The sequence below is a fragment of the Stutzerimonas stutzeri genome (assembly GCF_013522825.1).
GTDB lineage: Bacteria > Pseudomonadota > Gammaproteobacteria > Pseudomonadales > Pseudomonadaceae > Stutzerimonas > Stutzerimonas stutzeri_AK.
In genome coordinates this window covers 1-55,805 of record NZ_JAAMQZ010000009.1, presented here as the reverse complement: position 1 = coordinate 55,805, position 55,805 = coordinate 1, and the positions used below count along the sequence as shown (strand labels likewise).

Genomic DNA, 55,805 nt, shown 5'->3' with positions numbered 1-55,805 from the left:
ATCCAGCTCGCTCAGCGACAGTCCCGGCCACAGCAGTGCCAGTGCCAGTACGGTCAGCAGCAGGCGCGAGGTGGCGGCGGGGTCGCGCGGGGCGAGGGCGGGATTCAGCATCGTGGAATGAGCAGGGTCTGCTGCAGCTGGGTCTCGACGGCAACGGTGCCGGTCAGTTGCTCGTTGGCATAGAGCGCATCGAGTTCGGCCTGGCTGACTTCCGTGGATGGCTTGTCGAACAGGATGCGTCCGCTCCGTACGCCGATCACGCGCGGGAAGTGTTCCAGTGCCAGCTCCACCGCGTGCAGGCTGGCGAGCAGCGTGGCCTGGCGGCGGGCGGCTTCGCGGTTGAGGATGTTCAGCGACCAGCTGGCCAGGACCGGGTCCATGGCCGAGACCGGCTCGTCGGCGAGCATCAGTTCGGGCGCCTGGTACAGCACCCGCGCGATGCCCACACGCTGCAGCTGGCCACCGGAGAGCTGGTCGCAGCGCTGGTAGAGCTTGTCGGCCAGGTCCAGCCGGCTCAGCGCCTCGGCAGCGCCCTGTCGGTCCAGCGGATAGAGCAGGCTGAGCAGGCTGCGGCCCAGCGACCATTGGCCAAGCCGCCCGGCCAGCACCGAGGTGATGACCCGTTGCCGGGGCGGCAGGGGCGGCGCCTGGTGGATCAGGCCGATACGAGTACGCACGTTTTGTCGGGCGCTGACAGACAGCGACCAGGGCTCGCAATCGAGTAGCGTGAACTGTCCGGCGTGCGGCTGCAGATGGGTCGCCAGCAGGCGCAGCAGCGTCGTCTTGCCGGCCCCGGAAGGGCCGATGATGGCGACGCGCTCGCCTCTGTCGACCTGAAGGTCGATGCCCTGCAGCGCTGCCTGGCCGTTGGCGTGGGCATAGCCCACGCCGGACAGGCGTAGCGTCACTTCAGCAGGCCGGCGGCGCGGGCTGCTTCTTCGATGCCTTCGTAGTTCTCCGGGCGGGTCTCGATGAAACGGCTGGCGGCCTGCAGGTCGAGGATCGCCTTGTGCTCGGGGTTGGCAGGATCGAGGGCAAGGAAGGCTGCCTTGATCTTGTCGCTCAGTGCCGGGTCAAGGCTGCCGCGCACGGTCCAGTTGTAATCGTAGTAGGGCGGGGTGGTGGAAATCACCCGCACCTTGTCTGTATCGACCTTGCCGGCCTCGACCAGCTTGTCCCAGACGGAGGCATTGAGCACACCCGCATCGGCCTTGCCGGCCTCGACCCAGGCCGCGGTGGCGTCATGCGCGCCGGAATAGGCGATGCGCTTGAAGAACTGCTCGGGGTCGATGCCGTCCTTGAGCATGAAATAGCGCGGCATCAGGCTGCCGGACGTGGAGGAGACGGAGCCGAAGGCGAAGGTCTTGCCTTTCAGGTCCTGCAGCGACTGCACGTCGGGGTTGGCGGTGATGAACTTGCTGGTGAACTGCTCATCCTGCTCGCGCTGCACCAGCGGGATGGCATCGCCGGTCTTCAGGCGGGTCTGGACGAAGGTGAAACCACCCAGCCAGGCCAGGTCGAGACGATCGGAGGCGAGGGACTCGACCACGGCGGCGTAGTCGGAAACCGGCGTGAATTTCACCGGCATGCCCAGTTCTTTCTCCAGATATTTGCCCAGCGGCTCGAACTTGCGGATCAGTTCGGTCGGGGCTTCGTCGGGAATGGCCGACACGCGGAGGGTCTCGGCGGCATGAGCGGTGGCAAAGGAAAGGGAAACAGCAAGGCCGGCAACGGCTGCCAGGGTGCGCTTTATCATTGTGGTTCTCCGGTTAAATAGCGGAAAAAGCGCGGCGATTATAGGGCTACATGGGTGTCTGGGGGCAACAGGCTGCACGGAGCATGCGGGACGCTCGGTAGGCACATGAAATCAAATGTTGCACTCAGGAATGCAAGTCGATGGATTGTTTTTTGCTGTCGCATCTACCATGAGTCTTCTTTGGCAACCTACCGACACCATGACCCTTCTGATAGCGTTTGCTGTCCTGTCCATTTGCGTATCCTTTCTCTGTTCCATCCTCGAGGCTGCGCTGCTTTCCATCACTCCCAGCTTCATTGCCAGCCAAAAGGTCGAAAAGCCCAGGCTCTACGGGCGCCTGAAAAACCTGAAAGATCAGGTCGATCAGCCGCTGGCGGCGATCCTTACGCTCAATACCGTTGCGCATACCGTGGGCGCGACAGGCGTCGGCGCGCAGGTCACGGTGGTGTTCGGTGATGGTTACCTGGGGCTTGCATCGGCGGCCATGACCATTCTGATCCTGGTCCTGTCGGAAATCCTGCCGAAGTCGATCGGTGCCCGTTACTGGCGGCAACTTGCGCCCTATCTGCCCTCGTTGCTTGGCGCGATGATCCTGCTGCTTAAGCCTTTCATCCTGTTGTCCGACCAGATCATGCGGATGTTTGCCGGGAAGGCCCCCACCCATGACGTGCGTGAGGAAATCAAGGCGCTGACTGTTCTCGGTCGCGAAGTCGGTGAGCTGGACGAGGATGAGCAGCGCGTCATCAGCAATATCCTCGATCTGCACGAGATCAAGGTGCGAGCAGTCATGACCCCGAGAACCGTCTGCGAGTTCGTATCGCCGGATGAGACGGTTGCCGCTGTGAAGCAGAAGATTCGCCACAGTCAGTTTTCGCGCTACCCGGTCATTGGCGAGGGCGAGACGCCCCTGGGCGTGATCTTCCGCTACGACGCGCTGGCAGTGGAAGACGACAGTCTGCCGGTTTCCAGCCTTGTCAAACCGCTCAAGGTCGTTCACGAAACGGCCAATGTCGAGCAGTTGATGACTCAACTCATGCAGGAGCGTCAGCATATGTGCCTCGTGTACGACGAGTTCGGCGGTTGGCAGGGATTGGTGACCCTTGAAGACATCATTGAAACCATCATCGGCAAACCGATACTCGACGAAACCGACGACATTCCCAACATGCGCCGTTTCGCCAAGCGCCGCTGGGAACACCGGATCAAGGCGACTCGCTGAGGACTTTACGGGCGACGACTTGGCGGTCTGCGCCTGCGCGGCGCTAGAATCCTCATCCCCAGCCTTCGAGGAGTTGCGTCATGTCCGATCTGCCTTCCATTGCCTTCGCCGGTATCGGCCTGATGGGCCTGCGCATGTGCCGCCGGCTGCTGGCCGCCGGTTATCCATTGACGGTCTGGAACCGCTCGCCGGACAAATGCGCGCCCCTCGTCGAGGCGGGCGCGCGGCAGGCGAACAGCCCCGCCGAACTCTGCGCTGCAGCCGATATCGTGCTGCTGTGCCTGGCCGATACCGCCGTGGTGCGCGAGGTGGTGTTCGGCCCGGGCGGCATCGTTGAAGGCGCCCGAGCGGGGCAATTGCTGGTCGATCACTCCAGCCTGGAGCCTGCCGCCACCCGTGCGATGGCTGCTGAGCTGGAAACGCGTGGCGGCATGCGTTGGGTCGATGCGCCGGTTTCAGGTGGCACAGCAGGGGCCGAGGCGGGCAGCCTGGCGATCATGGCCGGTGGGCGTACCGAGGATATCGAGCGAGTACAGCCCGTGCTGATGAACCTGGGCCAGCGTCTGACCCGCATGGGCGAGATCGGCGCCGGCCAGGTGACCAAGGCCTGCAACCAGATGATCGTCGCCTGCAACGCGCTGGTGATTGCCGAAGTGGTGGCGCTGGCCGAGCGTTCGGGTGTCGATGCCAGCCTGATCGCGCCGGCGCTGGCCGGTGGCTTTGCCGATTCGAAGCCGCTGCAGATTCTCGCGCCGCAGATGGCCAGCAGCGAGTTCGAACCGATCAAGTGGCACGTGCGTACCCTGCTCAAGGATCTGGACACCGCCGTGCAGCTGTCTCGCGAAGAAGGCAGCGCCACACCCATGACCGGCCTGGCGGCACAGCTGATGCGCCTGCATGGCAGCCAGGGCCATCTTGGCCGCGACCCGGCCACGCTGGTGCGGATGTACCGGGAGCATGACGTATGAAGATCGCTGCAAATCTGTCCATGTTGTTTGGCGAACTGCCGCTGGCCGAGCGTGTGCTGGCCGCGAAGGTAGCCGGCTTCGATGGCGTGGAGGTCCAGTTTCCCTACGAATTGCCGGCCATCCGCCTGAAGGAGTCGCTCGAACGCGCCGACGCGCCGCTGGTGCTGATCAACCTGCCGGCGGGCGACCTGTTGCAGGGCGGCGCCGGGCTGGCGGCGGTTCCGGCATGTCAGGAGGCATTCGACGCGGCCCTGCAGGAAGCCCTGACCTATGCGGCCATGACCCGGCCCCTGTGCGTGAACGTGTTGCCGGGCCGGCTGGCCGAGGGCGTCAGCCGCGAGCAGGCGCTGACGACCTTGGCCGACAACCTGCGCAAGAGCGCCGAAGCCTTTGCGCCGCTGGGCATCGGCGTGCTCTGCGAGGCGATCAATCCGCTGGACATGCCGGGCTTTCTGATCAACACCCCTGAGCATCTGCTGGAACTGCTGGAGCGGGTCGATCACCCCAACTGCCGGGCTCAGCTGGATCTTTATCATATGGCGCGGCAGGAACTGGATATTGCTGCTGGCATTCGACTGCTGGGCCAGCGCATTGGCCATGTGCAGTTTGCCGACTGCCCCGGGCGTGGCGCGCCTGGTTCCGGCCAGGTGGCATTCGCGCCTCTGCTCGAAGCGCTGCAGACGGTCGGCTACGACGGCTGGCTGGCTGCCGAATACCGCCCCGGCGAGCAGGGGACGGCGGCAAGTCTGGGTTGGCTGGCGCAATGGCGGCAGGAATAACAGGCCTGTTGGAAAGACCCATTGCGCGGCATAAGTGGGGCTGATGGTCACAGACAGGCGGCTGACCGCGCTTTAGAGTCATGCTCGGACACCGACCGATAACAATAAATCGAGAGCGACGTCATGCAGCAATCCACCCAAGCCGCCAATGCCTGGCGCGTGTTGTTCCTGCTGTTCCTGGCGAACCTGTTCAATTTCTTCGATCGCACCATCCCTGCGATCATCAACGAGCCGATTCGCCTGGAATGGAACCTCAACGACTTCCAGTTGGGGCTTATCGGCACCGCCTTCACCATTGTTTACGCCATCGCCGGCTTGCCGCTGGGGCGCATGGCTGATAACGGCTCGCGGCGCAAGATCATGGGCTGGGGCCTGACGGCCTGGAGCGGGCTGACGGCGGTCAACGGTCTGGCGTGGAATTTCTGGAGCTTTCTGCTGGTGCGCATGGGCGTCGGCATTGGCGAGGCCAGCTACGCCCCTGCCGCCAACTCGCTGATCGGTGATCTGTTCCCGGCGCACAAGCGCGCCCGCGCCATGGGCATTTTCATGCTCGGTTTGCCGTTCGGCCTGCTGCTGGCCTTTTTCAGTATCGGCTGGATGGTTCAGGTCTTCGATAGCTGGCGTGCGCCTTTCTTTATCGCGGCAGTGCCGGGGTTGATCCTGGCGGTGTTCATTTTCCTGATCAAGGAACCGCAGCGCGGCGCGGCGGAAGCGGTGAAGATTTCCCAGGCGCGCATCGAGCGTCCGATACGCAAGGTGCTGGCGATACGCACGTTCTGGTGGCTGGTGATGGCCGGCCTGGCATTCAACTTCGCTACTTATGCTTGCAACGCCTTCATGGTGCCGATGTTGATGCGCTACTTCGCCGTGCCGCTGGTGGAAGCCTCGGTGGCGACCGGGGTGATCGTCGGTGTGACCGGGCTGTTCGGTCTGACCCTCGGTGGCTGGGTCGCCGACCGCATCCATGCGCGCTTCGAGCGTGGCCGCCTGCTGTTCGCCACCGCGAGCATGCTGGTGGCCAGCCTGTGTACCGGCTACGCACTGTTCGCCGGGCAGATTGCCGTTGGCCTGTTCGTCGCGGTGTTCAGCATCGGCTGGTTGTTCGCCTACAACTTCTACACCTGCGTCTATACCGCTATCCAGGACGTGGTCGAGCCGCGCCTGCGCGCCACCGCCATGGCGCTGTTCTTCGCTGGTCTGTATCTGCTGGGCGGCGGCATGGGCACTGTGGTGGTGGGACTGCTCTCTGACCATTTCGCCCACGCGGCGATGCTTGCGGCGGGCGCCAGCGAAATGAGCGAGGCGTTCCGCGCGGTCGGTCTGCACGATGCCATGTACCTGATCCCCGCAACCCTGCTGCTGACCATGGTGTTTCTGTTCTGCGCTTCGCGGAGTTTTTGCCAGGATGCCAAACGGATGACCGCCGGCATGGGCGCGAGTGCCGAGCAGGCCGAGGCGGTGCCGAGCTGAGGATGCATCATGGAATTTGTGACCGGTTAGGCTCAGGCTGATTGGCCAGGGTTTAGGGCCGGGAAGAGTGCTTGAGGACTCTTCTCTTCGTTGCTGATGCTAAGGGCCTTAATGCGTTCATTCTCCGCGAGGAATACTGTTTTTTCGGGCGATATGCTCGCTTTCTGCACCGCGTTCCCCTTTGGCTTGCTTATTGGCGAGCTTGGGGAGGCCAAGCGGGGGACTATCTCGGCGGTGCCGGTCGTTGGCCGTTCAGCGCCCACAAGCTGAGAGAAGTAGCGGAGGCTCATTTTCACACCGTCCTCTTCGCTCGCTGCAAGGGTGCACTTCCGCGCATGGGGCGGCTCCTTTCAAACCCCAGAAGCCGCCTCTACGAGTCGAACCACCGCTGGTTGCGTACACTGCCAACAGCCACTCGGCACCGTGGATACCAAGATCCTATCATTTCGGCTTTTTAGAGCCCCAGAAGAATCCGCTACACCGCGTGGCTAAACCAGCCGCGCCAATATCCTAGCCGCAAGAGGAGTTCGCATTATGCCAATGCACAACCCACCTCACCCTGGCGAAGCGTTACGTGAAGACGTGCTGCCGACCTTGGGTATGACGAAGGCGGAGCTGGCTGAACACCTGGAATATCCCGTCGAGCGGCTTGAAGTCGTGCTGAACTGCTGCGCCCCAATTAACACCGATCTGGCTCAATGCCTGGAGCTGGCCGGACTGGGCAGCGCCAGAACCTGGCTGGCAGAACAAGCCGCTTACGACTTGTGGCGGTCGCAACACTAGAGCCAGTTCCTTTCTGCAAAGGCATCACATCTATGGGGAAAGATTCCGGCTGTACCAGATGGCGGCGCCGCGGCACCTGGTACAACCAGAGCAGCAAGGGCACCTCTCAAGCCAGAATTGGACAGTGAGCCGAATAGTCGGCATTATCAGCTCATCAAATGAGCCGAATAAGCCCGCTAATCGGCTCACAGACGAGCAGCCACATGAATGACCCTTGCTGGATCTGGCAGCAGATCGACTGGCCGAACTTCACTTGGCAAACCGACGCGCTTGCTCCGCAGCTGCGTGCCTGCGCTCATGCACAAGGGCGCTTGCTGGGCATGCTTGGCGCCGTGGGAAGTGACACACAAGTGCAGAGCAGCTTGGATGCCATGCTGCAGAACATCGTTACGTCGTCAGCCATCGAAGACGAGCAACTGAATGTCGGTTCGGTGCGTTCCTCACTGGCCAGGCGCCTGGGTTTGAACGAAGCTGGTCGCACGACACCGCGTTCGGAAGGGCTGGCAGAGCTACTGATCGATGCCACCCAAGAATGCCAGTCATCTCTAGATTTGCCGCGCTTGCTCAACTGGCATTGCTGGCTGTTTCCAGTCGATGAGAGTCTATCGGCTCGACCTCTGCGCATTGGCGAGCTGCGTGGTGAGGAACCGATGCAGGTCGTGTCTGGCCGGATCGATCAGCCGACTGTTCACTTCGAAGCACCGCCACGCGACGGGCTGGATCAGCAACTGACGGACTTCCTCGCTTGGTTCGAGAACAGCCGCAACGATGCAGACCTCGATCCGTTGCTGCGAGCTGGCGTTGCTCACTTCTGGTTCGTCACCCTCCATCCGTTCGATGACGGCAATGGCCGGCTTACACGAGCCATCACCGATATGGCCCTGGCGCAAAGCGACCAGCAGGCCATCCGCTTCTACGCCATGTCGGCGAGTATCCTAGACGACCGCGCCGGCTATTACCGCATCCTCGAAGCCAGCCAGAAAGGCACGCTGGATATCACCGTCTGGCTGCAGTGGTTTCTCGGCACACTGCTCAAGAGCTTGGAGCAGGCCCTTACCCGCATCGACCGTGTGCTGGCCAAGGCGCGCTTCTGGCAGGCGCACCGTGGTCACGCCCTGTCAGCCGAGCAAATCAAAGTGCTCAACCGCCTGCTCGATGGCGGCGAGCGCGGCTTCGAAAACGGCATCAGCGCCGCCCAGTACCAGGCCGTGGCCAAGGTTTCCAAAGCTACTGCTACCCGCCATCTGGGCGATCTTCTTGAAAAAGGCTGCATCGTGCGTCTGCCAGGCGGCGGGCGTAGTACCCGCTATCAAGTTAATAGCCCAGGCAACACTGCCATCTGAGAGCCACTCGTAAGCTCCTGTTGCCATGCTTTCCCAAGCAAGCGCTTTCGACCCGCGCGCCTTTCGCCGTGCCCTGGGCAATTTCTCCACCGGCGTAACCATCGTCACCGCTGCCACACCCGACGGTGCCAAGGCGGGCGTCACTGCCAACAGTTTCAACTCGGTATCGCTGGAACCGCCGCTGGTGCTCTGGAGCATCGACAAACGTTCGGGCAGCTGCGTCCTGCCCGCACACACATCTGCTCGGCTCCAAGGTGCTTGTAGGTATTACCTGAGTGCTGGAGCGTACCTCCGAAAGTGGCTGCGTGCTGGCCCTCCCCTGAACGAAGCGCTACGGTGGAGGTCATCTGAGACCCGCCAGCATGGGCCGGGGCAAGCGATTCGGGGGAGTCTCATGGCTTACAGGTTGCATCTTCGGGATACCGCTGGCGGCGTGCGCAAGGTCGCTCACCAGCGTATCGACAAGGCCATGGCTGCGCTGAGCGTGCCGGAGTCCGGCTATGGCGTGCACCAGGCGCGCAAGCGTTTCAAGGAATTGCGTGCCCTGCTGCGTCTGGTGCGCAAGCCGCTGGGCGTGGTGTTCAAGCCGCACAGCGAGCGGCTGCGCGATCTGGGCCGTGTACTGGCGCAGGCTCGTGATGCCGGCGCCATGCTGGAAAGCTGGGATCTGCTGGCCAAGCGTTTTCCTGAGCCCTTCGCCGAGGCCGGTTTCAGGAAGGTTCGCCAGCGGCTGGCGGCGCGTGCACGAGGCGAGCATGCCGAGGCAGGCCTCGATGAGCGGATTGCCGAGGTCATCGCCCAGTTGCGCGTCATCCACGAGGGCATCGATGACTGGCCTTTGCAGGAGCAGGGTTTCGATCTGTTGCGTGCCGGTATCGAGCGCACCTACGCCGATGGCTGTACGGAGCTGGCCAAGGCGCGGCTCGATCGCAGCGCCGAGCAGTTGCATGAGTGGCGCAAGCGGGTCAAGGATCACTGGTATCAGACCCAGTTGATGACACCGATCTGGCCATCGCTGATGCGCTTGCGCAGCCAGTCGTTGAAACAGCTGGCGGATAGGCTGGGTGACGATCACGACCTGGCGATGATGCGGCAGCTGATGCAGGCGCAGCCTGAAGTGTTCGGCGACGAGGCGCAGCGAGAGCGTCTCGGCAAGGCCATCGACCAGCGTCGCGAGGAACTACAAAAAGCCGCATTCGCCCTGGGCGACGAACTCTACCTGGAGTCCCCGAAGAGGCTGGTGGCGCGTTGGCGTTGCTACTGGCAGGCGGCGGGCTGAGCCGCCTCCGCGTCAGTGGGCCGTAAAAATGCAGCTTGCGTAGGGCGGATCAACGCTTCACCGATCCGCCGGACGGAGATTGCGGCGCGTGAAATGCTGAGGCTTGCACGTCGGATCAGGCCTCGCCCCCGGATTACGCCTACGGCTAATCCAGGCTACGGTCTGAGCGGCCTGTCAGGCGGCGGCACTGTTCACTTCATGTATATGCAGCATCTTTTCCAGCTCGCCGCGAATCAGCGCGTCCTCGCAGCCGGGCAGGTATTCGCGCAGCTTGCGGATGACCCATTGCTGGCCCTTGTCGACGAAGGGCAGGCGCTCGTCCAGTGACTCGATGGCCATCGCCTTGCCGTAGAAGGCCCCGGTTTCCCGGTTGGGTTCGATAGCCAGGTGCTTGAGGCAGTTGAGCACCAGCTTGCAACTGTCGACTTCGCCCTGGCGAATCCGCTCCAGCAACGCGCGCTGCGCCGGGTCGCTGCATTGCTGCAGGCTTTCTCCGGCAACCTTGGCGCCGGCGCGTTCGGCGCTGAGCAGGTCCTGGAGCAGTTTCGCTTCGCCTTCCGGGGTGTTCAGGTAGTTCTGTTCGCTCATTGCGCGTCCTCCCGTTGCGATTGGCGTTACTGGCGCACGGGGCTCCGTGCGCCACGCCGTGGAATTACAGTTTCTTCGCGGAGATGATCTTCACCGGCGACAGCGGAACGTTCTGCATCATGTTGCGATTGCCGGTCGGCACCTGGGCGATCTGGTCGACTACCTCCATGCCGCGTACCACCTTGGCGAACACGGCATAGCCGAAGTCGCGGCTGCCATGATCGAGGAAGTCATTGTCGCGGTGATTGATGAAGAACTGGCTGGTGGCCGAATCGACGTTCTGCGTGCGGGCCATGGCCAGCGTGCCGCGGACGTTGTGCAGGCCGTTGTCGGCCTCGTTCTTGATCGGCGCTCTGGTGGACTTTTGCCCGAGGCCGTCATTGAAGCCGCCACCCTGGATCATGAAGCCGGGAATCACGCGATGGAACACGGTGTCGTCGTAGAAGCCGCTTTCCACATACTCAAGAAAGTTCTTCACGCTGATCGGCGCCTTTTCGGCCTCCAGCTCGATTTCTATTTCGCCCATGCTGGTGTTCAGCAGTACGTGCGGGTTGTCCGCCGCAAGCAGATTTCCGGCGAGCAGCAATGAGCAGGCGGCAAGTACGAGTCGTTTCATGGTGTAGTCCTGGTGTGGTTGGAAGCCTGGTTCAGCAGGTCGTTTTTCAACGGGCTGCCAGCCTGCCCGGTGCAGACTGTGATTGCGCATCGTACGTCTTGATCAGCTCGATGAGAATCTGTGTTGCCGGGCCGAGTGGCTTGTCGGGATTAGTGTAAAGGTAGAAAAGCGGGCGGCGAATGCTGCCCTGGATCAGTGGCAGCGGTTTGAGCAGGCCGTCTGCCAGTTCGCGACCGATCATGTGCCTCGGCAGCCAGGCGAAACCCAGGCCGCTGCTGACGAAGGCCACCGAGGTGGCCAGGCTGCCTACGGTCCAGCGCTGCTCGGCGCCCAGCCAGCCGGCATCACGCGGCTGACGCTGGCCGGAGTCGCGTACCACCACCTGCATCTGGTTCTGCAGGTCCTGCACGCTGAGCTTGCGCTGGAGCTGGTGCAGCGGATGGTCGGCATGGGCGACGGCGATGAACTCGACGGTGCCCAGCTCCGAGCCCAGGTAGCCGGTGATGTCCAGTCCGGTGATGGCCAGATCGGCAGTGCCATCCTTGAGTACGTCCTCGACACCCGAGAGGACTTCCTCGCGCAGCCGTACCCGACAGCCACGGCTGCGCGGCATGAATTCGGTCAGCGCGCGAATCAGCTGGGCGTTGGGGTAGGCGGCGTCCACCACCAGCCGCACCTCGGCTTCCCAGCCCAGTTCCATGTGATGCGCCAGCTCTTCCAGCTGACCGGCCTGGCTCACCAGTTGCCGGGAACGGCGCAGCAGCACCTCGCCCGCCTCGGTGAGCACAGCCTTGCGCCCCTCGATGCGCAGCAGAGGGATGCCGAGCTGTTCCTGCATGCGTGCCACGGTGTAGCTGACCGAGGATTGCGAGCGATGCAGGACTTCGGCGGCCTGGGCGAAGCCGCCGTGGTCCACCACCGCCTGCAGGGTTCGCCACTGATCGAGGGTTACGCGGGGCACTTTCATTCCGTTGCTTTCCTGTTGCATCTGTCTGGTAGGCTGGCGTCCGCCTTAACGAGGAGCCGCACACAATGAAAAGAATCTGCTTCGCTGCGTTGGCCATCATCCCACTGAGCGCCCTGGCCGTCAGCTATCCGGTGGAAATGGAGCAGCAGCTCAATGGCACGGAGGTCCTGGCCAGCGCCTCGTCCATCGACCGTGACATGGCCGCACTGCACCTGCACAACCTCGGCGCCGCGCCGGTGGCCTGCAAGGCGGTGTTCCGCAACGGTCCCGAGGCGCCGCGTACCCGCCGTACTACGCTGCAGGCCGGCGAGCAGAAGGCGCTGACCGCCAAGTTCAAGCGTGATGTGATCCGCCTGCGCATCCAGCTCGATTGCGAGGCGCAATAGCCGATGTCGCGTGCATAAAGACGCCTCTCGGCGGGGCAGACGGGTTACTCTATGCGGCGTTTTCGACCCGTTTCCCGATCTGCCCGAGGTAATCCCCTTGTTTGACCAATTCGCCCTGCACGAACGCCTGCTCAAGGCGGTCGCCGAACTCAAATTCGTCGAGCCGACTCCCGTGCAGAGTGCGGCCATTCCGCCTGCGTTGGAAGGGCGTGATCTGCGTGTCACGGCGCAGACCGGCAGCGGCAAGACCGCGGCGTTCGTGCTGCCGATGCTCAACCGTCTGATCGGGGATGCCGTGGTGCGTACCGATGTGTGCGCGCTGATCCTGCTGCCGACCCGCGAGCTGGCGCAACAGACGCTCAAGGAAGTCGAGCGCTTCTCGCAGTTCACCTTCATCAAGTCGGCGATGATCACCGGTGGCGAGGACTTCAAGGTCCAGGCGGCGATCCTGCGCAAGGTACCGGACATCCTCATCGGCACGCCGGGACGGATGATCGAGCATCTCAATGCCGGCACCCTGATCCTCAAGGACGTGGAGCTGCTGATCCTCGACGAAGCCGACCGCATGCTCGACATGGGTTTTGCCGACGACGTGCAGCGCCTGGTGGGCGAATGCGCCAAGCGCCAGCAGACCCTGCTGTTCTCCGCCACCAGCGGTGGCGCCGCCCTGCGCGAGATGGCGGCCAGTGTGCTGCGTGACCCGCTGCACCTGCAACTCAACCGCGTCAGCGAGCTCAACGAAGGCACACGGCAGCAGATCATCACCGCCGAGAACGTCGAGCATAAGGAAAAGCTGGTGCACTGGCTGCTGGCCAACGAGACCTACAAGAAAGCGGTGATCTTCACCAACACCCGCGTGCAGGCCGATCGCCTGTACGGGCGGCTGGTGGCAGAGGGTGTGAAAGCCTTCGTGCTGCACGGTGACAAGGACCAGAAGGACCGCAAGCTGGCCATCGACCGTGTCAAGGAAGGCGGCATGAAGGTGCTGGTGGCCACCGATGTGGCGGCGCGCGGCCTGGATATCGAAGGGCTGGATCTGGTGATCAACTTCGACATGCCGCGCTCCGGCGACGAATACGTGCACCGCATCGGTCGCACCGGGCGCGCCGGCGCCGAAGGGCTGGCGATCTCGCTGATCTGTCATAACGACTGGAACCTGATGTCGAGCATCGAGCGCTACCTCAAGCAGCGCTTCGAGCATCGCGTGGTCAAGGGGCTGAAGGGCGGCTACATGGGCCCGAAGAATCTCAAGGCCTCAGGCAAGGCTGCGGGTACCAAGAAGAAAAAAGAAGACAAGAAAAAGGCGGGCGACAAGAAAGTCAAACCAGCCGCCAAGCGCCCGAAGAACGCCAAGCGTGAAGCCCCTTCGCAGGTGGTGAGCGGTGACGGCATGGCGCCGCTCAAGCGCAAGAAGCCTGAAGGGCAATAACGGCCAGTTGCTCCCACCGCGGGGCCTGTTCAGCCGTAGGTCGGGTTAGCCGAAGGCGTAACCCGACTGTTGCATCGCTCAGCGCTCCTTGGCTGGCGGTATATCCGCTTCCTTTTCGGCCTGCTCGATATGTTGCAGGCGCCGCTCATAGGCCTGGCATTCGTCGCCGAGTTCGTCCGCAGTCCGCTTGACCTCCATTTCCCGCAATTGCTCGTTGATCTCGGCGGCACGCTCCGGGTCGCGCTCGGTCAGCTGTTCGACGCGCTCGGCCAGTTCCGCTGCCTTGGCGTTGATCTGGTCGGTGGTGCACTCGGCAAATACCGGCTGGCTTGCCAGCAGGGCGGCTGCGAGAGGAATCATCAGGTATTTCATGGCTGCGCTCCTGTTAACGACCTGTACGGTGGATCATCGCGCTACTGCTTTGGTTCAGCCTTGAGCTGATCGAACCATGCCGGGATCGGCATGGTCCCTATAGCAGAGCCGCTGCCCTTGAGCGGCGACAAGCAACGGGAGAATGCTCATGACCTACAACTGGAGCCTGATGCTGCGCCTGCTGCAGGAAGCGCAGAAGCCCGGCAACGAACCCTTCACACCCCGCCAGTACGCCGAGGAACATGCGGTCGCGCTGGAGGACGGCGGCCAGCCGATGCCCAACCTCGATTCGCTCAAGGCTGATGCCCAGAACTACGAGAGCCTGCTGTTCGAGGGAGGGTTCATCGTATCGCGCCCCGAGGAGCAGGGCGGTAACGGCGAGAATTTCATCCTGACCGAACGTGGCCAGCGGTTGCTGGACATCCTCCAAGAGCGTGGGGCGGATGTCGGGTTGCGCCAGCAACTGGATGACAAGGGGCAGGCGGCGCTGGTGCCGGAAGTATTCGATGAACTGACCCGTTAAGCGAATCGCCCCGCACCAGGCGGGGCGATTCATCGTCGGTCAGAGCGGGCCTATGCTCGCGCAGGACTTGTTGCCCGCGTGCTTGCGCAGCACCGGCAGTTGCGGGCGTGCCTTGCCGCCGTTGACATCCAGCGACAGCGCGTAATCGTTCCACCAGGGCCCTGCCGCCCAGTAGGTGCTGGGGACGCAGTTCTGGCCTAGGTACTTCAGCAGGTTGTCGGTGGCGACTATTGCTGACGGTGAGTAGTCCGGCGCGCCGTGCTCGCCGATAAAACCCCGCAGTCTGTGCTTGCGCAGCCATTCGACGAAAGGCTTGGCGCGGTCGACGCCGGTATTGGGAGCGTAGACGGCGCGGCGGTCCGCATAGGTTCCCGAGAAGTCCTTGTCCAGATACAGGTGCGCTTCGTACACCAGGTTGTTCTTCGGATCACGCATCCAGGGGTCGTTCACCAACCGGGTGTTGTAGGACGGCCAGTGATAGGCGCTGGACCAGCGATCCCCGGCGACATAGATCCAGCGCGTGCGATCGATCTCTCGGATGGCTTTCGACGCTGCCAGCGCGGCCTCGGGCCACTTGCCATTGGTGGAGTGCGGCTCGTTCATCAGGCCGTAGCCATATACCGCAGGGTGGTTGGCCACCTTCTGGGCGATACGCCGCCAGCTGTCGGCGAAGGTGCTGATCGGTACCTCGCGTGAGGCGATCAGCTTGCCGTAGTAACGGTAGTAGTTGTGCATGTCCAGGATGACCTGGACGTCGTGCTTGCGCGCATGATCGAGGGTGGTCATCAGCCGGCCCAGTTCTGCGGCATTGAGCTCGGTATTCAGCTTTGGCTGGATCCGCTCCCAGCGGAAGGGCAGGCGAACCAGCTTCATGCCCATATCGGCATAGCGTTTGAAGTCGGCTTCGCCAGGGTAGATGTAGTGGATCTGGTAGCGACCGGGCAGGCTGGCGCTGGCGCTGTTGCCGGCACTGAATTCGGCGCCGGCGAGGTTGACGCCCACCAGGTTGATCGGATTGCCCGGTGCCGTTGTGCCCTGCGAAGGCGAGCTGCTGCCAGGGATCGGCTGGCCGAAACCATTGCTGCTCACCGATAGGGTGCGCGGGTAACCTACGGCCTTGCCGTTGATGGCGCCGCCATCGACCAGCACCGTCATGTTGTCACCGGAGCGGTAGACGGTTTTCACGGTGCGGATCTGGCCGTCGGCGAACCTGACCTTCGCGCCCTTGTGGAAGGCGGCCAGGTTGGCGGAGGTGCTCTTGATGGAGAATCCTGGGGAGGTCAGGTAGATGCCGCCGGTGAAGTCCTTGCCGTTGAATGCATTCAGGACAACCGTCAGCGATGTGTCTGGTGAAGGCGTGCCTGAGGGTGGCGCGAAGCCTGGTGCGGGTGTGCTCGGGGCGCTTGGAAGAGAGGCGGCGGTTCCGGCGAACAGCTTGTTGGGATGGCCGAGATTGCCGCTGATTGCGGCGCCCGTGAGCATCACGCTCATGTTGCTGCCGGAGAGGTAGATTGCATTGATGGTGCGAACCTGGCCGTCGGCCAGCCTGACCGAGGTGCCGGGCTTGAATGCCGCCCGGTTGGCGCTGGTGGCCGCCAACGAGAAGCCCGCAGACTTGCGCCATACACCATTGAGCCAGTCGCTATTGGTGAAGTTGTTGATCTGAGCTGCTTGCTGAACGTTCGCGGCGGCCTGTGTGGCCGGTGCGGCTGCGCTCACCGGGCTGATGCTGATGAGCCCGAACAGTGCACTCAGGGTGATGGCGCCGAACAGGCTTTTTCGCGAGCCTGACACTGCGTTGAGGAACATGCTTATCTCCGGAACTTGATACGACAAAAGGCCGTGCGCCTTTTAAAAAGTACGGAAGCAACCTGGGGTGATTCAACGAACGAAGCACTGACCCGATGCCGCCTGGTTTGCCTGAACGCATCCACATGGCGGAAGGTTCGTTGGCATGGATAGGCTTTATATAGATTTGCTCTGGGAAATTGAAATTAGCTTGGCGCCACTAATTCGACGGAAAGCCATGCATCCATAGCGATGCTGTCAATTGGCAGGTCATGACTGTTGCGGTCGTTTGTGTATTGTTCTTATAAGTTGCTGAAAAGCATCGTTTAAAATTTTCAGCTAGATGAGCCGTAATAATGGCGGCGGCTTTCTGCTCTGGAAAAGATACTGACGAGCGTCAGTTTCATTTTATTTCTTTCTATTACAGAGGCCTCAGGCGCTATCGTTTCTGTTCCAGGCTTTCTATGGTCAGCTCCAGGGCCTTGCGCATGTCCAGTCGGGCCGAACGTCCGATATCCCGGTCGTCCAGTTGATAGCCGCGCTCCGATGGCAGGATAGGTGCGGTCAGGTCGTCTGCTTCGGTGGGTTCGAAATCGCTGCCGCGGCCTATGGTCAGGGCGCTGCGGCGCAGCAGTTCACGCACCTGGGACGGCTCCAGGCGGGGGTTGATCGACAGCATTGCCGCCACGATGCCGGCCACCATGGGTGTGGCGTAGGAGGTGCCGCAATGCACCTCGCCGCGTTTGCCGGTTTCCAGCGTCGCGGCGCGGGTGCAGGCAGAGGCGGTGATGTCGACGCGCATGTCGACATTCGATGAAGGCCGCTTGGTGACGTATGCCGGGTCTTCCACCGGGATATCCCGCTTGTCGCTGCGCTGATGGCCGCCAACGACCAGCAACTGGTCGGTGATGAAGGAAGAGGGCAGGCGATAGTCGTCCTGACCGGATCGGGCTGAGCCGTTACCGGCGGAATTCACCACCAGCACCTGGGGATGCTCGCGGCGCAGCCAGAGGAAGAACTCTTCCAGCAGTTCTTCGTAGCCGCTCATGGCGATGCCGGAGCGGATCAGCGAATCGACTTCCTCGCCCTCGACATCCCGCGCACCAATGCGATGGATGCCCCAGCTCCAGTTGAGAATCCGCACGCCGTCCTCGACCAGGTTGACTGACGCGGCGATGTTCGCGGTGATGCCGGCATCGGAGTTGCGCTCGACGATCACCTGGTAGCCGGCGCTGACCGGCTCCAAGGCGCTGAGGAAACCGCTGTCGGCAGGCTCGTCGCTGCGTGCGGCGAGGATGCCGGTGACGGTGGTGCCATGCCCGGCAGGCGCGCCGGCATCCCTGGCGTAGACACAGGTTCGCGGCTTGCGCGGGTCGCAGTCGTCGATATAGGAGGAGAACTCGGGCGAATCGAAATCGACGTCGCGCTCGATGATGCCGATTCGCACCGGGTGGGCCTCGACCGGTGCCTGCTCGGACGGCAGTCGGTGCCGGTAGTAGTCCACGGCGTCGAGGAAGCGATTGGCGATCCACTCGCTGTTGCGCGGCTTTTCTTCCTGATCGCTTTCGATGGGCTCTTCAGCCCCGGACTCCTCGATCACCACCGCATCCACGCTCACCTCGTTGCCCAGCCGCAGTATCAGGGCATCGCGCTCGGTCAGGTTCCTGACCGGCAGGCGCAGCTGGTAGGTATTGAGGGGGGCGATGGCACCGACGACTTCGGCACCATATCTGTCGGCCAGGCGGCGCGACTCGTCCAGGCCATCGTATTTTTCCTCGATGATCAGGCTGACCAGGTCGAGGTAGGTGGTCAGCCCGTCCATGTTCTTCGCCACCTCGTCAGGGCTCGCCGCGATCACATGGCTGCCGTTCAGGGTCAGCCAGACCGGATTGCTGCGGCGCTTGCCCTGCTCCAGCCAGAGCGGCCCGCTTTCATGCTCGGCCTTGCGCAGGGTCAGGCGTAGCTGACCATCATCACGACGCTCGGCCTCGACGGGCTTGCCGTTCAGCATCAGCCTCGGTTCACCCTTGGCCAGGCCTTCGCTGCGCAGGCAGAAGGTCAGCTCCTGGGTGGCAAACAGGTCGCCACAGCGCTGCAGATCCTTGAGCCTGAGAGGTTCGTCGGCAGCGCTTGCCAAGGGTGAACCCAGAACGAGCAGCAGGCTGCCCAGGCAGGCGAGCGAAATTTTTTTCATGGGCGTCGTTGCAGGTAGTGCACGCTGAACAGCTCGCCGGAGTCGGTCCATTGGCCGCTGCAATCGAAGCCGGCGCTGCTGGCGAGATTGGAGAAGGACTCCAGGGTGTATTTGTAGGAATTCTCGGTATGCAGGCTTTCGCCGGAGTCGAAGTGAAACCGCTGGCCGTTGACGGATACGTCCTGCGCCTCGCGACTGATCAGGTGCATTTCGATGCGTGAGTCGTTTTCATTGAAGAAAGCGTGATGAGCGAAACGTGATGGATCGATGTCGCTGTTCAGTTCCCGGCGAATGCGTCGTAGCAGGTTGAGGTTGAACGCCGCCGTGACATGCGCGCGGTCGTTATAGGCCGCTTCGAGCACGTCGCGGTCCTTGACCAGGTCGACGCCAATCAGCACGCCGCCTCCGGGCGGAAGGATGTCGTGCAGGTGGCCGAGCAGTTTGCGTGCCTGCAGCGGCGTGAAGTTACCGATGCTGGAGCCGGGAAAGAACACCAGCGGCTGATGAATGGTGAAGTCGTTCGGAAGGGTCAGCTCATCCGAGAAATCGGCGCAGGCGGCATGGACTTCCAGCCACGGATAGTCGGCGGCCAGGCGCTGCGTGCTGGTGAGCAGGAACTGCTCCGAGATGTCGATGCCCAGATAACTGATCGGTCGCAGCCCTTCGAGCAGCAAACGCACCTTGCGGCTGGCACCGCTGCCCAGCTCGATCAGGTCGGTCTGTGGTCCGGCGATCTCACGGATGTCATTGGCCGCGCCGGCGAGAATCTGCTCTTCGGTGCGGGTCAGGTAGTACTCGGGCTGCAGGCATATCTGCTCGAAGAGCTCCGATCCACGCTGGTCATAGAAGAACTTCGGCGAGATATGTTTTGGCGAGGCCGCGAAACCAGCCAGCGTTTCATCACGCAGCGAAGCCTCGTGAGGTTGCTGGGTCTGGTCATGGAAATGCACGGCTAATGCCATCGTCATAGCTCCCTGGCCAGGCGTAGCCCGGCGAATTGCCAGCGCATGGCCGGCTGGAAAAAGTTGCGGTAGGTGGCGCGAATATGTGCCAGCGGTGTGGCGCAACAACCGCCGCGCAGCACCATCTGCCCGGACATGAACTTGCCGTTGTACTCGCCCAGGCTGCCTTCCAGTGGGCGGAAGCCGGGATAGGGCCGGTAGGCGCTGGCCGTCCATTCCCAGACATCCCCGAACAGCTGCGCCGGCCCTTCGCCGGGCGCAGCGGCAACGGGCTGCAGGTGATCGTTTTCAAGGAAGTTGCCCTGTCGGGGCAGGTCGCTGGCGGCCACTTCCCACTCGGCTTCGGTGGGCAGTCGGGCGCAGGCCCAGCGGGCATAGGCGTCCGCCTCATAGAAACTGATGTGGCAGACCGGCGCCTCCATATCCAGCGGTCGTAGCCCGCCAAGGGTCATTTCGTACCAGGCGCCGTCGTCGCGATGCCAATACAGCGGGGCGTTCCAGCCATGCTGACGGATATGCGCCCAGCCGTCGGACAGCCAGAGTTCACTGCGTGCATAACCGCCGTCGGCGATGAACGACAGGTATTCGCGATTGCTCACCAGTCGATCGGCCAGCTGGAAATCCTCGATGAACTGCCGGTGCCGCGGCGTCTCGCAATCGAAGGCGAAACCGCTGTCGTCGTGGCCGATATGGCGTACCCCGCCGCCAAAGTCGTGCCAGCGCAGGCGGTCATTCTGCGGCCTCGGTGCCGGCTTCAGATCGTTGCGATAGACCGGGTGCAGGGGGTTTTGCGCCAGGATGTGCTTGATGTCCATCAGCAGCAGCTCCTGATGCTGCTGTTCATGCTCCAGCCCCAGCTCGACCCGGCGCAGGATTTCAGTGGCATGCTGCTGGGAAGGATTGGCCAGAAGCTCGCCCAGCGCCTGATCGACGTGATGGCGAAAGCGGTAGACGTCGTTCACGCCGGGCCGCGAAATCAGCCCGCGCTGGGCCCGTGGAAATGGCGTGCCGTGGGTTTCGTAGTAGGAATTGAACAAGTGGTCATAGCCCGCGTCGAGCGGCTTGTAGCCCGCCAGATAAGGCTTGAGCAAGAACGCCTCGAAGAACCAGCTGACGTGCGCCAGGTGCCATTTCGGCGGGCTGACGTCGGGCATGCTCTGGATGATGTAATCCTCGATCTGCAAGGGTGCGCAGATTGCTTCGCTGGCGGCGCGTACCTGCCGGAAGCGCTGCAGCAGGCGATCCGGTTCGGCGTGCGCCGGTTGCTGGTTTGGCTGTGCTGCCAGATTGCCCATCGGCGTCCCCCTGTTCGATGCCCGGATGTTCGATGCTGGAACGGTCGATAACCGCCTCTATAGCGACCCGAAGCGAGGCGCAAAAGTTTCTGCGAGGCTGATGCGAGCGCGCCGCAATGGCGTCGCTTCGCCTGTGATGTAAAGCCTGATCGAGGCGCCGGCTTAGCCTTCTTCGACTGGCGGGGTAGGGCGTATCAGCATTTCGTTGACATCCACATGCGCCGGCTGCGACAGCGCGTAAACCACTGCCCGACCGATGTCCTCCGGTTGCATCGCGTACGCCGGCGGTTCGTCGAACAGCGGCGTGTCGACCATGCCGGGCTCGATCAAGGTGACCCGCACACCCGTGCCGCGCAATTCCTCGCGCACGCTGAGGCCCATGCCGGTCACCGCCCATTTGCTAGCGCTGTACATCGAGCCGGGAATGACGAAGCGGCCTGCGGCAGAGCCCGTCAGTAGCAAGTGACCGCGACTGGCTTTGAGCGCCTCGATACTGCAACGCAGGGTCAGGCCGACGCCGTAGACGTTGGTAAGCAACATGTCGCGCCAGACGTCCGGGTCGGCGCCGCTGAAGCCGCCTTCGCCGCCTGGGATACCGGCATTGGCATACACCGCATCGAGCTGGCCGAAATGCTCCAGAACCTGCCGCACCATGGCCTGTTGTTCGGCGTATTCCTTCACGTCACAGCGGATCGCCAGCGCGCGTTGCGGGCCACCGAGTTCGCTTACCAGCTTCGTGAGCTTGTGCTCGGAGCGTGCCGCCAGGGCAACGCGATACCCGGCTTCTGCGGCGAGCCGTGCGGTGGCCGCGCCGATTCCGGAGGATGCGCCGGTGATCAGCAGAACCGGATCGCTCATGGTCACCTCCAGCCTCAGTAGTTCGGTGGGGTTTCCGGAATGCCGGTGTCGTCGCTCAGTGCCGGCATGGTCCAGGGTTCGAGGCGCTGGTCCTTGTCTTCAACGTCGAGCCGCGCCTGCTCGATGACGCTGCCGAGCCGCTGTGCGCTGCTGTACTCCTCACGCGGCACGCTGGGCACTCGCAGCATCTCGGCGCCGCTGCTGGACATCACGGTAAAGCCGAAACTGTCGTCGTCCGGATTGGCGCTGGTCACGCAGCCGCACGGCAGAAAGGCTTCGGTGACCAGCTGCATCGCATCGTCGAGTGTCAGGGGTTGGGCGTTCATGGTGCTCTCCATTGGCGGGCTGTCTCAAGTTGACCGCCGGGGCGGGCGACCGTTTCCGAGCAGGCGACGGGCTGCGGTCGAGCGCCCTTGTGGACACGCTGTGGCGCCAGCATATTCAGATGCATGAAAACAATTTCCGTGCACGATGCCGTTACCGCGTTCCATCCAGCGGTAGCTGGCTGGTTCAGCCGCAGCTTTCCTTCGCCTACACCGGCTCAGATAGCCGCCTGGCCCTTGATTCGTTCCGGCCAATCGACATTGATCGCCGCGCCCACCGGCTCGGGCAAGACCCTGACGGCCTTCCTCGCCGCGATCGATCAGCTGGTCCGGCAGCGTCTGGGCGAGGGCGGCTTGGCGGACCAGACAGCCGTGCTTTACGTCTCGCCGCTCAAGGCGCTGTCCAACGATATCCATGTGAATCTCGAACAACCGTTGCGGGGAATATCCGCCGAACTGGAGCAGCTTGGCCTGCCGGCGCTGCAGATCCGCACCGCCGTGCGCACCGGCGATACGCCGCAGGCCGAGCGGGCGGCGATGCGCAAGCGGGTGCCGCATATTCTGGTGACGACGCCGGAATCGCTCTATGTGCTGCTGGGCTCCGACTCTGGCCGGCAGATGCTTGCGGGAGTGCACAGCGTGATCGTCGACGAGATCCATGCGATTGCCGGCAACAAGCGTGGCAGCCATCTGGCCTTGTCGCTGGAACGACTGGAGGCGTTGTGCCGGCGACCGCTGGTGCGCATCGGGCTGTCGGCCACACAGAAGCCCATCGAGGCGGTAGCGGGCTTCCTGGTCGGCGCCGGGCGGCGCTGCGAAATCGTCGATATCGGCCACGGTCGTGCGCGTGACCTGGCACTGGAAGTGCCGCCGGTGCCGCTGGAAGCGGTAATGAGCAATGCGGTGTGGGACCTGGTCTACGACCGCTTGGCGACGCTGGTCGGCGAACACCGGACCACACTCGTCTTCGTCAATACGCGGCGCATGGCCGAACACGCCGCGCGGCATCTGAGCGAGCGTCTCGGCAATGCCGTGGTCGCCGCCCATCACGGCAGCCTGGCGCGTGAGCAGCGGCTGGATGCCGAGCAGAAGCTCAAGCGTGGCGAGCTGCGGGTATTGGTGGCCACCGCCTCGCTGGAACTGGGCATCGATATCGGTGACGTCGAGCTGGTCTGCCAGCTGGGTTCGCCGCGCTCGATAGCAGCCTTTCTACAACGCGTTGGCCGTGCCGGACACCAGGTTGGCGGCATTTCCAGGGGCCGTTTGTTTCCCAGTTCGCGCGACGACCTGATCGAATGCGCCGCCTTGCTCGACAGTGTGCGCCGTGGCGAGCTGGATACGCTGACGATTCCCGTGGCGCCGCTGGACGTGCTGGCGCAACAGATCGTCGCCGAGGTGTCGTGCCGCGAGTGGCGGGAGGACGCGCTATTGGCGTCGATCCACCGCGCCATGCCCTACACCGATTTGAGCGAGGCGAACTACCAGGCGCTGCTGGCGATGCTCGCCGAAGGCTACACCACCCGCCACGGCGCACGCGGCGCCTATCTGCACCGCGACCTGGCCAGCCGCAGCCTACGAGGCCGACGCGGCGGGCGCCTGACCGCGTTGACGTCGGGCGGCACCATTGCCGACAACGCCGACTATGCGGTGCTGCTCGAACCCCAGGCATTCAACATCGGCACGGTGAACGAAGATTTCGCGGTGGAAAGCCTTGCCGGCGACGTCTTCCAGCTGGGCAACACTTCTTATCGCATCCTCAAGATCGAGCCTGGCCGGGTCCGGGTCGAGGACGCCCAGGGCCAGCCACCGAACATCCCGTTCTGGCTCGGCGAGGCGCCGGGGCGTAGTGATGAGTTGTCGGTAGCCGTGGCGAGGCTGCGGGAGGCAGTCGAGGAACGGCTGGGGCATACGCTGGACCTGACTCCCGCCATCGACTGGCTAACCGGCATCCTCGGTCTGCCAGACTCCGCCGCCCGGCAGATCGTCGAATACCTGGCCCGTACACGCTCGGCGCTGGGTGCGCTGCCGACGCAAAGCCGGCTGATCATGGAGCGCTTCTTCGACGAATCAGGCGGCACCCAACTGGTCATTCATTCGCCCTACGGCAGCCGGATCAACCGTGCCTGGGGCCTGGCCCTGCGCAAGCGGTTCTGCCGCACGTTCAACTTCGAGCTGCAGGCGGCGGCGACCGAGGATGCGATCATCTTTTCGCTGTCCACCAGCCACAGTTTTCCGCTCGAAGAGGTCTGGCGCTATCTGCATTCCAGCAGTGCTGAACATGTCCTGATCCAGGCATTGCTCGACGCGCCGCTGTTCGGCGTGCGCTGGCGCTGGAACGCCACCACAGCCCTGGCGCTGCCGCGCATGGCCGGTGGGCGCAAGGTGGCGCCGCAGCTACAGCGGATGAAGAGCGAAGACCTGCTTGCCACCGTTTTTCCCGATCAGGTCGCCTGCCTGGAAAACATCGTCGGCGAACGCGAGATTCCCGAGCATCCACTGGTGGCGCAGACCCTGGATGACTGTCTGCACGAGGCCATGGACAGCGAAGGCTGGCTGGCACTGTTGCGGCGCATCGAGGCGGGTGAAGTCGAGCTGCTGGCGCGTGACCTGCCGGCGCCGTCACCGCTGGCCATGGAGGTGCTTGGCGCACGGCCCTATGCCTTTCTCGACGATGCGCCGCTGGAAGAACGCCGCACCCAGGCGGTGCTCAATCGACGCTGGACCGATCCCGAGTCCAGTGACGATCTAGGCGCGCTGGATGCCGACGCCATCGAAGCGGTGCGCGAGCAAGCCTGGCCGCAAGCGCGCAATCCGGACGAGCTGCATGAGGCGCTGGTCGGCCTCGGCGGTATCGCCGAGAGCGAGGCGCTGGCCGAACAGGATTGGTTCGCCTGGCTGCATGAACTGGCCCGGGGAGGTCGCGCAACCCGGCTGGGAATCGCGCAGGAGCGCGCGCTCTGGCTGCCGCTGGAACGGCTCGCGCTTGGCCAGGCCATCTATCCGGGCGCGTCACACGAGCCGGTCTTGCAGCCGTTGCCCGGCTTCGATGGAGTGCCGACCGAGGACGATGCCGTGCTGGAACTGGTACGCGCGCGGCTGACCGGCTTCGGACCCTTGCCGGTCTCGCTGATCGCCCGACCGCTGGCCTTGCCGGCCTCGGTCGTCGCCCAGGCCCTGATCCGTCTGGAATCCGAAGGTTATGTATTGCGTGGTCGCTTCACACCCGGTGCGAGCGAAGACGAATGGTGCGAGCGGCATTTGCTGGCGCGCATCCATCGTTATACGGTCAAGCGCCTGCGCCGCGAGATCGAGCCGGTGGAGCGCGCCGATTTCATGCGCTTTCTGTTCGACTGGCAGCACCTGTCCGAGGCGACGCGAATGCAGGGCCGCGACGCGCTCGGCACGGTGGTCGAGCAGCTCGAAGGTTTCCAGGCCGCCGCCGGGGCCTGGGAGAGCGACCTGTTGCCTGCGCGGTTGAAGGATTACGGTCGCACCTGGCTGGACGAACTCTGCCAAGCCGGGCGCATCGTCTGGACACGCCTGGCCGGGCGGGTCAAAGCCAGCAGCGGCCCGGTGCGTGGCACGCCCATCGTGCTGTTGCCGCGTCGGCACCTCGCGGCCTGGTACGCGCTGGCTGGCGACGCGCCGCAGCCGGAGCTTTCGTCGCGGGCGCAGCGGGTCTTCGAGACGCTGCAGGGGCAGGGCGCGTTGTTCTTCGATGAGCTGCGGCAGGATGCGCATCTGCTGCGCAGCGAACTGGAAGATGCGCTCGGTGAGCTGGTCGCGGTCGGGCTGGTCAACGCCGACAGCTTCGCCGGTCTGCGCGCCTTGCTGGCGCCCGCCGCCAAGCGTTCACGCAGTGCTCGGCAGAGTCGTGGCGGCGCCTTTATCGGCGGCATGGCCGATGCGGGGCGCTGGGCACTGGTTCGCAAGGGTACGAGGGCGCCGGTCGAAACGGCCATGCCGCGCTCGGCTGCGCTCGATTCAGAAGCGCTGGAACACATCGCCATGACCCTGCTGCGCCGCTACGGCGTGGTGTTCTGGCGATTGCTGGATCGCGAGGCGGACTGGCTGCCGCCCTGGCGTGAGCTGCTGCGCGTCTACCACCGGCTCGAAGCGCGCGGCGAGATTCGCGGCGGGCGCTTCGTCGCGGGCGTGCCGGGCGAACAGTTCGCTTTACCGGAGGCGGTCGGCCTGCTGCGCGAGGTACGCAAGCGGCCACTGACGGGCGAAATGATCGCCGTCTCGGCAGTCGATCCGCTCAATCAGGTCGGTACCTTGCTGCCTGGTGAGCGCGTGCCGGCAGTGGCTGGCAATCGCGTGCTCTATCGCGACGGTGCACCGCTGGGATTACTGATCGCTGGCAAGCCTGAGCTGCTGGCTGAACTGGATGAAGACGATCAGCGCAAGGCGCGGCAACTGCTGGCGATGGCGCGGCGCTAGCGCCGAGGCGAAACGAAAAGGCCGGCTGCGATCACTCGCAGCCGGCCTTTCTTCCCGCGGGATGAATCAGCCTGCGACCAGCACGCGAATCGCCTCCAGGCGCAGCGCCGCTTTCTCCAGCATCGCCAGACCTTCTTCACGCTGCTTGCGCAGGGCCTCGATTTCGCTGTCACGCACGCTGGGGTTGACCGCCTGCAGCGCGGTCAGGCGCGCCAGTTCTTCATCGAGGCTGGCTTTCAACCGGCGCTGTGCTTCGGCTACGCGCTCGCTGTGACGCGGGGCGATCTTGGCTTCGGCATCGGAAATCTGCACCGCCAGCACGTCGCGTTGGGCTTGCACGAACTTGTTGGCGCTGGCCCGCGGCACGCTTTCCAGCTGGTCGGTGAGAGTTTCGAAGGCAACCTTGGGGGCCAGGTCGTTGCCGTTGGAATCGAGCAGGCAGCGCAGCGCCAGCGGCGGCAGGAAGCGATTGAGCTGCAGCGCACGCGGCGCCACCACTTCGCTGACGAACAGCAGTTCCAGCAGCACGGTGCCGGGTTTGAGTGCCTTGTTCTTGATCAGCGCCACGGCGGTGTTGCCCATGGAGCCGGACAGCACCAGGTCCATGCCGCCCTGCACCATGGGGTGTTCCCAGGTGAGGAACTGCATGTCCTCGCGGGCCAGCGCCTGTTCGCGGTCGTAGGTGATGGTCACGGCTTCGTCGTCGCCGAGCGGGAAGCTGGCGTCGAGCATCTTCTCGCTGGGGCGCAGGATCAGCGCATTTTCGGAGTGGTCCTCGCTGTCGATGCCGAAGGCGTCGAACAGCTCTTCCATATAGATCGGCAGGGCGAACTGGTCGTCCTGTTCCTCGATGGCTTCGACCAGCGCGGCGCCCTGTTCGCCACCGGCGGAGTTGAGTTCCAACAAGCGGTCGCGACCGGCATGCAGCTCGGCTTCCAGGCGTTCGCGCTCGGCACGGGCCTCTTCGATCAGCTGGCCGAATTCGTCGTCGTCGCCTTCTTCCAGCTGGCTCAGCAGGCGCGGACCGAACTGATGCTGAAGGGCGTTGCCGGTGGGACAGGTATTGAGGAAGGCATTCAGCGCCTGGTGGTACCACTGGAACAGGCGTTCCTGCGGGCTGGTTTCCAGGTAGGGCACATGCAACTGGATGACATGCGCCTGACCGATGCGGTCGAGACGACCGATGCGCTGTTCGAGCAGGTCCGGGTGCGCCGGCAGATCGAACAGCACCAGATGGTGGGCGAACTGGAAGTTGCGGCCTTCGCTGCCGATTTCCGAGCAGATCAGCACCTGCGCGCCGAATTCCTCGTCGGCGAAGTAGGCGGCGGCGCGGTCACGTTCGAGGATGCTCATGCCTTCATGGAACACCGTGGCCGGAATGCCGGAGCGCACGCGCAGGGCGTCTTCCAGGTCCAGTGCGGTCTCGGCGTGGGCACAGATGACCAGCACCTTGAACCTCTTCAGCATCTTCAGCGTGTCGATCAGCCACTCGACGCGCGGATCGAAGGTCCACCAGCGGTTCTGCGCCTCGGGCTCGTCCTGCTGGCTCTGGAAGGCGACTTCCGGGTACAGCTCGGCGCGATCGCCCAGCGGCAGCTCCAGATACTCGGCTGGGCAGGGCAGCGGATAGGGATGCAGCTGGCGCTCGGGGAAACCGCGCACGGCGGCGCGGGTGTTGCGGAACAGCAGGCGCCCGGTGCCGTGGCGGTCGAGCAGTTCGCGGATCAGCCGGCTGCTGGCGTCGATGTCGCCATCGGTAGCCGCTGCCAGCAATGCTTCGCCTTCGGCACCGAGGAATTCATGGATGGTCTGATGAGCGCGTTCGGACAGCCGACCCTCGTCGAGCAGCTCCTGCACGGCTTCAGCAACCGGCTGGTAGCTGGCGCTTTCGGCACGGAAGGCTTCCAGGTCATGGAAACGGTTCGGGTCGAGCAGGCGCAGGCGGGCGAAATGGCTTTCCTGGCCCAGCTGTTCCGGGGTGGCGGTCAGCAGCAATACGCCCGGAATCACCTCGGCCAGCTGTTCGACCAACTGGTATTTGGCGCTGGCGTTTTCCGGGTGCCAGACCAGGTGATGCGCCTCGTCCACCACCAGCAGGTCCCAGCCGGCAGCGAAGGCGGCGTCCTGGGCGCGCTCGTCGTCCTTCAGCCATTCCAGAGAGACCAGCGCCAGCTGGGTGTCCTCGAAGGGATTGCTGGCATCGCTCTCGATGAAGCGCTCGTCGTCGAACAGCGCGACTTCCAGGTTGAAGCGGCGGCGCATTTCCACCAGCCACTGATGCTGGAGGTTTTCCGGCACCAGGATGAGTACCCGCTTGGCGCGACCGGAGAGCAACTGGCGATGGATTACCAGGCCGGCTTCGATGGTCTTGCCCAGGCCCACTTCGTCGGCCAGCAGCACGCGCGGGGCGATGCGGTCGGCGACTTCGCGGGCGATATGCAACTGATGCGCGATGGGTTGCGCACGCACGCCGCCCAGCCCCCACAGCGAGGAAGTCAGTTGTTTGCTCTGGTTTTCCAGCGTGTGGTAACGCAGCTTGAACCAGTTCAGCGGATCGATCTGCCCGGCGAACAAACGATCACTGGCCAGGCGGAACTGGATGAAGTTGGACAGCTGGGTTTCCGGCAGGGTGCGGGCTTCGTTCTGCGCGGTCAGGCCGTGATAGACCAGCAGGCCGTCGACGTCGTCGACCTCGCGCACGGTCATCTTCCAGCCTTCGAAATGGGTGACTTCATCGCCGGGGACGAAGCGCACGCGGGTCAGCGGGGCGCTGCGGGCCGCATATTGGCGGGTTTCGCCGGTGGCCGGATAGAGCACGGTGAGCATCCGCCCGTCCAGCGTCAGGATGGTTCCCAGACCGAGTTCCGCTTCGCTGTCGCTGATCCAGCGTTGCCCCGGTAGATACTGCTGCGCCATGCTGCCTCCCGCTGTGAAAAAAGCGCGCTATGGTAACGGAACACTGCCGCCAGAGCGACGATAGATGCCGACGAATCAAGGCAGGAGCCCATTTCCGTTTCGCTGCAGGATGATGAAACGGGAACTGACCCAAAGGCAGTGTAGTCTTGCGGTTAAAGTCGTCGGCGGTTCAGCCGATCAATCGGTACGGGCTCTGTTCAGGCACGGGCCGGTCATGCTGCACGGAGAGCGAAGATGCTGCCAGTCATCCCAGCCGGAGTCGTTCAAGTCAATGCCCAGCAGGACGTGGTCAAGCCGCGTCCGGATATCGCGCCTGTCACACCGGTGGAACCGAGCGTCAAGGAAAGCGCGGTGGAACTGGATCGCCGACATCATCAGGAGGCTGAACAGATGCAGCGCGACGAGCAGCGTCGGCGTCAGCGGCGCGGCTATACGGCAGAGGAACTGGCCGAAGGCGAAACCGCCGAAGAGGATCAGCAGGCACTCGACGAGCTGCCACGTCAGGGGCTCTGGGTCGATGTACAAGTCTGAAGCAGTATTATTGAGGACACCTGGTAGCCGGAACGCGAGTCAGTCTTATGAGCAGTGAAGTAAAGCTGATCGATTTCAGCGTAGAGCGTGAAAAGCGTATTCACGACATCAAGGACAAGCGCCTTGAGGAGATGCGCCAGGCTTTCGAGCAGGCGTTGCCGCTGGGCAAGCCGAAGAAGAAGGTCAGAGGCAAGTCGAAGAAGCGTCCGTAAAAGCGCCGTTACCCTCTCGCAACATCCCTCCGATACCCCTGTTTTCTTGATCCAGGTCAGCTTGCGTGGCACCTGTGTTCCAAGGCTTTGCGCCTATTGACATCGGTCAATTTTTTATCCGCTCAGCGGAGTAACGTGCAGCCATCGGACAAGCACAACGGTTTGGAGGAAGGTAATCATGTTCGTCGATAATGTGGTGCTCGCCGGGGTTGTCACAGTCGGCCTGATGGTCGTCTTCCTCGGGGGCTTCGGATATTTCATCTGGCGGGATGCGCAAAAGAAGCGCTGATCCGGCTGGTGCAACAGAGCACGCAAGGCATTTGGGCGACTTAGGTCGCCCTTTTTTTCGTTCGCTTTTTCGACAATGGCGGGAAGATCGATGTCCTGGCTGGCCAGGGCGTTCTGCGTCTATCCGAAGCGCAGGCTGTCGCAGGTCGAATTAGCTGAAGGCGTAATCCGACGATCCGACGGTGTAATGCGACCATCCATATCTGACCGCTCAACATCTAATCGCGTCTGGCTGCTCGCCCGTCGGGTCGGTGAAGCGTGACCCGACCTACCCGATAAGATGAACCGCCTGTGGAAGATCTATCGCCCCTTATGTACTGCTTGAAGGGGAACATAGAGTCTCCCACACGTTCGGACGTGCATGTCGTGGGAGCGGTCGGGCGGCGCTCCTCTTCAAGTCACGACGGGCTATCAGCCGAAGCTGATCGGCGGCAGTTCCTTCAGCTCGACGGTTTCCGCGCGGCGCGGCGCCAGCACTTGTGCTTCGCCTTCCACGACCAGTTCATCGTTCTGGTTGAATACGTTGGTTGCGATGCGCACGCGGTTCTTGGGCAGCTTTTCGAGGATCTCGATACGGACGGTGATGGTATCGCCGATCTTCACCGGCCTGACGAAGCTCATCGTCTGGCCCAGGTAGATGGTGCCCGGTCCTGGCAGGGTGCAAGCCACTGCGGCACTGATGAGCGCGCCGCTGAGCATGCCGTGGGCGATACGGTCCTTGAACAGGGTGCCAGCGGCATATTCCGCATCCAGATGCACCGGATTACGGTCACCCGACAGGGCCGCGAACAGCTGGATATCCCGCTCCTCGACGGTTTTTTCGTATTGTGCCGTCTGACCGACTTCCAGAGCGGCATAGGGCGTGTTGCTGATGGTGGTCATCATGTTTCCTCGGGTGTAGGGCCGGATCGCTGCGGGGTGCTGCCTGCCGGTCCGGTAGGGCATGAGCACGCCGAAGCGACCGCAACATATAAGATGGCGGTCGCATTCTAGAGGCATGCTGCGATCTTGTCCTCAGAGCACTGTCGTGCAGGGAGACGAGATTCAGGCGTTCGACCTGTTTGACGAGCCTCCCTTCGCCTGGCTGCCAAGAGGCGCAGCGCCAGCCCTGATGCAAGATTCACGACAGTGATCCAGCTCCCCCGATCAGCCATCAAGCCTTGTTTTGGCGAAGCCGGTCATTCAGGAAGCCAATGACTGTTCTCTTCTTGTTGGTCACTTTATGTCGATTTTCTCTATTCCGGACGCTGTTCGGACAGTTTTAAAGCTGCTAACCTCGCCCCACTTTTTGCCCGTTTTAATGGCGCAAAATTAACAAATCACAACAAAATAGCTGCCATGCGCAGAAAGCTGTCGCTTAGGAGTGGGGTCATGACCGAGAACTTCTGGAAGGATAAGTATCCTGTCGGGGTCGAAAGCGAAATCAATTCCGGCGAATACCAGAACATCCAGGCTGTGCTCAAGCAGTCCTGCGAGCGTTTCGCAGACAAGCCGGCTTTCAGCAACCTCGGCATGACTTTGACCTACGGTGAGCTGTACCGGCTGTCCGGCGAATTCGCCGCCTATCTCCAGCAGCACACCGACCTGCAGCCGGGCGACCGCATTGCCGTCCAGCTGCCCAACCTGCTGCAGTACCCCGTCGTCGTGTTCGGCGCCATGCGTGCTGGCCTAATCGTGGTCAACACCAACCCGCTGTACACCGCGCGCGAGATGGAGCATCAGTTCAACGATTCCGGTGCCAAGGCACTGCTCTGCCTGGCCAATATGGCGCACCTGGCCGAAAGCGTATTGCCCAAGACCGGTATCAGGCACGTCATCATCACCGAAGTCGGCGACATGCTGCCGACCTTCAAGCGCCTGCTGGTCAACGCTGTGATCAAGCATGTGAAAAAGATGGTGCCGCCCTACAGTCTGCCGAAAGCGGTCAAGCTCAACGATGCCCTGGCGCTTGGGCGCGGCAAGGTTCCGCGGGAGGCCAATCCCGACAACGACGACATTGCCGTGTTGCAATACACCGGCGGCACCACCGGTGTGGCCAAGGGCGCGATGCTGACGCACCGCAATATCGTCGCGAACATGCTGCAGTGCCGGGCGCTGATGGGTTCGAACCTGAACGAGGGCAGCGAGATCCTTATCGCGCCGCTGCCGCTTTATCATATCTACGCCTTCACCTTTCATTGCATGGCGATGATGCTGATCGGCAATCACAACATCCTTATCACCAACCCACGCGATCTGCCGTCGATGGTCAAGGACCTGTCGAAGTACCGTTTCACAGGTTTCGTTGGGCTCAATACCCTGTTCGTGGCCCTGTGCAATAACCAGGATTTCCAGAAGCTGGACTTCTCCGGACTCAAGATCACGCTGTCGGGCGGTATGGCGCTGCAGCTGGCCGCTGCCGAGCGCTGGAAGCAGGTTACCGGCTGCGCCATCTGTGAAGGCTATGGCCTGACCGAAACCAGCCCGGCGGCCTCGGTCAACCCGATCGAGCACATCCAGATCGGCACCATCGGCATCCCGGTGCCTTCGACCCGCTTCAAAGTCATCAGCGATGACGGTCAGGACCTGCCGCTGGGCGAGATCGGCGAACTGTGTATCAAGGGTCCACAGGTGATGAAGGGTTACTGGCAGCGGCAGGAAGCCACCGACGAAGTGCTCGACGCTGACGGCTGGTTCAAGACCGGCGACATTGGCCTGATTCAGGAAGACGGCTACATCCGTATTGTCGACCGCAAGAAGGACATGATCCTGGTGTCCGGCTTCAATGTGTATCCCAACGAGCTGGAAGACGTGCTTGCGACCCTGCCGGGTGTGCTGCAATGCGCTGCGATTGGCGTCCCGGACGAGAAATCCGGCGAGGCGATCAAGGTATTCATCGTGGTCAAGCCCGGCGAGAGCCTGACCAGGGAGCAGGTGATGCAGCACATGCATGACAACCTGACCGGCTACAAACGGCCCAAGGCCGTCGAGTTTCGTGACAGCCTGCCGACGACCAACGTCGGCAAGATCCTGCGCCGCGAACTGCGTGACGAGGAGTTGCGCAAGCTCGGCAAGAAGTGACCGCCTATCCGCCGATTCCTGGCGGCACGCAGGCAACCGGCTGAGCCAGCGGCAACCACAGCGCCCCGATAATCATCGGGGCGTTGGCGTTCATGCGGCACGAAAAAGGTACGAGCCGGACCGCCGGTCCGCGTCTGCCTGCAGGTCGGAACAGGGCTGTGAGGCCCGTTCTAGAGGTTTTTCTCCTTGCCAGGGTAAAGAAGCCGTAGCCGCTGCCGACAAGCGTTCCCCGACATCCCGATACCTTCGTCCGCGCCGGTCGATGGTTGCTTTAGGAATAGACGATATGCTTGCGAGCCTGCGCCTCCGAACGAAACTCCTGCTGTTGGCCCTTGGGCCTATCCTGCTGCTGGCGATCCTGCTCAGTGCCATTAGCGTTCAAAGGCTTCAGCTCCTTGCCGAGGAGCAGGAGGCGCAAACACGTGACAGCCTGATCCGGGATCGACAGGCCGAGCTCAAGCACTACGTGGACATCGGCTACAACGCCATCAAGCCGATCTACGAAGCCTCTGCCGCGATGGATCTGGACGCCCGCGCCAAGGCCGTCGCCGTGCTGCAGGAACTGAACTACGGCACGGAAGGCTACTTCTGGGGCTACGACAGCAAGACCTTGCGTATTTTCCAGGGCAACACCGGTGATCGCATCGGCGAGAGCTTCTACGGTTTTCAGGACGCCGAAGGCCGCTACCCCATTCGCGAACTGGTCCGCGCCGGCATGGATGGCAGCCATTACGTTCGCTACAGCTTCCTGCTCGGCGCGGACAAGGTCATCGTGCCCAAGGTGGGCTACTCGTTGCATCTGCCCAAGTGGGACATGGTCTTCGGCACCGCGCTCAACCTCGACGGCGTCGAGCGTGACGTGCAGGCGGCGCGTGCGGAGTTCCAGGCGCGGATCGATGCGCTGGTGATGATCATGCTGGGCTCGGCGGCCGCGCTGCTGGCGCTGATGGGACTGCTGGTGCTGATGATGAGCAACGCATTGCTGCGCCCGCTGCTGCTGATCAAGCGTAACCTCGACGACATGGCTGCCGGCGACGGCGATCTGACCCAGCGCCTGCCGGTTACCAGCACGGATGAGCTGGGTGACCTGGCAGCGTCGTTCAACCGTTTCGTCGAGAAAATCCACGTCCTGGTGCAGCAGGTGGCCGGCACCACCACCCAGCTCGCCGGATTGGTGGGCGCCGTGGCCGAGCAGGCCCATCGTTCCGAGCAGGCCATGGAAAGCCAGCGCCACGAGACCGACCAGGTGGCTACCGCGATCAACGAGATGTCCGCTGCTGCCAGCGAAGTCGCCATGAGTGCCCAGCGTGCCGCCGAGGCCGCGCTCGAGACCGATCAGCAGGGGCTCGCAGCCAAGCGCGTGGTCGACAGCAGTATCGAGCAGATCCACGAGCTGGTCGGCGAATTGCGCGGCAGTGGTGAATCGCTGCAAGGTCTGCAGCAGGATGTGCAGGGTATCGTCGGGGTGCTCGACGTGATCCGCGCCATCGCCGAGCAGACCAACCTGCTGGCGCTCAACGCAGCCATCGAGGCGGCGCGGGCTGGCGAGGCCGGGCGTGGTTTCGCCGTGGTCGCCGACGAGGTGCGCGCGCTGGCCAGCCGCACCCAGCAGAGCACCGGAGAAATTCAGGGCATGATCGACCGTCTGCGGAGCGCTACCAGCCACAGCGTGGCGACCATGCTGCGTACGGGGGAAAAGGGTGAGGCCAGCCAGGCCCAGGCCAATCAGGCCGGCGAGTCGCTGGACGCCATCGCCGCGCTGATCGGCACCATCAACTCGATGAGCGCCCAGATCGCCAGCGCTGCCGAGGAGCAGACCGCCGTGGCCGAAGAGATCAACCGCAGCGTGCACCACATTGCCGATGCCGTTGATGGTGTCGCCAGAGACGCCGCCCAGGGCGCGCACACCTCCCGCGAACTCAACGCGCTGGCGGAAAACCTCCAGCGCGTGGTGGGTCAGTTCCGTATCTGATCCTTGCCGATGGCGCTTCCGGGGCCGAACGCTCGGCCCCGGCAGTATGCGACAATCGCGTCCTTCACGAATTGCCCCACGGCTGTCCATGACCGACGCAACGCCCGCTTTCGACACCCTGTTCAAGAACCTCGACCAAGCCTTCAACGCCGACCGCCATCGCCTGCGCCGGCAGTTGCACGAGCTGCGCAAGAAACCGGACGAGGGCAAACTCGCCCAGTGGCTGGAGCGCTTCCAGACCTCGGCGGCCAAGGTCGAGGCGCGCCGACAGAGCGTGCCCGCCATCCGCTACGATGATGCCTTGCCCATCGCCGCCAAGCGCGACGAGATCAAGGCTGCGCTGGAAAAGCATCAGGTGCTGGTGATCGCCGGTGAAACCGGCTCGGGCAAAACCACTCAACTGCCGAAGATCTGCCTGGAAATCGGTCGCGGCGTACACGGTCTGATCGGCCACACCCAACCGCGCCGGCTGGCCGCGCGCAGCGTTGCCATGCGTGTCGCTGAGGAAATCGGTACGCCGCTGGGCGAGCTGGTGGGCTATCAGGTGCGTTTCGAGGACCAGAGCACCGACAGCACGCTGATCAAACTGATGACCGACGGCATTCTGCTGGCCGAGACCCAGCACGACCGCTTCCTGGAGAAGTACGACACGATCATCGTCGACGAGGCCCACGAGCGCTCGTTGAACATCGACTTCCTGCTGGGCTTCCTCAAGACGCTGCTGCCGCGCCGGCCCGATCTGAAGGTCATCATCACCTCGGCGACCATCGATCTGGAGCGTTTTTCCAAGCATTTTGATAATGCACCGATCATCGAGGTCTCCGGGCGCACCTATCCGGTGGAGACCTGGTATCGACCCTTGGCCGCCGAGACCGACGAGGACGGCAACCGCGTCGAGGACGATCTGACTGTCGATCAGGGCATCCTCGCCGCGCTCGATGAGATCGAGGCTCACGAGCGATCCATCGGCAAGCGCCCCGGAGACGTACTGGTGTTTCTGCCCGGCGAGCGCGAAATTCGCGACGCCGCCGAGGTGCTGCGCAAGGCCAATCTGCGTTTTACCGAGGTGCTGCCGCTGTATGCCCGCCTGAGTCCTGCCGAGCAGCAGCGCATCTTCCGGCCCGCCGCCGGGCGCAAGATCGTGTTGGCCACCAACGTCGCGGAAACTTCGCTGACCGTGCCGGGCATCCGCTACGTGATCGACTCCGGCACCGCGCGCATCAGCCGCTACAGCTACCGCGCCAAGGTTCAGCGCCTGCCCATCGAGGCGGTGTCACAGGCCAGCGCCAACCAGCGCAAGGGCCGTTGCGGGCGGGTCGAGCCGGGTATCTGCATCCGCCTGTACAGCGAGGAGGATTTTCTCTCTCGCCCCGAATTCACCGATCCGGAAATCCTGCGTACCAACCTGGCTGCGGTCATTCTGCAGATGCTCCATCTGCGGCTGGGCGACATTCAGGACTTCCCCTTCATCGAACCGCCGGATGGCAAGGCCATCAGCGACGGCTTCAACCTGTTGCAGGAGCTTTCGGCGGTCAGCCGCGAGAACCAGCTGACGCCGCTCGGTCGGCAACTGGCGCGCCTGCCCATCGACCCACGCCTCGGTCGCATGCTGCTGGAAGCCGCGCAGCAGGGCAGCCTGACGGAGGTGCTGATCGTCGCCAGCGCGCTTTCCGTGCAGGACGTGCGCGAGCGTCCGGCGGATCGCCAGCAGCAGGCCGACCAGGCGCATGCGCAGTGGAAGGACCCTGACTCGGACTTTGCCGCGCTGATCAACCTCTGGCGCGGCTTCGAGGAAAAGCGCCAGGAGCTGGGCTCCGGTGCGCTGCGCAGTTGGTGCCGCAAGAACTTCCTCAACTACCTGCGCCTTCGTGAGTGGCGTGACGCCCACCGGCAGCTGCTGCTGATCGTGCGTGAACTCAAACTTGGCGCGGGCAAGGCCGTGGAAGCTGCTGTGCCTTCACCCGCCAAGGGCCGAAAAGCAAGTGCCGAGCAAATCACGCCGACCACCGATACAAAGGTCAACGTCCTCCTCCGCCAGCAGGCGGAGGCCAGCGAAGCCGCGCAAAAGGCCAAGGGCTACGCCGCCGTGCACAAGGCGATCCTCGCTGGCCTGCTCAGCCAGGTCGGTCACAAGACTGAAGAGGGGGATTTTCTCGGCGCGCGCCAGCGGCGCTTCTGGGTGCACCCGTCCAGCGTCATCGGGCGCAAGAAACCCAGCTGGGTGATGGCCGCCGAACTGGTGGAAACCACCAAGCTGTTCGCACGCATGGTGGCGAAGATCGAGCCGGACTGGATCGAGCCCCTGGCCGGGCACCTGATCAAGAAGAACCACTTCGAGCCGCACTGGGAGAAGAAGCGCGGCCAGGTGGTGGCCTACGAACAGGTCACGCTCTACGGCCTGATCGTGGTCGGCAAGCGCCCGGTGCATTACGGCCCGGTCGACCCGCCCACGGCCCGCGAACTCTTTATTCGCGAGGGATTGGTGCGCGGCGATATCAGCAGCCGCGCCAAAGCACTTGCCGCCAACCGCGAACTGCTGGCGCGCATGGACGAGCTGGAAGCCAAGGCGCGCCGGCGTGACATTCTCGCCGATGAGGAAACCCTGTTCGGTTACTACGACGCGCGACTGCCGGCGGACATCTACCAGACCGCAAGTTTCGACAACTGGTACAAGCGCGAAAGCGTGAACAACCCGCAGTTGCTGATCATGCGTGAGGAAGACGTGCTCGCCCGCGAGGCCAGCGAAATCACCGCCGCACAATACCCCGACCATCTGCGTATCGGCGAGCTGCAACTGCCGCTCGAATACCACTTCGAACCCAACCACCCGCGCGACGGTGTGACCCTGCGTGTGCCCGCGCCGCTGTTGCCGCAACTACGCCGCGAGCGGCTGGACTGGCTGGTACCTGGGCTGATCGAGGCCAAGGCGGTGGCACTGGTGCGCAACCTGCCCAAGGCGATGCGCAAGAACTTCGTGCCGGTGCCGGATTTCGTCGGTGCGGCGCTGGGCAAGATCAGCTTCGGTGATGGTGCGTTGCCCGAGGCGCTCGGTCGCGAATTGCTGCGCATGACCGGCGCCCGTGTAACCGACGAAGCCTGGGCCGAGGCTGCCGCCGGGCTCGATGAGCACCTGAAGATGAACATCGAGGTGGTGGATGCGCGTGGCAAGTTCCTCGGCGAAGGGCGCGATCTGGCCGAGCTCACCGCGCGTTTCAATGAGGCCAGCCAGGCCGCACTGGCCCCGCCGCAGCAGAAAGCCGAGCAGAAGCCGGTGGAGGCCAAGGGCTTCGCCCAGGTGGCGCAAAAGGCCCAGGCGAAGATGGCCGGGCTGTCCATGACCGTCTACCCGGCGTTGGTGGAAGAGGGTGGGGTAGTCAAGGAAGGCCGCTTCCCGACCCAGGCCGAAGCCGACTGGCAGCATCGCCGCGCACTGCAACGCCTGCTGCTGCAGCAACTGGCCGAGCCTGCCAAGTACCTGCGCAGCAAGCTGCCGGGGCTGACCGAGCTGGGCCTGCTGTATCGCGACATGGGCAAGGTCGATGCGCTGGTGGAGGACATCCTGCTGGTCAGCCTGGACAGTTGCATCCTCAACGACGAAACCTGGCTGCCCCGCGACGGCGCCGCCCTGGCCTCGCTTGCTGAGAAAAAGCGCGGTGGCTGGAGTGATCACGCCGGGCGCCTGGCGCGCCTGGTGCTGGAGATCCTCAAACACTGGCACGGCCTGCAGAAGCGCTTCAAGGGCAAGATAGACCTGGCCCAGGCGGTGGCGCTCAACGATATCAAGGCGCAGCTGAGCAACCTCGTCTATCCCGGCTTCGTCCGCGAAACACCCGGCGAATGGCTCAGGGAATATCCGCGTTATCTCAAGGCTATCGAACAGCGCTTCGAGAAGATCGGCGCCCAATTGCAGCGTGATCGGGTATGGTCCGGTGAGCTGGCTGGCTATTGGGAGCAGTACCAGGCCCGCCTGAAAAAGCACCAGCAGGAAGGCAAGCGCGACCCGGAGCTGGTCCAGTACCGCTGGATGCTGGAGGAATACCGCGTCTCGCTCTGGGCGCAGCAGCTCGGGACGAAGATGCCGGTGTCGGACAAGCGCTTGAACAAGCAGTGGGCGCAGGTCGAGCCTTAGCCGGTTGTAGGGCCGAACTCGTTCGGCCAGTGCACTCCGTGCCGAATGAATTCGGCCCTACGGAATATGAGTCGTGGCGGAGCCAGCCCTTGCGGGGATGCCGTAAACCCGTAGGGCCGAACGTGTTCGGCCTGTGCGATCCGTGGACGGCTGAATGCGTAACAAAGACGTTGTGAATCTGGAACCTTGCATGCAAAGCCGTAACAGTCTGCCGGGCGTGGCTAGTTCGATCGGGGCCTCGGTGCTCTTCGCCACGCTGTACTACTACACCTCGCTGCTCGAACCGCTGGATGGCCAGCAGATCTACGGCTGGCGCATCCTGCTCACCGCGCCTTGCCTGGCGTTGCTGCTCCTGGGCTTCGGGCGCTGGGGCGAGGTGCGCCAGATCCTTGCGCGCCTGACCGCCGAGCCGCGGTTATGGCTCGTATTGCCGCTGTCCTCGGCGCTGGTCGGGATGCAGCTCTGGCTGTTCATGTGGGCGCCGATCAATGGCCACGGACTGGACGTTTCCCTTGGCTACTTTCTGCTGCCGCTGACCCTGGTGCTGACCGGGCGGCTGGTCTTCGGCGAGGCGATCAGCCGCTTGCAGCGCCTGGCCTGCGTGCTGGCGGCGATTGGCGTCGGCAACGAGCTGCTGCTGGCCTCGTCGCTGTCCTGGCCGGTGCTGGCGGTCGCCCTCGGCTATCCCTGCTACTTCGCCCTGCGCCGCTGGGTCGGCACCGCCAATCTCGGCGGTCTCTGGCTCGATCTCGTCATCAGCCTGCCGGTCGCCGCCACCTTCGCCCTGGCCGACACCGGCACCCTGCAACAGGTTGTCGCTAGTCCGAAACTGGCCCTGCTGATCGTCGGGCTGGGTACCCTGAGTGCCCTGGCGCTGGCCCTGATGATCATCGCCGGCAAGCTGCTCGATCTCGGTCTGTTCGGCCTGCTCAGCTACGTCGAGCCGGTGCTGCTGGTGGTCGTGGCGCTGCTGCTCGGTGAAAGCATCGCGCCGGATCAATGGCTGACCTACGGCGCGATCTGGCTGGCGATCGTGGTGCTGGTGGTGGAGGGGGTGAGGGCCTTGGGGAGGTCGCGGAGCTAGCTGCCAGTCCGGCCCGCTTTTTCCTCCAGGCGCTGGACGAACCGCTCCAGGTCGATGATCGCGCGGCGATGGGTGCCTTCGCCGATGACCCCGTTTTCGTCCCGGCATTCCACCTTGAACACCAGCGCCTTGCCCTCGATGGCGGTGAGTTCGACGTTCGCCGTGACCTTCATCCCGACCGGCGTCGCGGCGACGTGGCTGACATCGACATGGATGCCCACCGTGCGCTGCGCCGTCGAGAGAAACGGGCGTAGTCCTTCGATGCAGGTCTGCTCGATGAAACCGATCATCATCGCGGTGGCCAGCACCGGCGGCATGTCGGCGAAGCCCGACCAGCTCGGTTCCACCTGGGGAACCGTGTGCCGTTCAGCCACGACGAGGGTTTCGCTGTGGGTCAGCCCCACTGAAAGTGGCGCGGGGTGCAGGTTGCTCATAGTCGTCCAATCCTCATGTTGATGGGCCAGGTGATCGAGTGTCGGGTCGCGGGGTCGCCCCATTGCCTGGCGATGTCGGCGGCGAATCGATGCAGCAGCTCCTCGCGCCCGGCTTCCCTGGCGCTGCGCACCGCCGACCAGGTCGAGATGTAGCCGAGGAACTCTTCGAGGCGCCACTCCAGGTGAATGGCTATCGAAGGGCCTTGCAGCTCGGTAAAGGGAAAGTCGAGGGTCGAGTAGCCGCTGTCCACCAGCTTGCGTTCGGCGGGCCAGTACGGGCCGATCTCGTGCCAGTAGAAACGCTCGAAACGGGCATCCAGTTCGCCGTTCAGACGCAGCACGCCATAGCTGATCAGCGCCAGGAGCGCGTTCGGCGCCCCCACCCGGCGCGCCTCGGCATAGAACCTGGGCAGGTTGAACCAGTGCGCCGCCTGGGCGGCGGTGATCAGGCTGGCGCTGTGGCTCGGGAGCGGCAGGTCTTCGGCCGGGGCGCAGCCATAGTCGATGTTCTCCTGCGGTGCGGCGTGGGCGATCTGGTCCTCGCTTGGATCGAACCCGGCCACCGCGCTGAAATGTGCGGCAAGGTGCTTGGTCAGTTGCCCGTTGCCACAGCCGACATCGACAGCCAGCGCCGTATCGGGAGCCAGCGAGGCCAGGCAGGCCGCAAGTTCCGGCGGATATTCGGGCCTGAAGCGCGCATAGGCCTGCCCACCCTGATCGAACCAGTTCTTCAGTTCCGCGGTGGGGTTATTCATGGTTGGGAAGCTCCGGCTGCGAGGCTTCGCTTGATGTCGATCAGGCGCTGGGAGAACCTCCGCTGCTCCAGGGCGCTTGCCGTATCCGCCAGCACCTGGCGCAGCGGGTGGCCGATTTCCTCTTCGAGCTGCCCGATGACCTCGAAGGTCGCGCTCCAGTGCGCGTCCAGCCTCGCCACCAACTGCTCTCCATTGGGCGTCAGGCGGATAACGCTCTTGCGGCCATCTTCGCAGCGTTGGCGGGAAATCACCCCGTCAGCCTCCATCTGGCCGACTGTCTGGCTGATGGCGCCCTGGGTCAGGCGAGTGTGCGCGGTGATTTCCGTAACCGTCTGCGCGCCCGAGCGGATGGCCCGCAGCACGGGGGTATAACGCGCGCGGTAGTTCAGGCCCATCTGCTGGTAATGCTCCTCGGCGCCAAGCTCTACCAGCTCCGATACGTAACGCAGCAGTTCGCCCAGGCCGGGCTCGTTTTTTCTGTTCATGGCAGCTTCTCCGACACTGGGGCGGCAAATTACATTAGAGCTAATGTAATTTGCAAGCCGGGCTGCTGAACAGGATTGGCTCTGCTGAGGCAGGGGGGAGTGCGGCAAAAATGGGCAAGGTTCCAACGTCGCGTATTCGATGGCGTTTTCACGGCGTACCCGAAAGCCTCAGCGTCCTGATCAGCAGATCGTGCAGGCTGTCCACGGCCTTGGAGCCTTGCGAGGCGCGGCTTCGGTATACCGCGACTTCCATCGGCTCAAGCACTCCCAGGCCCTGGTCGCTGCCGAGGATGTCCAGGTGCGGCGGTGCGCTGCAGCGGGTCAGCGCGGCGATGGCCAGGCCGCTTTCGACCGCCGCGATCTGGCCCGCCAGGCTGGAGCTGTTGTACACCACCTTGTAGCGGCGCCCCTGCAGCGCCAGGGAGCGGATGGCGCTGCGTCTGGCCAGGCTGGTGTCTTCATAGACGGCGATGGGCAGCGGGTCGCGTTGCCAGAGCTGGAACTGGGTGGCGCCGACCCACACCATCGGCTCGTGGAACAACAGGGTGCCGTGACGGGGATGGTCTCGGGAGACCAGTGCCAGATCGAGATCGCCGCGCTCGACGCGGGGGATCAGCGAGGTCGACTGCTCGCAGTCCAGCTCGGTCTCCACTGCCCCGTGGTGGGGTGCGAAGCGCTTGAGCACCGGCGTGAGATAGCGCGCGGCATAGTCATCCGGGACGCCCAGGCGAATGCGCCCGCTCAGCTCCTCTCCGTGGAACGCCGCCTGGGTCTCGGCATGCAGATCGAGCATCCGCCGCGCATAGCCCAACAGCAACTGCCCTTGCGGGGTGAGCTGGTGCTGCCGGGGGCCGCGTATCAGCAGCTGGCAATCCAAGGCGGCCTCGAGCTTTCTGAGCTGCATGCTGACGGCGGATTGGGAGCGGTGCACGTGGGGCGCCGCGCCGGACAGGGAACCCGCATCTACCACGGCGACGAAGCATTTCAACCAGTCGATCTGGAGGTCCTGGAAGGTCATGGGTATGCTCATCCATTTGTTTTGCGAATAGCATACAAGCGAATTATGCGTTTTTCTCGATCTGTGCGCCTGGCGCATAGTGCGACGTTTCAACCGCCCCGAACACAAGGTTGCACATGTCCGACGCCGAAACCCAACTGCATGAATTCGACCGCCGGATGGTCTGGGCCGGCTTCAGGAAACTCGTCCCTCTGTCCGTGTTCGTCACGATATTCGGCGCGGCCTTCGGGCTGGCGGCGGTCCAGACGGGGTTGGAGTCTTCGCTGATCGTGGCGATGAGCACGCTGGTCTTCGCTGGCGCTTCGCAGTTCGCGGCGCTGGAGCTTTGGGGTAATCAGGTCCCGGTGTTCACGCTGGCGATCACCGTGTTTGCGATCAATGCCCGGCATCTGCTGATGGGGGCGACGCTCTATCCGTGGCTGCGCCACCTGCCGCCGCGCAGGCGCTATGGCGTCATGCTGCTGGCCTCGGATGCCAACTGGGCGATGTCCTTGCAGGCGTTCGCGCGCGGCCAGCCGGGCATCGGCATCCTGCTCGGCGGTGGCCTTGCGCTCTGGGTATTCTGGGTGCTGGGCACCTGGCTGGGCGTCCACTTCGGCGGCGTCATCCATGATCCGCGCAGCCTGGGACTGGACATGGTGATGGGCTGCTTCCTGCTGGCCATGCTGGTGGGTGGGGAAAGGAATGTGCGGATTCTGCTGATCTGGGTCGTCGCCGCCTGTGTTTCCTTGCTGGCCTATCGGTATTTGCCGGAGAACAGTCATGTCGTGGCGGGCGCATTGGCGGGCGGCCTGGCAGGCGTGTTCTGGATGGAGAAGACCGATGAGCATTGAGCCGACGGGCTTCGGCGCACTGGTCCTGGTCTTGCTGATGGCGGGGGTGACGCTGGCGACCCGCTGGGGCGGGGTCTACGTGATGGCGTTCGTGCCCATCGGCCAGCGGGTCAGGCGCTTCATCGGCGCCATGTCCGGTTCCGTGCTGGTGGCGCTGCTGGCACCCATGGCGCTCGAAGGGGACAACGGCGCACGGCTGGCGCTGCTGAGCACGGCCATCACCATGCTGCTGCTGAAGAAGCCGCTGCCCGCGATTGCCGCCGGCATTGCGACGGCGGCGCTGTTCCGGCAGTTCTGACAGGTCACTGGCGCTCCTTTATCAGGGCGGGCATCGCCTTCAGGTAGATCAGTTCGCCGATCAGCTCCACCAGGGTCTGGCAGATCACGGCAGCCGCGGCAAGTCCGCGGATGGACTCCGGAAGGGCCAGCGCCAGGGGCAGCACCACCAGTGAATTGCGCGTGGCCGCGCTGAACGCGACGGCCCGGGTCGCCGTCGTGCCCAGGCTGAACAGCCTGGCGCTGAAGGCCCCGAGCGCAGGCGCCAGCATCAGGAATGCGCCGTACACCGGCAGCAGCGGCGCCAGGATTTCGAGCTGTGCCGTTACGGCTCCGATCTGTGATGCGACAACGACGATCAGGACCGTCGCCATCGCCGGTACCGGCAGCCAGGCCCAGCCAGCGCTCCATGAGCGGAGCAGGGCGGAGCGCCGCCCGCCGAATTCCGTAGCCACGGCTGCCAGCAGTGGAATGACGATCAGCAGCACGAAGGCTTCGGCGAAGGGCCGCACATCGATGACCGCAGCGGCCTGCGCGCCGAGCATCACCTGGAGATACAGCGGCAGCAGCAGAAGCTGGAGCAGCAACAGCAGCGGTGTCGCCGCGAGCACCAGGCGCGAATCACCCTTGCCCAGGTGAGTGAAGACCACCACATAGTCGATACAAGGCGTCAGCAGCACCAGCAGTGCGCCGGCCAGCAGGGCCTTGTTCGACGCCAGCGGCAGGGTCAGCAGCCAGACCAGCAGCGGGACCAGCACGAAGTTGGCGAGCAGCAGCGCGCCGAGGAAGCGGCGATTGGCCAAGGGCTGGCGAAGTTCGAGGAAGGGAATCTGCAGGAACATGGCGTACATCAGCACGGCGATCGCCGGTGTGATCGCCGCCGCCGCAAGCCCGGCAAAGGCCGCAGAGTTCAGCCCGGCGATAGCCGCCACGGCCACCGCGACGAAATACAGGCCGATCTGGTTCTGCTCCAGCCAGTCGCGCGACATGATCACCCCCTGATAAACGGGGCGTGATCATACATCGTCTGCGCCGTGGCGGTTGTCGCTGTCAGGCCATCGGCCCCTCGAATACCCACTGCTCCTGCGGAGCGCGGTCGCTGGCCTGTTCGCGTGCCTGCAATGCTTCGGGCAGTGCGCTGGCGTCGCCGCGATAGCCGATGGCGATGAAGGCGTTGATGGCGACGTTGGCCGGTGGCTTGAGGTATTGCCGAGCGCGTTCGGCATCGAAACCGCCCATGGCATGGGTGGCCAGGCCCATGTCGTGAGCCTGCATGGCCAGGTTCATCCAGGCCGCTCCGGCGTCGAAGGCGTGGCTGGAGAAGGGCTTGTCCTCGCCTTCCGTGCCGGTGCGGGTGGTTTGCGACAGCACCGCCACCAGCGCGCCGGCATGCCTGGCCCAGAGCTGGTTGGTCTCTGCCAGCAGGCCGACGAAGTCCTCGAACGGCGGCGTGCCGGCCAGTGCGTAGCAGAAGCGCCAGGGCTGGAAGTTGAGGGCCGAGGGCGTCCAGCGCGCGGCCTCGAACAGCGAATGCATCTGCTCCTGAGTCAGCGCCCGGCCATCGAAGGCGCGTGGCGACCAGCGTGCGGTGAAGGTGGGAGAGATGGGGTGCTGGGCTTGTCTCGCGTTGCTCATGGGGGCTCCTGGCAGCGGTGAAAACGCTGATTTAACACACGAAAGCCACAGGGATGCCAGCCTTGCGGACACCTCGTTGTCGGCCTGCCGGTCCTCGCAATGGTGCTGCGGGGCATCGCCCAAGCCCTAGAGAGCGGTGCCCTTCGTGGGAAGATGGAACAGCGGCATCATCGCACCTTCGTGCTCCAGCAGATGCACCTTCTTGTCGAGGCCGCCGGCATAGCCCGTCAGGCTGCCGTTGTGCCCAACGACCCGGTGGCACGGAATGATGATGGAGATCGGGTTGTGACCCACCGCGCCACCCACAGCCTGGCTGGACATGCTGGGCAGGTTCGTGCGGTTGGCCAGCGACCTGGCCAGCTCGCCGTAGGTAGTGGTCGCGCCATAGGGGATCTCGCACAAGAGCGCCCAGACCGCCTTGCGAAAGGAACTGCCGGAAGGGGCCAGAGGCAATTGAGCGATGGCCGGCTGTTCGCCCGCGAAGTAGCGATCCAGCCACTGTCTCACCTGGTTGAATAGCGGCAGGTCATCCTTCGCGACGAGTTCGCCGGATACGCCGCCGCCGAAATACTTCTGCCCCTCCAGCCAGAGCCCCAGCAGATGCTCGCCGTCGCTTGCCAGGTGCAGGTTGCCGAGGGGAGACGGGTGGATCGTCGAGTACAGCATAACGGTGTCACTCCATGGGGTCGGTGAAGGGATTCCCCCGGGTACTTCATAAGCGTTTCTTGCGCCATCAGGGGCATGCCCAGATAATTCTGTTTCGCGCTTTGGGTGCCCGTCTCGCGTGGCTCGGGCAGCTCATCCCTCAAAAAGGACAGCCATGATCAAGCCTCTGCCGGTCTTTCTGAGAGAGATCGATGATGCCGTCTGGACTGCATACTCCAGTGCTACCGACTACCCTGACGGCTGGATTGTCGAGCCCCATTCGCACAACAAGGATCAGCTGATTCACGCGATTGAAGGCGTCATGGTCGTGTATACCGATCAGTGCCAGTGGTCTGTGCCGCCCAACCGTGGAATCTGGATGCCAAGCGGCCAGGTACACTCGATTCGTTGTGCCGGGCCGTTGAAGATGCGAAGCGTCTTCATCCAGGCGGGCCTGGCGTCAGGCCTGCCTGCGGCAACGACGATCCTGAGCGTTTCTCCCTTGCTCAGCGAACTCATCAAGACATCGGTTGGCATGGCGCTGAGCCAATACGATAACTCACGAGAGTCCCGGATCATGAATCTCATCCTGGACGAGATATCGCTACTGCCCGAGGTGCCTTTGCATCTTCCCCGGCCAGCCGACGCCAGAATCAGGAAAATCTGCGCGGCGCTTATGGCCAGGCCGGACGATGGTTCGACGCTGCGCGATTGGAGTCTGGAGCTGGGGATAGATGAAAGAACCATCCAGCGGCTGTTTCAGAAAGAGACCGGCCTGACGTTCGGCCAATGGCGCCAGCAATTCAGGCTGCTGTTGGCGCTTGAGATGATTGCACGTGGCGACAAGATCATCGATGTCGCGGCGCAGCTCGGCTATGACAGTCCAAGTGCATTTGCCGTGATGTTCAAGAAGCAATTCGGCAAGACCCCGAGCAATTTCTTCAAAGACCCCGGCAACGGAAAGTAGAAGCAAGGCGAGCCGGGCGCGTCTGGCAACCGGCTGCGCTTATTCAATCGAGGTCAGCCCTTCAGAGCATGCGTGCGCGGCAGGAAGGCGGTCATCAAGCCGAGAAGCGGCAGAAACGAGACCAGGTGGTACACCCATACGATGCCGTGGATATCTGCCAGCTCTCCCAGCCCGGCAGCGCCGATTCCCCCGATGCCGAACATCAAGCCGAACATCACGCCGGACACCATTCCCACCCGGCCCGGCACCGCCTCTTGGGCATAGACAACCAGTGCCGCGAAGGCAGAGGACATGACCAGACCAATCAGAATGGCCAGCACGGCAGTCAGCACGGGACCGGCATACGGAAGCGCCAGTGCGAACGGCGCGACCCCCAGGAACGAGAGCCAGATGACCGCCTTGCGACCGATCCGGTCACCCACTGGCCCACCGGCGAAGGTGCCGGCTGCGACCGCTGCCAGGAAGATGAACAGATAGATCTGGCTCTCCTGGACGCTCATGCTGAAGCGCTCGATCAGGTAGAACGTGAAGAAGTTGGTGAAGGCCGCTATGTAGACGAACTTGGCGAACATCAAAAGGGCGATCACCACGATCGCCTGAATCACGCGGGAGCGGCTCAGGCCTGCCGCTTGTTTGCTGGCGAGGCTATTGAGCTTCGCCTGACCGTGGCGGATCGTCCACGCGGTGAGCCTCGACAGCACGAATATCGCCAACGCGGCGGCGAGCATGAACCAGGCAATCGCGTGTTGTCCGTAAGGAATGACGAGAGTGGCCGCCAGCAGAGGGCCGATGGCTGATCCTGTGTTGCCTCCGACCTGGAACGTCGATTGCGCCGTTCCGAACCGGCCACCTGAAGCCAGCCGTGCAACCCTCGAAGCTTCCGGGTGGAACGTCGCAGAACCAACACCTACGACCGCGGCAGCCACCAGGAGCATCTCGTAGCTGCCGGCAAAAGCGAGCAGCGCAATACCGATGAAGGTCACCACCATGCCCGAAGGGAGCAGATATGGCTTGGGATGCCTGTCGGTGTACATCCCGATCCATGGCTGCAGCAGCGAGGCCGTGATCTGGTAGACCAGCGCGAGCCAGCCGATCTGCGCGAAACTGAGCGAGAACTGGGTTTTCAGCATCGGATACACGGATGGCAGCACCGCCTGGATGAGGTCGTTCAGCAGGTGCGAGAAGGCCGCCGCCCCGACCACCGGAAGTAGAAACGGGTGGGCCTGGCCGGGTGATGAGGTGTCCTGTGGAACAGGCGCGGCAGAGGCGAGTTCGGCTGTATTGGTCGTTGTCATATGCAAGGCTTCGAATCGATTTTCATGGGCCTGGCCAGCCCTGGTGGGCTGCCATGCGAGGAGGGTTGCGGCAGGAGCGGTCGAGGCACGCACAAGCTTAAGTTCGCCTGCGATGCCTGGCTCGCTTGATTCGGGCGCAAGTCGTCGCGTATAGGGCATTTGCCTTGTCGTTCGCCCGAATGATCAGGCGAAGGTGTGCGTTTCGCTGCGGGTCTTGCCCCAGGTCAGCGAGGGCCGGGCATGAATCATCGACCGGCGGGTTACTGGTCCAGGCCTTCATTACCCCTTCGGTCAGCCACTTGCACAGCATGGCGGTGGCTGCACTGTCACTGCTGGCTCGCGAGCGCTCACTGGCGGTCGGGCGTTGTATCGTCTGCCATGATTTTTGCGATGGCCGCGCCGGGAAGTGCTTCGGTCGCATAGGTGAACGAGCCGGACGTCAGCACCTCTTCGGCTGCGCGCATCAAACCGGCGAATGCGGCGCGTGCCATCGAACCGCCGACGCTGATGCGGCGAACGCCGGCATCTTGGAGTTCCGACACTGAATAGAGCGGCCCCCTGAGTCCCATGACCACGTTCACCGGCTTGTCCACGGCCTGGCACACGGTTCTGATCGCTTCGAGATCGGGCAGCCCTGGCGCGTAGAGCACGTGCGCTCCGGCTTCGGCGAAGGCTTGAAGCCGCTTGATCGTGTCGTCCAGGCTCTCCCGCCCGTAAAGGTAGTTCTCGGTTCTTGCCGTCAATACGAAGGGCAGATCGCGCGCGGCTTCGGCGGCGGCCCGGACACGCTCCACGGCATGGGCAAACTCGTAGATCGGGGCAGCGGGATCGCCGGTTGCATCCTCGATGGAGCCGCCCACCAGTCCGATCGAAGACGCCATGCGAATGGTCTGCGCGCAGGTGTCGGCTGCTGCCCCGAAGCCATCCCCCAGATCGGCGGATACCGGCAGATGTGTCGCGCCGACGATTTCGGCGGCGTTTGCCAGTATCTCGTCCCGCCCGAGCCCCGTGAGCGAGTCCCGCTTGCCTTTTGAGAAGGCATATCCCGCACTCGTGGTGGCGAGTGCTTCAAAACCAAGGCTGGTCAGAAGCCGGGTCGAGCCCGCGTCCCAGGGATTCGGGATGACGAAGGCTCCGCTTCTACAGTGCAGTTCCTTGAACCGCTCGAATTTCCGTTGCTGATCGGACATTCTTTCCTCTCACTGTTTTTGCCGGTTGAGCGGGCGCGTGCTGGGCGCGATCATCGCACTGGCATGGCTCAAGGCGAAGCCGGCAAGATCGGCCTGGATGGCGCGTTCACTATAGGTCTGTCGCGTCAGCCCGGGAAAAGACCAGCCGGCTCCTGCTCCACTGTTCGCGCTGACGTTCGCGTCCTGACATCCGAAGCCTAGCAGCGATCGACTTCTCGCAACTGCGCTACAGTTTCGAGGATTTCCTGAATAACTACGGGGCCGAAAAGGGGACGATAGCACCCGCCGAAACCTTGACCCACCTCCTGGATCGCACCCATGGATAGTTTCCACCTGCTCCTTGCCTTCATTGCCGCTGCCTCACTGCTCACGGTTACACCTGGCGTGGATACCGCCATCGTGCTGCGCACGGCGACGGTGGAGGGACGAGGGCAGGCGATCATGGCCTCGATGGGCATCGTGTTCGGCTGTCTGATCTGGGGTGCAGCGGTGTCTCTCGGGCTTGGCGCGCTGCTGCATGCGTCCGAGGTGGCCTATGCCGTGGTCAAGTTTGCCGGAGCCGGCTATCTGATCTGGCTGGGTTTCAGGTTGCTGTTCAAGCCGCGCACGGAGTTCGCTCCCGCGCCTGGCAAAGCGCCTTCCTTACGGGGCGGCGAGGCGTTCTGGCGCGGGTTGCTCACTAATCTGCTCAACCCCAAGATCGGCGTGTTCTATGTCACCTTTCTTCCCCAGTTCGTCCCCCCTGGTGCCAGCGTAGCCGGCTATTCCTTTTTTCTGGCTTGCGTTCACGTGGTGCTGACACTTGCCTGGTTCGGCGTGCTGATCGCTGCCACGGTTCCCTTGGGCAGGTTCTTGCGCCGGCCCAGCCTGATGAAGGCGCTGGACCGGGTGACGGGGGGCGTTCTCGTCGCGTTCGGAGTCAGGCTTGCGGGGTCGACTGCATCTTGATTGCTGCAAGCATCATTGGATGCTGTTTTCTGCGGCAGCGATAGTCTGCAGAAGGCGGTAACGACTTGTACGCTTCACAGCCTCAGCAACCGTCCGTCGGTTTTGCGGCTGCTTTCACTCTTGCAAACCCGTGCCCCAGCTTGTGATAGCCTAGTGCTATTAATGCATTGGCATTTTCAATGCATCATCCAGGTGCCTGCCACCTAGAATACCGCCGCTTACTCGCAGTCGCTCCGTTCGGGGCTTGGATTCAGAGACGTATGTACCAGATATACAGCTGTATCGCCGACCTTCATCATCCGGGGTTGGTGTTCATGGCTGCGCTGTTATGCCTGCTGGGCACCTTCATCACCATGCGGCTGTATCGCCGCGCACAACATACACAAGGTGTGCAGAAGGCCGGCTGGTGCGTGCTCGGTGCCGGTACGGCGGGGGCGACCATCTGGTCGACGCACTTCGTCGCCATGCTGGGCTATCGCCCTGGCCTTCCCATCGAACTGGACCCGGCACTGACCTCGCTGTCGCTGCTGGTGGCCATGCTCGGCGCCTCGGTGGGGCTGCTGATAGCCATGCTGAGCAAATGGCGGTTGGCGCCGGCCTACGGTGGCGGGCTGTTCGGGCTGAGTATTTCGGCGATGCACTACCTGGGCATGCTGGCCTATCGCGTGCAGGGGCTGGTGGTATGGGAGATGACCTATGTCGTTGCGTCGATCCTCCTGGCGATGGGGCTCGCTGCGCTGGCATTCCACCTTGCGCACCGTCAGCGCAGCGGCTGGCTGCCCGCGCTGGTGCTCAGCCTGGCGACGGTGTCGTTGCATTTCACGGGAATGACCGGTTTCGGCGTGTCACCGTTGCTGATCGAGCATGAACTGACCAATCCGCCGGCTATCCAGGCGCTGGCCTTCGCCGTGGCTGGCGTGACGCTGCTGATTTTCGGGGCCGGGCTGGCGAGCTATCTGATCGACGACAGCGTGCGGCTGGAGTCGGTCAAGCGTCTGCACTACCTGGCTATGAACGATGCCCTCACGGGCCTGCCCAACCGCGAGAGTTTTAACCGTCATCTGGAACACGAGCTGGCCCGTGCGCAGATCTCCGGGGGCCAGGTCGGACTGCTGTACATCGACCTGGATGGCTTCAAGGCTGTGAACGACCTGCACGGCCATGCCGCCGGTGACGAGGTGCTGGGGCTGCTCGGCCAGCGCCTCAAGGTCTTCAATGATGAGCGTGTCTGTCTGGCACGCCTCTCGGGCGATGAGTTCGCGACGGTGCTGCGGATGCAGGGCACCGAGGAGCTGAGCCTGCTGGTCGAGAAGCTGCAGGATGTGATCAATCAACCCATGCCTACCTCGTTCGGGCTGTTCAATCTGGGCGCCAGCCTGGGCGGCGCGGTTTACCCGCAGGACGCCGATACCAAGGAAACCCTGCTTGGCAATGCCGATCTGGCGATGTACCGGGCCAAGGGTGAACTGGGCCAGCAGGTGTGTTTCTACGAGCCGGAGATGGATGAACAGGTGCGCCTGCGCCAGTCGCTGGCCAGCGAGTTGCGTGTCGCCATCGAACAGGATCAGTTGCAGGTGCACTATCAGCAGCAGATCGATATTACTACCGGGCGCATCCGTGGCTACGAGGCGCTGCTGCGCTGGCAGCATCCGGTCCGGGGGAATATTCCGCCGAGTGAATTCATCCCCCTCGCCGAGCGTGATACCACCATTCTCAACCTCGGCGAATGGGTGCTGCGCAAGGCCTGTCGGGATGCCGTGCGCTGGGCGCACCCCTGTGGCGTGGCGGTCAACCTTTCGCCCATGCAGTTCATCCATGACGACCTGCCGAGCCTGGTGCAGCGCATCCTCGACGAGACCGGGTTGCCCCCCGCACGCCTGGAGCTCGAACTGACCGAGTCGAGCATCTTCGCCGACCGGGACAAGGCGCTGGCCATGCTCACGCAGATCAAGGCGATGGGCGTCAGCATTGCCCTGGACGATTTCGGCACCGGCTATTCCTCGCTGGATATCCTGCGTGCCTTCCCGTTCGACAAGATCAAGACCGACCGCTCCTTCATGCCCACCATCGAGGAAAATCCGCAGGCGCGCGCGATCATTTCCGCCGTGCTGGCCCTGGGGCGCAGCCTGGATATTCCCGTGCTGGCCGAAGGCATCGAAACGCCTGGCCAGCTGGAACTGCTGCGCGGCATGGGCTGCGCCGCAGTGCAGGGTTTCTACCTGGGCAGGCCCAAGCCGCTGACGGCGCTGGTCGAGGCGGGGCAGATTGCGTTGCTGGGGGCAGGGCAGCCTGCCTGACTCCAGGGCGTCAGGTCAGGCGATACGCTTCGTCGCTGCGCCGGTTCAGGCCAATGCTCGCAGCCATATCAGCAAAATCCGCCTGCCGGACAAGGGTTGCGGCGACGACAAGCAATGGCGTGAGCCATCTTCGCCAATCTCCAGGCGCCGTCGGCACGCCGTTGTTCAGAACATCTCGCACCAGAGCCAGATGCCAGCAGAGCGAGGTCTTCTACGTGTCAAATAGCCGAGCTGCTGCCGCATAAGTGAGCGCCGTTCAAGCACGCAAGCTTTGTTGGCGCTTACGTGCTGCGATACCGCGCATCGCCAAAAAGGAACCAAGGCATAAGCCCCTGATTCAACTCCTTCATCACTTCGGTCGATTCATGAGTGCTCTTGAGTACCTCATGAACCCTCGCGAATCCAGCCAAAGGTGGCTCAGACCGATTGGCGCATTTACTTGAAACTCCAAGACAGTTCATCTGTGAGGCTTACCGCTATGACGAAGCATCTTTCCGAGCTGAAGGGTAAAACGGTAGTTGTCGTTGGAGCGTCCAGTGGATTTGGCCGAGGTTCGGCACTCAGGCTGGGCGAGCTCGGGGCGAACGTTGTCCTCGCTGCGCGTCGTGAGGCAGCCCTCGATGACCTCGTGAAGCAAATCGAAACCGTGGGTGGCTGCGCAGTGGCTGTACCAGCGGACGTCAGCAATGCCCGTGATGTCGAGCGGGTGGCCCGTTTAGCCGTGGAGCGCTTCGGTACGATAGATGTCTGGATCAATAACGTAGGCGTCGGTGCGTTGGGCTTTTTCTGGGACATTCCTATCGAAGACCACGCGCGGCTCATCGATGTAAACCTGAAGGGACTGATCTTTGGCGCCCATGCGGCGTTAATGCGTTTCCGTGCCCAAGGATTCGGCACGTTGATCAACGTCGGTTCAATCGACAGCGAAGTCCCCTTGGCTTATCAAGCGTCCTATGCCGCTTCGAAAGCCGCAGTGCTCAGCCTGAGCCGTACTCTTAACGAAGAGTTGCGTTTGAGCGGCAGTGAGCACATCAAGGTCGCGACCATCATGCCGTGGGCTGTCGATACTCCCTGGTGGCTGCATGCAGCGAATTACAGTGGCCATGCGCCACGAATGGCTGCCATGGATGATCCTGAGTTGGTCGTTCAGGCCATTATTCACGCCTGTGTCGATCCTCAGGAAGAGACGCTGGTTGGCTGGAAAGCAAACGCGTCAAACCTGTCACACCATCTCTTTCCTGACCTGACTGAGCGTCTTTCAGCCAATATCGCCGCCCATGAGGTTCAGAAGGCACAGCCTATGCCTGCAACGTAACCGCTCCATAAACCCCACCTTCAACTGACCTGTCCGTTCCCGGATGCTGGGCTCCCTGTTTTCCCCAGTGGAGCCCCGTCATGATGCGTCCCGACGCCAAGGTGCAGAAGGTCTACCTTTACCCAAAGCCCGTCGATTTTCGCAAATCCATCAACGGCCTGGCCGCGCTGGTCGAGCTGGATATCAAGGTGGAAATGTTCAACCCAGTGCTGTTCGTGTTCCTCAACCGTACCCGTAGTCAGGTCAAGATCCTCTACTGGGAGCGCAATGGTTTCTGTCTGTGGCTCAAGCGCCTGGAAGCCGAGCGTTTCCAGACCAAGCCCGATGCCGGCGACGAGGCCATCGAACTGACGGTCGACGAACTGAACTGGCTGCTCGACGGTATCGACCTGTGGCGTAATCGGCCGCACCAGGTTCTGACACCGCGTTTTGTGGCCTGAGCCGGTATAATCCGCGCCATGAAATTTGGCGCTGACTCCCTTCCCGACGATCTCGTCCTGCTCAAAGCTCTGATTCTGCAATTGCAGGAAGAGAACGCCCTGTTGCGCCACAAACTCTTTTCGCCAAAGTCCGAGCGCAGCCCTGAAGAGGCCGACTCGCCGCAGTTGGCCATGTTCAACGAGGCCGAAGAGCTGAGCGAAGAGCCGGCCGCTACACCAAGCGATGCCGAAGCCGAAGCCGAAGAGGTCATTGCATCGGTCAAGTGTCGCGGCAAGCGTAAGCCACTGCCGGCCAGCCTGCCGCGCGTTGAGGTCATCCATGATCTGCCCGACCACGAACTGACCTGCGCCTGCGGTGCCTGCAAACAAGTCATCGGTGAAGAGACCAGCGAGCAGCTGGAGATCATCCCGATGCAAGTGCGGGTGATCCGCCATATCCGCAAGACCTACGCCTGCAAGGTCTGCGAAGCTGCGCCGGTCACCGCCGACAAACCGGCGCAACTGATCGAGAAAAGCCTGGCCAGCCCCAGCGTGCTGGCGATGCTGCTGACTACCAAGTACGCCGACGGCATCCCGCTATACCGCTTCGAGAAGATGCTCAGCCGCCACGGCGTCGACATCCCACGCCAGACCCTGGCGCGCTGGGTGATCCAGAGTGGCGAGTTGTTACAGCCGCTACTCAACCTGATGCGCGACAAGCTGCTGGAGCACCCGGTGTTGCACTGCGACGAAACCCGCC

General features: G+C 63.2%; 50 protein-coding genes and 1 pseudogene (1 of these 51 running past the window's edge). 27 read left to right on the top strand and 24 right to left on the bottom strand.

The genetic code is table 11. The features are described 5' to 3' along the window. The 3 genes in view from G7020_RS07890 to G7020_RS07880 are tightly spaced (each overlapping or abutting the next) and all read right to left on the bottom strand, a layout consistent with a single transcriptional unit that may run on beyond the window. Window positions 1-111, bottom strand: the start of a protein-coding gene (locus G7020_RS07890; RefSeq protein WP_181083467.1) for a PhnE/PtxC family ABC transporter permease. It extends 723 nt beyond the left edge of the window; only the first 111 of its 834 coding nucleotides appear in the window; its start codon is at window positions 109-111; the stop codon falls past the left edge of the window. Further along, on the bottom strand, window positions 105-908 hold the full coding sequence (locus G7020_RS07885) for an ATP-binding cassette domain-containing protein (protein ID WP_181083465.1): 804 nt from the start codon (window positions 906-908) through the stop codon (window positions 105-107). The genes G7020_RS07890 and G7020_RS07885 overlap by 7 nt, the downstream gene beginning before the upstream one ends. Beyond that, window positions 905-1,756: a putative selenate ABC transporter substrate-binding protein gene (locus G7020_RS07880; RefSeq protein ID WP_181083463.1), complete on the bottom strand. Its 852-nt coding sequence runs from the start codon at window positions 1,754-1,756 to the stop codon at window positions 905-907. Before G7020_RS07880 ends, G7020_RS07885 begins: the two co-directional genes overlap by 4 nt. Before the next feature lie 199 nt (window positions 1,757-1,955). On the opposite strand from G7020_RS07880, the gene G7020_RS07875 reads away from it, so the two are divergent. The 8 genes and pseudogenes from G7020_RS07875 to G7020_RS07840 all read left to right on the top strand — a co-directional run bounded on the left by G7020_RS07875 (window position 1,956) and on the right by G7020_RS07840 (window position 9,597). Further along, window positions 1,956-2,975, top strand: coding sequence for a CNNM domain-containing protein (locus G7020_RS07875; RefSeq protein ID WP_181083461.1), 1,020 nt, complete (start codon window positions 1,956-1,958; stop codon window positions 2,973-2,975). 80 nt (window positions 2,976-3,055) lie between these two features. Then, on the top strand, window positions 3,056-3,943 hold the full coding sequence (locus G7020_RS07870; RefSeq protein ID WP_181083459.1) for an NAD(P)-dependent oxidoreductase: 888 nt from the start codon (window positions 3,056-3,058) through the stop codon (window positions 3,941-3,943). Next, window positions 3,940-4,722, top strand: a complete 783-nt coding sequence (locus G7020_RS07865; RefSeq protein WP_181083457.1) for a hydroxypyruvate isomerase family protein — start codon at window positions 3,940-3,942, stop codon at window positions 4,720-4,722. Before G7020_RS07870 ends, G7020_RS07865 begins: the two co-directional genes overlap by 4 nt. Before the next feature lie 123 nt (window positions 4,723-4,845). Further along, window positions 4,846-6,192, top strand: a complete 1,347-nt coding sequence (locus tag G7020_RS07860) for a spinster family MFS transporter (protein WP_181083455.1) — start codon at window positions 4,846-4,848, stop codon at window positions 6,190-6,192. A gap of 534 nt (window positions 6,193-6,726) precedes the next feature. Further along, window positions 6,727-6,975, top strand: a complete 249-nt coding sequence (locus G7020_RS07855; protein WP_181083453.1) for a HigA family addiction module antitoxin — start codon at window positions 6,727-6,729, stop codon at window positions 6,973-6,975. Window positions 6,976-7,178: 203 nt separating this feature from the next. Beyond that, a complete protein-coding gene (locus tag G7020_RS07850) occupies window positions 7,179-8,318 on the top strand; it encodes a Fic family protein (RefSeq protein WP_181083451.1) in 1,140 nt (379 codons plus the stop codon). A gap of 25 nt (window positions 8,319-8,343) precedes the next feature. After that, window positions 8,344-8,535 (top strand): annotated as a pseudogene (locus G7020_RS07845) (flavin reductase family protein); the annotation flags it as partial. A gap of 177 nt (window positions 8,536-8,712) precedes the next feature. Beyond that, a complete protein-coding gene (locus tag G7020_RS07840; RefSeq protein WP_181083607.1) occupies window positions 8,713-9,597 on the top strand; it encodes a CHAD domain-containing protein in 885 nt (294 codons plus the stop codon). Between the two features lie 174 nt (window positions 9,598-9,771). Here G7020_RS07840 and G7020_RS07835 read toward each other — a convergent pair whose 3' ends face one another. From G7020_RS07835 to G7020_RS07825, 3 genes are all read right to left on the bottom strand, one after another. After that, window positions 9,772-10,185, bottom strand: coding sequence for a DUF6306 domain-containing protein (locus tag G7020_RS07835; RefSeq protein ID WP_181083449.1), 414 nt, complete (start codon window positions 10,183-10,185; stop codon window positions 9,772-9,774). A 64-nt stretch (window positions 10,186-10,249) separates the two neighbouring features. After that, entirely contained in the window at window positions 10,250-10,801 is a 552-nt protein-coding gene (locus tag G7020_RS07830) for a peptidylprolyl isomerase (protein WP_181083448.1), read from the bottom strand. A 46-nt stretch (window positions 10,802-10,847) separates the two neighbouring features. Then, window positions 10,848-11,768: a LysR family transcriptional regulator gene (locus G7020_RS07825; RefSeq protein WP_181083446.1), complete on the bottom strand. Its 921-nt coding sequence runs from the start codon at window positions 11,766-11,768 to the stop codon at window positions 10,848-10,850. A gap of 65 nt (window positions 11,769-11,833) precedes the next feature. Between G7020_RS07825 and G7020_RS07820 the strand changes: the two genes are divergently transcribed. Beyond that, window positions 11,834-12,154, top strand: coding sequence for a 3-phosphoglycerate kinase (locus G7020_RS07820; RefSeq protein ID WP_181083444.1), 321 nt, complete (start codon window positions 11,834-11,836; stop codon window positions 12,152-12,154). A gap of 97 nt (window positions 12,155-12,251) precedes the next feature. Then, window positions 12,252-13,583: a DEAD/DEAH box helicase gene (locus tag G7020_RS07815; RefSeq protein ID WP_181083442.1), complete on the top strand. Its 1,332-nt coding sequence runs from the start codon at window positions 12,252-12,254 to the stop codon at window positions 13,581-13,583. 78 nt (window positions 13,584-13,661) lie between these two features. Here the strand turns inward: G7020_RS07815 and G7020_RS07810 are convergent, their stop codons facing one another. Continuing rightward, entirely contained in the window at window positions 13,662-13,955 is a 294-nt protein-coding gene (locus tag G7020_RS07810; RefSeq protein WP_181083440.1) for a hypothetical protein, read from the bottom strand. Between the two features lie 148 nt (window positions 13,956-14,103). Between G7020_RS07810 and G7020_RS07805 the strand changes: the two genes are divergently transcribed. Continuing rightward, window positions 14,104-14,478, top strand: coding sequence for a transcriptional regulator (locus G7020_RS07805; RefSeq protein ID WP_181083438.1), 375 nt, complete (start codon window positions 14,104-14,106; stop codon window positions 14,476-14,478). 39 nt (window positions 14,479-14,517) lie between these two features. On the opposite strand, the gene G7020_RS07800 is transcribed toward G7020_RS07805, so the two are convergent. The 6 genes from G7020_RS07800 to G7020_RS07775 form a co-directional block, all read right to left on the bottom strand. Then, entirely contained in the window at window positions 14,518-16,287 is a 1,770-nt protein-coding gene (locus G7020_RS07800) for a glycoside hydrolase family 5 protein (RefSeq protein ID WP_181083436.1), read from the bottom strand. Between the two features lie 418 nt (window positions 16,288-16,705). Beyond that, window positions 16,706-18,460 carry a S8/S53 family peptidase gene (locus G7020_RS07795; RefSeq protein ID WP_181083433.1) on the bottom strand — a complete coding sequence of 585 codons (1,755 nt, stop codon included), beginning with the start codon at window positions 18,458-18,460 and terminating at the stop codon, window positions 16,706-16,708. Beyond that, window positions 18,457-19,422 (bottom strand): L-histidine N(alpha)-methyltransferase, encoded by a 966-nt coding sequence (gene egtD / locus G7020_RS07790; RefSeq protein ID WP_181083431.1) that lies wholly within the window; start codon window positions 19,420-19,422, stop codon window positions 18,457-18,459. The genes G7020_RS07795 and egtD overlap by 4 nt, the downstream gene beginning before the upstream one ends. A gap of 2 nt (window positions 19,423-19,424) precedes the next feature. Further along, a complete protein-coding gene (gene egtB / locus G7020_RS07785) occupies window positions 19,425-20,717 on the bottom strand; it encodes an ergothioneine biosynthesis protein EgtB (protein ID WP_181083430.1) in 1,293 nt (430 codons plus the stop codon). Between the two features lie 162 nt (window positions 20,718-20,879). Then, window positions 20,880-21,575, bottom strand: a complete 696-nt coding sequence (locus tag G7020_RS07780; RefSeq protein ID WP_181083427.1) for an SDR family oxidoreductase — start codon at window positions 21,573-21,575, stop codon at window positions 20,880-20,882. Between the two features lie 14 nt (window positions 21,576-21,589). Continuing rightward, entirely contained in the window at window positions 21,590-21,901 is a 312-nt protein-coding gene (locus G7020_RS07775) for a hypothetical protein (RefSeq protein WP_181083425.1), read from the bottom strand. A 123-nt stretch (window positions 21,902-22,024) separates the two neighbouring features. Here G7020_RS07775 and G7020_RS07770 point away from each other — a divergent pair, with 123 nt between their 5' ends. Next, entirely contained in the window at window positions 22,025-26,341 is a 4,317-nt protein-coding gene (locus G7020_RS07770; RefSeq protein WP_181083423.1) for a DEAD/DEAH box helicase, read from the top strand. Window positions 26,342-26,407: 66 nt separating this feature from the next. On the opposite strand, the gene rapA is transcribed toward G7020_RS07770, so the two are convergent. Further along, the gene (gene rapA, locus G7020_RS07765) at window positions 26,408-29,257 is read right to left on the bottom strand and encodes an RNA polymerase-associated protein RapA (protein WP_181083421.1); all 2,850 of its coding nucleotides are present in this window, start codon (window positions 29,255-29,257) and stop codon (window positions 26,408-26,410) included. A 234-nt stretch (window positions 29,258-29,491) separates the two neighbouring features. Here rapA and G7020_RS07760 point away from each other — a divergent pair, with 234 nt between their 5' ends. From G7020_RS07760 to ccoM, 3 genes are all read left to right on the top strand, one after another. Then, entirely contained in the window at window positions 29,492-29,788 is a 297-nt protein-coding gene (locus tag G7020_RS07760) for an aspartate-semialdehyde dehydrogenase (RefSeq protein ID WP_181083419.1), read from the top strand. A 47-nt stretch (window positions 29,789-29,835) separates the two neighbouring features. Beyond that, the gene (locus G7020_RS07755; RefSeq protein WP_181083417.1) at window positions 29,836-30,000 is read left to right on the top strand and encodes a hypothetical protein; all 165 of its coding nucleotides are present in this window, start codon (window positions 29,836-29,838) and stop codon (window positions 29,998-30,000) included. Between the two features lie 178 nt (window positions 30,001-30,178). Further along, on the top strand, window positions 30,179-30,289 hold the full coding sequence (gene ccoM, locus G7020_RS24270; RefSeq protein WP_037023259.1) for a cytochrome c oxidase subunit CcoM: 111 nt from the start codon (window positions 30,179-30,181) through the stop codon (window positions 30,287-30,289). A 410-nt stretch (window positions 30,290-30,699) separates the two neighbouring features. Here ccoM and G7020_RS07750 read toward each other — a convergent pair whose 3' ends face one another. Then, window positions 30,700-31,170 (bottom strand): MaoC family dehydratase, encoded by a 471-nt coding sequence (locus tag G7020_RS07750; RefSeq protein ID WP_181083605.1) that lies wholly within the window; start codon window positions 31,168-31,170, stop codon window positions 30,700-30,702. Window positions 31,171-31,659: 489 nt separating this feature from the next. Here G7020_RS07750 and fadD1 point away from each other — a divergent pair, with 489 nt between their 5' ends. From fadD1 to rarD, 4 genes are all read left to right on the top strand, one after another. Then, window positions 31,660-33,348, top strand: coding sequence for a long-chain-fatty-acid--CoA ligase FadD1 (gene fadD1 / locus G7020_RS07745; protein WP_181083415.1), 1,689 nt, complete (start codon window positions 31,660-31,662; stop codon window positions 33,346-33,348). A 286-nt stretch (window positions 33,349-33,634) separates the two neighbouring features. After that, window positions 33,635-35,320 carry a methyl-accepting chemotaxis protein gene (locus tag G7020_RS07740; RefSeq protein ID WP_181083413.1) on the top strand — a complete coding sequence of 562 codons (1,686 nt, stop codon included), beginning with the start codon at window positions 33,635-33,637 and terminating at the stop codon, window positions 35,318-35,320. A gap of 88 nt (window positions 35,321-35,408) precedes the next feature. Further along, window positions 35,409-39,449, top strand: a complete 4,041-nt coding sequence (hrpA, locus tag G7020_RS07735) for an ATP-dependent RNA helicase HrpA (protein WP_181083411.1) — start codon at window positions 35,409-35,411, stop codon at window positions 39,447-39,449. Between the two features lie 190 nt (window positions 39,450-39,639). Then, complete coding sequence (gene rarD, locus G7020_RS07730) at window positions 39,640-40,533, top strand: EamA family transporter RarD (RefSeq protein WP_181083409.1); 894 nt, start codon at window positions 39,640-39,642, stop codon at window positions 40,531-40,533. Here rarD and G7020_RS07725 read toward each other — a convergent pair. From G7020_RS07725 to G7020_RS07710, 4 genes are all read right to left on the bottom strand, one after another. Next, on the bottom strand, window positions 40,530-40,967 hold the full coding sequence (locus G7020_RS07725; protein ID WP_181083407.1) for a thioesterase family protein: 438 nt from the start codon (window positions 40,965-40,967) through the stop codon (window positions 40,530-40,532). The two genes, rarD and G7020_RS07725, sit on opposite strands and share 4 nt — an antisense overlap. Further along, window positions 40,964-41,722: a class I SAM-dependent methyltransferase gene (locus G7020_RS07720; RefSeq protein ID WP_181083405.1), complete on the bottom strand. Its 759-nt coding sequence runs from the start codon at window positions 41,720-41,722 to the stop codon at window positions 40,964-40,966. The genes G7020_RS07725 and G7020_RS07720 overlap by 4 nt, the downstream gene beginning before the upstream one ends. Then, entirely contained in the window at window positions 41,719-42,207 is a 489-nt protein-coding gene (locus G7020_RS07715) for a MarR family winged helix-turn-helix transcriptional regulator (protein WP_181083403.1), read from the bottom strand. Before G7020_RS07715 ends, G7020_RS07720 begins: the two co-directional genes overlap by 4 nt. A gap of 148 nt (window positions 42,208-42,355) precedes the next feature. Continuing rightward, window positions 42,356-43,225: a LysR family transcriptional regulator gene (locus G7020_RS07710; RefSeq protein WP_181083401.1), complete on the bottom strand. Its 870-nt coding sequence runs from the start codon at window positions 43,223-43,225 to the stop codon at window positions 42,356-42,358. 116 nt (window positions 43,226-43,341) lie between these two features. Between G7020_RS07710 and G7020_RS07705 the strand changes: the two genes are divergently transcribed. Beyond that, window positions 43,342-44,058, top strand: a complete 717-nt coding sequence (locus G7020_RS07705) for an AzlC family ABC transporter permease (protein ID WP_181083399.1) — start codon at window positions 43,342-43,344, stop codon at window positions 44,056-44,058. Next, window positions 44,048-44,356 (top strand): AzlD family protein, encoded by a 309-nt coding sequence (locus tag G7020_RS07700; RefSeq protein ID WP_181083397.1) that lies wholly within the window; start codon window positions 44,048-44,050, stop codon window positions 44,354-44,356. Before G7020_RS07705 ends, G7020_RS07700 begins: the two co-directional genes overlap by 11 nt. Before the next feature lie 4 nt (window positions 44,357-44,360). Here the strand turns inward: G7020_RS07700 and G7020_RS07695 are convergent, their stop codons facing one another. The 3 genes from G7020_RS07695 to G7020_RS07685 form a co-directional block, all read right to left on the bottom strand. Beyond that, complete coding sequence (locus G7020_RS07695; protein ID WP_181083395.1) at window positions 44,361-45,323, bottom strand: arsenic resistance protein; 963 nt, start codon at window positions 45,321-45,323, stop codon at window positions 44,361-44,363. A gap of 61 nt (window positions 45,324-45,384) precedes the next feature. Further along, on the bottom strand, window positions 45,385-45,969 hold the full coding sequence (locus G7020_RS07690) for a nitroreductase family protein (protein WP_181083393.1): 585 nt from the start codon (window positions 45,967-45,969) through the stop codon (window positions 45,385-45,387). Window positions 45,970-46,095: 126 nt separating this feature from the next. Beyond that, complete coding sequence (locus G7020_RS07685) at window positions 46,096-46,635, bottom strand: methylated-DNA--[protein]-cysteine S-methyltransferase (RefSeq protein WP_181083391.1); 540 nt, start codon at window positions 46,633-46,635, stop codon at window positions 46,096-46,098. Between the two features lie 154 nt (window positions 46,636-46,789). Here G7020_RS07685 and G7020_RS07680 point away from each other — a divergent pair, with 154 nt between their 5' ends. After that, window positions 46,790-47,581, top strand: a complete 792-nt coding sequence (locus G7020_RS07680) for an AraC family transcriptional regulator (protein ID WP_181083389.1) — start codon at window positions 46,790-46,792, stop codon at window positions 47,579-47,581. A gap of 53 nt (window positions 47,582-47,634) precedes the next feature. On the opposite strand, the gene G7020_RS07675 is transcribed toward G7020_RS07680, so the two are convergent. Both G7020_RS07675 and G7020_RS07670 read right to left on the bottom strand, forming a co-directional pair. Continuing rightward, window positions 47,635-48,876, bottom strand: coding sequence for an MFS transporter (locus G7020_RS07675; protein WP_181083387.1), 1,242 nt, complete (start codon window positions 48,874-48,876; stop codon window positions 47,635-47,637). 347 nt (window positions 48,877-49,223) lie between these two features. Further along, window positions 49,224-50,066 carry an isocitrate lyase/PEP mutase family protein gene (locus G7020_RS07670; RefSeq protein ID WP_181083385.1) on the bottom strand — a complete coding sequence of 281 codons (843 nt, stop codon included), beginning with the start codon at window positions 50,064-50,066 and terminating at the stop codon, window positions 49,224-49,226. A gap of 318 nt (window positions 50,067-50,384) precedes the next feature. On the opposite strand from G7020_RS07670, the gene G7020_RS07665 reads away from it, so the two are divergent. From G7020_RS07665 to G7020_RS07645, 5 genes are all read left to right on the top strand, one after another. Next, window positions 50,385-51,014: a LysE family translocator gene (locus G7020_RS07665; protein ID WP_181083383.1), complete on the top strand. Its 630-nt coding sequence runs from the start codon at window positions 50,385-50,387 to the stop codon at window positions 51,012-51,014. A 260-nt stretch (window positions 51,015-51,274) separates the two neighbouring features. Continuing rightward, on the top strand, window positions 51,275-53,311 hold the full coding sequence (locus G7020_RS07660) for a putative bifunctional diguanylate cyclase/phosphodiesterase (RefSeq protein ID WP_181083382.1): 2,037 nt from the start codon (window positions 51,275-51,277) through the stop codon (window positions 53,309-53,311). Between the two features lie 478 nt (window positions 53,312-53,789). Then, window positions 53,790-54,626: an SDR family NAD(P)-dependent oxidoreductase gene (locus tag G7020_RS07655; protein WP_181083380.1), complete on the top strand. Its 837-nt coding sequence runs from the start codon at window positions 53,790-53,792 to the stop codon at window positions 54,624-54,626. Window positions 54,627-54,706: 80 nt separating this feature from the next. Then, a complete protein-coding gene (gene tnpB / locus G7020_RS07650) occupies window positions 54,707-55,066 on the top strand; it encodes an IS66 family insertion sequence element accessory protein TnpB (protein WP_041013891.1) in 360 nt (119 codons plus the stop codon). A gap of 18 nt (window positions 55,067-55,084) precedes the next feature. Next, on the top strand, window positions 55,085-55,805 hold a 721-nt coding region (locus G7020_RS07645), incomplete at its 3' end, for an IS66 family transposase (RefSeq protein WP_181083377.1).

What these genes read in the sequence shown, in the direction of transcription:
- G7020_RS07690 (WP_181083393.1), bottom strand. Translation starts at nt 45,969, where the DNA reads ATGAGCAACGCGAGACAAGCCCAGCACCCCATCTCTCCCACCTTCACC.
- egtB (WP_181083430.1), bottom strand. Translation starts at nt 20,717, where the DNA reads ATGGGCAATCTGGCAGCACAGCCAAACCAGCAACCGGCGCACGCCGAA.
- G7020_RS07870 (WP_181083459.1), top strand. Translation starts at nt 3,056, where the DNA reads ATGTCCGATCTGCCTTCCATTGCCTTCGCCGGTATCGGCCTGATGGGC.
- G7020_RS07715 (WP_181083403.1), bottom strand. Translation starts at nt 42,207, where the DNA reads ATGAACAGAAAAAACGAGCCCGGCCTGGGCGAACTGCTGCGTTACGTA.
- G7020_RS07830 (WP_181083448.1), bottom strand. Translation starts at nt 10,801, where the DNA reads ATGAAACGACTCGTACTTGCCGCCTGCTCATTGCTGCTCGCCGGAAAT.
- G7020_RS07680 (WP_181083389.1), top strand. Translation starts at nt 46,790, where the DNA reads ATGATCAAGCCTCTGCCGGTCTTTCTGAGAGAGATCGATGATGCCGTC.
- G7020_RS07725 (WP_181083407.1), bottom strand. Translation starts at nt 40,967, where the DNA reads ATGAGCAACCTGCACCCCGCGCCACTTTCAGTGGGGCTGACCCACAGC.
- G7020_RS07685 (WP_181083391.1), bottom strand. Translation starts at nt 46,635, where the DNA reads ATGCTGTACTCGACGATCCACCCGTCTCCCCTCGGCAACCTGCACCTG.
- G7020_RS07670 (WP_181083385.1), bottom strand. Translation starts at nt 50,066, where the DNA reads ATGTCCGATCAGCAACGGAAATTCGAGCGGTTCAAGGAACTGCACTGT.
- G7020_RS07775 (WP_181083425.1), bottom strand. Translation starts at nt 21,901, where the DNA reads ATGAACGCCCAACCCCTGACACTCGACGATGCGATGCAGCTGGTCACC.
- G7020_RS07770 (WP_181083423.1), top strand. Translation starts at nt 22,025, where the DNA reads ATGAAAACAATTTCCGTGCACGATGCCGTTACCGCGTTCCATCCAGCG.
- rapA (WP_181083421.1), bottom strand. Translation starts at nt 29,257, where the DNA reads ATGGCGCAGCAGTATCTACCGGGGCAACGCTGGATCAGCGACAGCGAA.
- G7020_RS07880 (WP_181083463.1), bottom strand. Translation starts at nt 1,756, where the DNA reads ATGATAAAGCGCACCCTGGCAGCCGTTGCCGGCCTTGCTGTTTCCCTT.
- hrpA (WP_181083411.1), top strand. Translation starts at nt 35,409, where the DNA reads ATGACCGACGCAACGCCCGCTTTCGACACCCTGTTCAAGAACCTCGAC.
- G7020_RS07695 (WP_181083395.1), bottom strand. Translation starts at nt 45,323, where the DNA reads ATGTCGCGCGACTGGCTGGAGCAGAACCAGATCGGCCTGTATTTCGTC.
- G7020_RS07655 (WP_181083380.1), top strand. Translation starts at nt 53,790, where the DNA reads ATGACGAAGCATCTTTCCGAGCTGAAGGGTAAAACGGTAGTTGTCGTT.
- G7020_RS07835 (WP_181083449.1), bottom strand. Translation starts at nt 10,185, where the DNA reads ATGAGCGAACAGAACTACCTGAACACCCCGGAAGGCGAAGCGAAACTG.
- fadD1 (WP_181083415.1), top strand. Translation starts at nt 31,660, where the DNA reads ATGACCGAGAACTTCTGGAAGGATAAGTATCCTGTCGGGGTCGAAAGC.
- G7020_RS07855 (WP_181083453.1), top strand. Translation starts at nt 6,727, where the DNA reads ATGCCAATGCACAACCCACCTCACCCTGGCGAAGCGTTACGTGAAGAC.
- G7020_RS07755 (WP_181083417.1), top strand. Translation starts at nt 29,836, where the DNA reads ATGAGCAGTGAAGTAAAGCTGATCGATTTCAGCGTAGAGCGTGAAAAG.
- G7020_RS07750 (WP_181083605.1), bottom strand. Translation starts at nt 31,170, where the DNA reads ATGACCACCATCAGCAACACGCCCTATGCCGCTCTGGAAGTCGGTCAG.
- egtD (WP_181083431.1), bottom strand. Translation starts at nt 19,422, where the DNA reads ATGGCATTAGCCGTGCATTTCCATGACCAGACCCAGCAACCTCACGAG.
- G7020_RS07675 (WP_181083387.1), bottom strand. Translation starts at nt 48,876, where the DNA reads ATGACAACGACCAATACAGCCGAACTCGCCTCTGCCGCGCCTGTTCCA.
- G7020_RS07700 (WP_181083397.1), top strand. Translation starts at nt 44,048, where the DNA reads ATGAGCATTGAGCCGACGGGCTTCGGCGCACTGGTCCTGGTCTTGCTG.
- G7020_RS07825 (WP_181083446.1), bottom strand. Translation starts at nt 11,768, where the DNA reads ATGAAAGTGCCCCGCGTAACCCTCGATCAGTGGCGAACCCTGCAGGCG.
- G7020_RS07660 (WP_181083382.1), top strand. Translation starts at nt 51,275, where the DNA reads ATGTACCAGATATACAGCTGTATCGCCGACCTTCATCATCCGGGGTTG.
- G7020_RS07860 (WP_181083455.1), top strand. Translation starts at nt 4,846, where the DNA reads ATGCAGCAATCCACCCAAGCCGCCAATGCCTGGCGCGTGTTGTTCCTG.
- G7020_RS07820 (WP_181083444.1), top strand. Translation starts at nt 11,834, where the DNA reads ATGAAAAGAATCTGCTTCGCTGCGTTGGCCATCATCCCACTGAGCGCC.
- G7020_RS07850 (WP_181083451.1), top strand. Translation starts at nt 7,179, where the DNA reads ATGAATGACCCTTGCTGGATCTGGCAGCAGATCGACTGGCCGAACTTC.
- G7020_RS07665 (WP_181083383.1), top strand. Translation starts at nt 50,385, where the DNA reads ATGGATAGTTTCCACCTGCTCCTTGCCTTCATTGCCGCTGCCTCACTG.
- G7020_RS07810 (WP_181083440.1), bottom strand. Translation starts at nt 13,955, where the DNA reads ATGAAATACCTGATGATTCCTCTCGCAGCCGCCCTGCTGGCAAGCCAG.
- G7020_RS07795 (WP_181083433.1), bottom strand. Translation starts at nt 18,460, where the DNA reads ATGAAAAAAATTTCGCTCGCCTGCCTGGGCAGCCTGCTGCTCGTTCTG.
- G7020_RS07710 (WP_181083401.1), bottom strand. Translation starts at nt 43,225, where the DNA reads ATGACCTTCCAGGACCTCCAGATCGACTGGTTGAAATGCTTCGTCGCC.
- G7020_RS07865 (WP_181083457.1), top strand. Translation starts at nt 3,940, where the DNA reads ATGAAGATCGCTGCAAATCTGTCCATGTTGTTTGGCGAACTGCCGCTG.
- G7020_RS07780 (WP_181083427.1), bottom strand. Translation starts at nt 21,575, where the DNA reads ATGAGCGATCCGGTTCTGCTGATCACCGGCGCATCCTCCGGAATCGGC.
- ccoM (WP_037023259.1), top strand. Translation starts at nt 30,179, where the DNA reads ATGTTCGTCGATAATGTGGTGCTCGCCGGGGTTGTCACAGTCGGCCTG.
- G7020_RS07875 (WP_181083461.1), top strand. Translation starts at nt 1,956, where the DNA reads ATGACCCTTCTGATAGCGTTTGCTGTCCTGTCCATTTGCGTATCCTTT.
- G7020_RS07805 (WP_181083438.1), top strand. Translation starts at nt 14,104, where the DNA reads ATGACCTACAACTGGAGCCTGATGCTGCGCCTGCTGCAGGAAGCGCAG.
- G7020_RS07800 (WP_181083436.1), bottom strand. Translation starts at nt 16,287, where the DNA reads ATGTTCCTCAACGCAGTGTCAGGCTCGCGAAAAAGCCTGTTCGGCGCC.
- tnpB (WP_041013891.1), top strand. Translation starts at nt 54,707, where the DNA reads ATGATGCGTCCCGACGCCAAGGTGCAGAAGGTCTACCTTTACCCAAAG.
- G7020_RS07760 (WP_181083419.1), top strand. Translation starts at nt 29,492, where the DNA reads ATGCTGCCAGTCATCCCAGCCGGAGTCGTTCAAGTCAATGCCCAGCAG.
- G7020_RS07720 (WP_181083405.1), bottom strand. Translation starts at nt 41,722, where the DNA reads ATGAATAACCCCACCGCGGAACTGAAGAACTGGTTCGATCAGGGTGGG.
- G7020_RS07740 (WP_181083413.1), top strand. Translation starts at nt 33,635, where the DNA reads ATGCTTGCGAGCCTGCGCCTCCGAACGAAACTCCTGCTGTTGGCCCTT.
- rarD (WP_181083409.1), top strand. Translation starts at nt 39,640, where the DNA reads ATGCAAAGCCGTAACAGTCTGCCGGGCGTGGCTAGTTCGATCGGGGCC.
- G7020_RS07705 (WP_181083399.1), top strand. Translation starts at nt 43,342, where the DNA reads ATGTCCGACGCCGAAACCCAACTGCATGAATTCGACCGCCGGATGGTC.
- G7020_RS07840 (WP_181083607.1), top strand. Translation starts at nt 8,713, where the DNA reads ATGGCTTACAGGTTGCATCTTCGGGATACCGCTGGCGGCGTGCGCAAG.